The organism is Curtobacterium sp. UNCCL20 (assembly GCF_900101675.1).
GTDB lineage: Bacteria > Actinomycetota > Actinomycetes > Actinomycetales > Microbacteriaceae > Curtobacterium.
On sequence record NZ_FNKG01000003.1, the window covers coordinates 1 to 57,671 of the forward strand.

The 57,671-nt window shown below is 72.0% G+C and carries 50 protein-coding genes, 3 tRNA genes and 1 rRNA gene (1 of these 54 running past the window's edge); 41 read left to right on the forward strand and 13 right to left on the reverse strand.

Features of this window, described 5'->3' with window-relative positions; translation table 11 throughout:
- Nucleotides 1-50: 50 nt before the first annotated feature.
- The 10 genes from rrf to BLT36_RS13245 all read left to right on the forward strand — a co-directional run bounded on the left by rrf (nt 51) and on the right by BLT36_RS13245 (nt 15,364).
- Nucleotides 51-167: ribosomal RNA gene (rrf, locus tag BLT36_RS13200) — 5S ribosomal RNA — on the forward strand.
- A 79-nt stretch (nt 168-246) separates the two neighbouring features.
- Complete coding sequence (gltX, locus tag BLT36_RS13205) at nt 247-1,734, forward strand: glutamate--tRNA ligase (RefSeq protein ID WP_092095873.1); 1,488 nt, start codon at nt 247-249, stop codon at nt 1,732-1,734.
- A gap of 92 nt (nt 1,735-1,826) precedes the next feature.
- Complete coding sequence (locus tag BLT36_RS13210) at nt 1,827-2,753, forward strand: NAD(P)/FAD-dependent oxidoreductase (protein ID WP_092096484.1); 927 nt, start codon at nt 1,827-1,829, stop codon at nt 2,751-2,753.
- Nucleotides 2,754-2,797: 44 nt separating this feature from the next.
- Nucleotides 2,798-2,869, forward strand: a tRNA-Gln gene (locus tag BLT36_RS13215).
- Between the two features lie 342 nt (nt 2,870-3,211).
- On the forward strand, nt 3,212-6,055 hold the full coding sequence (locus BLT36_RS13220) for an alpha/beta fold hydrolase (protein ID WP_092095874.1): 2,844 nt from the start codon (nt 3,212-3,214) through the stop codon (nt 6,053-6,055).
- 350 nt (nt 6,056-6,405) lie between these two features.
- Nucleotides 6,406-7,371 (forward strand): glycosyltransferase family 2 protein, encoded by a 966-nt coding sequence (locus BLT36_RS13225; protein ID WP_254787636.1) that lies wholly within the window; start codon nt 6,406-6,408, stop codon nt 7,369-7,371.
- Entirely contained in the window at nt 7,368-8,330 is a 963-nt protein-coding gene (locus BLT36_RS13230) for a glycosyltransferase family 2 protein (protein WP_092095876.1), read from the forward strand. Before BLT36_RS13225 ends, BLT36_RS13230 begins: the two co-directional genes overlap by 4 nt.
- Nucleotides 8,327-11,965 (forward strand): glycosyltransferase, encoded by a 3,639-nt coding sequence (locus BLT36_RS13235; protein ID WP_092095878.1) that lies wholly within the window; start codon nt 8,327-8,329, stop codon nt 11,963-11,965. The genes BLT36_RS13230 and BLT36_RS13235 overlap by 4 nt, the downstream gene beginning before the upstream one ends.
- A gap of 37 nt (nt 11,966-12,002) precedes the next feature.
- Nucleotides 12,003-14,393, forward strand: a complete 2,391-nt coding sequence (locus BLT36_RS13240; protein WP_175529642.1) for a DUF7402 domain-containing protein — start codon at nt 12,003-12,005, stop codon at nt 14,391-14,393.
- The gene (locus BLT36_RS13245) at nt 14,378-15,364 is read left to right on the forward strand and encodes a glycoside hydrolase family 16 protein (RefSeq protein ID WP_092095882.1); all 987 of its coding nucleotides are present in this window, start codon (nt 14,378-14,380) and stop codon (nt 15,362-15,364) included. Before BLT36_RS13240 ends, BLT36_RS13245 begins: the two co-directional genes overlap by 16 nt.
- A gap of 36 nt (nt 15,365-15,400) precedes the next feature.
- Here the strand turns inward: BLT36_RS13245 and BLT36_RS13250 are convergent, their stop codons facing one another.
- From BLT36_RS13250 to BLT36_RS18785, 4 genes are all read right to left on the reverse strand, one after another.
- Nucleotides 15,401-16,612, reverse strand: coding sequence for a glycosyltransferase family 4 protein (locus BLT36_RS13250; protein ID WP_139166469.1), 1,212 nt, complete (start codon nt 16,610-16,612; stop codon nt 15,401-15,403).
- Nucleotides 16,609-18,210: a lipopolysaccharide biosynthesis protein gene (locus BLT36_RS13255; RefSeq protein WP_092095886.1), complete on the reverse strand. Its 1,602-nt coding sequence runs from the start codon at nt 18,208-18,210 to the stop codon at nt 16,609-16,611. The genes BLT36_RS13250 and BLT36_RS13255 overlap by 4 nt, the downstream gene beginning before the upstream one ends.
- The gene (locus BLT36_RS13260; protein ID WP_092095888.1) at nt 18,207-19,169 is read right to left on the reverse strand and encodes a beta-1,6-N-acetylglucosaminyltransferase; all 963 of its coding nucleotides are present in this window, start codon (nt 19,167-19,169) and stop codon (nt 18,207-18,209) included. The genes BLT36_RS13255 and BLT36_RS13260 overlap by 4 nt, the downstream gene beginning before the upstream one ends.
- Nucleotides 19,170-19,295: 126 nt before the next feature.
- Complete coding sequence (locus BLT36_RS18785) at nt 19,296-19,469, reverse strand: hypothetical protein (protein WP_175529643.1); 174 nt, start codon at nt 19,467-19,469, stop codon at nt 19,296-19,298.
- Nucleotides 19,470-19,626: 157 nt separating this feature from the next.
- Here BLT36_RS18785 and BLT36_RS13265 point away from each other — a divergent pair, with 157 nt between their 5' ends.
- A complete protein-coding gene (locus BLT36_RS13265; RefSeq protein ID WP_217638313.1) occupies nt 19,627-20,943 on the forward strand; it encodes a glycosyltransferase family 2 protein in 1,317 nt (438 codons plus the stop codon).
- Nucleotides 20,944-21,433: 490 nt separating this feature from the next.
- Here BLT36_RS13265 and BLT36_RS13270 read toward each other — a convergent pair whose 3' ends face one another.
- Nucleotides 21,434-22,762, reverse strand: a complete 1,329-nt coding sequence (locus BLT36_RS13270; protein ID WP_175529644.1) for a glycosyltransferase — start codon at nt 22,760-22,762, stop codon at nt 21,434-21,436.
- 281 nt (nt 22,763-23,043) lie between these two features.
- On the opposite strand from BLT36_RS13270, the gene BLT36_RS13275 reads away from it, so the two are divergent.
- From BLT36_RS13275 to BLT36_RS13300, 6 genes are all read left to right on the forward strand, one after another.
- The gene (locus tag BLT36_RS13275; protein WP_092095891.1) at nt 23,044-24,330 is read left to right on the forward strand and encodes an ABC transporter substrate-binding protein; all 1,287 of its coding nucleotides are present in this window, start codon (nt 23,044-23,046) and stop codon (nt 24,328-24,330) included.
- A 220-nt stretch (nt 24,331-24,550) separates the two neighbouring features.
- On the forward strand, nt 24,551-25,528 hold the full coding sequence (locus tag BLT36_RS13280) for a carbohydrate ABC transporter permease (RefSeq protein ID WP_092095892.1): 978 nt from the start codon (nt 24,551-24,553) through the stop codon (nt 25,526-25,528).
- A 50-nt stretch (nt 25,529-25,578) separates the two neighbouring features.
- Nucleotides 25,579-26,436: a carbohydrate ABC transporter permease gene (locus BLT36_RS13285; protein WP_175529678.1), complete on the forward strand. Its 858-nt coding sequence runs from the start codon at nt 25,579-25,581 to the stop codon at nt 26,434-26,436.
- A gap of 5 nt (nt 26,437-26,441) precedes the next feature.
- On the forward strand, nt 26,442-26,954 hold the full coding sequence (locus BLT36_RS13290; protein ID WP_092095896.1) for a hypothetical protein: 513 nt from the start codon (nt 26,442-26,444) through the stop codon (nt 26,952-26,954).
- Nucleotides 26,955-26,974: 20 nt separating this feature from the next.
- Nucleotides 26,975-28,060, forward strand: coding sequence for a LacI family DNA-binding transcriptional regulator (locus BLT36_RS13295; RefSeq protein WP_092095898.1), 1,086 nt, complete (start codon nt 26,975-26,977; stop codon nt 28,058-28,060).
- 251 nt (nt 28,061-28,311) lie between these two features.
- On the forward strand, nt 28,312-28,959 hold the full coding sequence (locus BLT36_RS13300; protein WP_092095900.1) for an MBL fold metallo-hydrolase: 648 nt from the start codon (nt 28,312-28,314) through the stop codon (nt 28,957-28,959).
- Between the two features lie 24 nt (nt 28,960-28,983).
- Here the strand turns inward: BLT36_RS13300 and BLT36_RS13305 are convergent, their stop codons facing one another.
- Entirely contained in the window at nt 28,984-29,823 is an 840-nt protein-coding gene (locus BLT36_RS13305) for a DUF72 domain-containing protein (protein WP_092095902.1), read from the reverse strand.
- A 103-nt stretch (nt 29,824-29,926) separates the two neighbouring features.
- Here BLT36_RS13305 and BLT36_RS13310 point away from each other — a divergent pair.
- Both BLT36_RS13310 and BLT36_RS13315 read left to right on the forward strand, forming a co-directional pair.
- Nucleotides 29,927-30,002: transfer RNA gene (locus BLT36_RS13310), tRNA-Glu, on the forward strand.
- 72 nt (nt 30,003-30,074) lie between these two features.
- Nucleotides 30,075-30,147: transfer RNA gene (locus tag BLT36_RS13315), tRNA-Glu, on the forward strand.
- Between the two features lie 86 nt (nt 30,148-30,233).
- On the opposite strand, the gene BLT36_RS13320 is transcribed toward BLT36_RS13315, so the two are convergent.
- The gene (locus BLT36_RS13320) at nt 30,234-30,818 is read right to left on the reverse strand and encodes a TetR/AcrR family transcriptional regulator (protein ID WP_092095904.1); all 585 of its coding nucleotides are present in this window, start codon (nt 30,816-30,818) and stop codon (nt 30,234-30,236) included.
- 81 nt (nt 30,819-30,899) lie between these two features.
- Between BLT36_RS13320 and BLT36_RS13325 the strand changes: the two genes are divergently transcribed.
- The 6 genes from BLT36_RS13325 (at nt 30,900) to BLT36_RS13350 (ending at nt 34,318) form a co-directional block, all read left to right on the forward strand.
- Nucleotides 30,900-31,319 carry a nuclear transport factor 2 family protein gene (locus tag BLT36_RS13325; RefSeq protein WP_092095905.1) on the forward strand — a complete coding sequence of 140 codons (420 nt, stop codon included), beginning with the start codon at nt 30,900-30,902 and terminating at the stop codon, nt 31,317-31,319.
- Nucleotides 31,320-31,333: 14 nt separating this feature from the next.
- A complete protein-coding gene (locus BLT36_RS13330; protein WP_254787688.1) occupies nt 31,334-32,167 on the forward strand; it encodes an NAD-dependent epimerase/dehydratase family protein in 834 nt (277 codons plus the stop codon).
- 93 nt (nt 32,168-32,260) lie between these two features.
- Nucleotides 32,261-32,680: a RidA family protein gene (locus BLT36_RS13335; protein ID WP_092096487.1), complete on the forward strand. Its 420-nt coding sequence runs from the start codon at nt 32,261-32,263 to the stop codon at nt 32,678-32,680.
- Between the two features lie 122 nt (nt 32,681-32,802).
- A complete protein-coding gene (locus BLT36_RS13340) occupies nt 32,803-33,345 on the forward strand; it encodes a fluoride efflux transporter FluC (RefSeq protein ID WP_092095908.1) in 543 nt (180 codons plus the stop codon).
- Complete coding sequence (gene crcB, locus BLT36_RS13345; protein ID WP_092095910.1) at nt 33,342-33,716, forward strand: fluoride efflux transporter CrcB; 375 nt, start codon at nt 33,342-33,344, stop codon at nt 33,714-33,716. Before BLT36_RS13340 ends, crcB begins: the two co-directional genes overlap by 4 nt.
- Complete coding sequence (locus BLT36_RS13350) at nt 33,713-34,318, forward strand: histidine phosphatase family protein (RefSeq protein ID WP_092095912.1); 606 nt, start codon at nt 33,713-33,715, stop codon at nt 34,316-34,318. The genes crcB and BLT36_RS13350 overlap by 4 nt, the downstream gene beginning before the upstream one ends.
- A 9-nt stretch (nt 34,319-34,327) precedes the next feature.
- Here BLT36_RS13350 and BLT36_RS13355 read toward each other — a convergent pair whose 3' ends face one another.
- Nucleotides 34,328-35,395 (reverse strand): FUSC family protein, encoded by a 1,068-nt coding sequence (locus tag BLT36_RS13355; RefSeq protein ID WP_092095913.1) that lies wholly within the window; start codon nt 35,393-35,395, stop codon nt 34,328-34,330.
- A 214-nt stretch (nt 35,396-35,609) separates the two neighbouring features.
- Between BLT36_RS13355 and leuC the strand changes: the two genes are divergently transcribed.
- The 6 genes from leuC (at nt 35,610) to BLT36_RS13385 (ending at nt 42,164) form a co-directional block, all read left to right on the forward strand.
- A complete protein-coding gene (gene leuC / locus BLT36_RS13360; protein WP_254787638.1) occupies nt 35,610-37,151 on the forward strand; it encodes a 3-isopropylmalate dehydratase large subunit in 1,542 nt (513 codons plus the stop codon).
- A complete protein-coding gene (gene leuD, locus BLT36_RS13365) occupies nt 37,151-37,747 on the forward strand; it encodes a 3-isopropylmalate dehydratase small subunit (RefSeq protein WP_092095915.1) in 597 nt (198 codons plus the stop codon). The genes leuC and leuD overlap by 1 nt, the downstream gene beginning before the upstream one ends.
- On the forward strand, nt 37,747-39,114 hold the full coding sequence (gene murA, locus BLT36_RS13370; protein ID WP_092095917.1) for a UDP-N-acetylglucosamine 1-carboxyvinyltransferase: 1,368 nt from the start codon (nt 37,747-37,749) through the stop codon (nt 39,112-39,114). The genes leuD and murA overlap by 1 nt, the downstream gene beginning before the upstream one ends.
- Before the next feature lie 5 nt (nt 39,115-39,119).
- On the forward strand, nt 39,120-39,950 hold the full coding sequence (locus BLT36_RS13375) for a lysophospholipid acyltransferase family protein (RefSeq protein ID WP_092095918.1): 831 nt from the start codon (nt 39,120-39,122) through the stop codon (nt 39,948-39,950).
- 79 nt (nt 39,951-40,029) lie between these two features.
- A complete protein-coding gene (locus BLT36_RS13380) occupies nt 40,030-41,043 on the forward strand; it encodes an NAD(P)H-dependent glycerol-3-phosphate dehydrogenase (RefSeq protein WP_092096489.1) in 1,014 nt (337 codons plus the stop codon).
- A 38-nt stretch (nt 41,044-41,081) separates the two neighbouring features.
- A complete protein-coding gene (locus BLT36_RS13385) occupies nt 41,082-42,164 on the forward strand; it encodes a D-alanine--D-alanine ligase family protein (protein WP_092096490.1) in 1,083 nt (360 codons plus the stop codon).
- 87 nt (nt 42,165-42,251) lie between these two features.
- Here the strand turns inward: BLT36_RS13385 and BLT36_RS13390 are convergent, their stop codons facing one another.
- Nucleotides 42,252-42,752 (reverse strand): DUF3515 family protein, encoded by a 501-nt coding sequence (locus tag BLT36_RS13390; RefSeq protein ID WP_092095920.1) that lies wholly within the window; start codon nt 42,750-42,752, stop codon nt 42,252-42,254.
- 24 nt (nt 42,753-42,776) lie between these two features.
- Between BLT36_RS13390 and thiL the strand changes: the two genes are divergently transcribed.
- Nucleotides 42,777-43,814, forward strand: a complete 1,038-nt coding sequence (gene thiL / locus BLT36_RS13395; RefSeq protein WP_092095922.1) for a thiamine-phosphate kinase — start codon at nt 42,777-42,779, stop codon at nt 43,812-43,814.
- Nucleotides 43,815-44,036: 222 nt separating this feature from the next.
- On the opposite strand, the gene BLT36_RS13400 is transcribed toward thiL, so the two are convergent.
- Nucleotides 44,037-44,600 carry an RsmD family RNA methyltransferase gene (locus tag BLT36_RS13400; protein ID WP_092095924.1) on the reverse strand — a complete coding sequence of 188 codons (564 nt, stop codon included), beginning with the start codon at nt 44,598-44,600 and terminating at the stop codon, nt 44,037-44,039.
- A 129-nt stretch (nt 44,601-44,729) separates the two neighbouring features.
- Here BLT36_RS13400 and BLT36_RS13405 point away from each other — a divergent pair, with 129 nt between their 5' ends.
- The 7 genes from BLT36_RS13405 (at nt 44,730) to BLT36_RS13435 (ending at nt 53,970) form a co-directional block, all read left to right on the forward strand.
- Entirely contained in the window at nt 44,730-46,922 is a 2,193-nt protein-coding gene (locus BLT36_RS13405; protein ID WP_092096492.1) for an ATP-dependent DNA helicase RecG, read from the forward strand.
- Nucleotides 46,923-46,989: 67 nt separating this feature from the next.
- Nucleotides 46,990-47,484 (forward strand): pantetheine-phosphate adenylyltransferase, encoded by a 495-nt coding sequence (gene coaD / locus BLT36_RS13410; RefSeq protein ID WP_092095926.1) that lies wholly within the window; start codon nt 46,990-46,992, stop codon nt 47,482-47,484.
- A 64-nt stretch (nt 47,485-47,548) separates the two neighbouring features.
- Entirely contained in the window at nt 47,549-48,151 is a 603-nt protein-coding gene (locus BLT36_RS13415; protein ID WP_368086382.1) for a YceD family protein, read from the forward strand.
- Nucleotides 48,152-48,198: 47 nt separating this feature from the next.
- Nucleotides 48,199-48,402 (forward strand): 50S ribosomal protein L32, encoded by a 204-nt coding sequence (rpmF, locus tag BLT36_RS13420; RefSeq protein ID WP_022905230.1) that lies wholly within the window; start codon nt 48,199-48,201, stop codon nt 48,400-48,402.
- A gap of 13 nt (nt 48,403-48,415) precedes the next feature.
- Nucleotides 48,416-49,141 (forward strand): ribonuclease III, encoded by a 726-nt coding sequence (rnc, locus tag BLT36_RS13425; RefSeq protein ID WP_092095930.1) that lies wholly within the window; start codon nt 48,416-48,418, stop codon nt 49,139-49,141.
- Between the two features lie 4 nt (nt 49,142-49,145).
- Nucleotides 49,146-50,117, forward strand: a complete 972-nt coding sequence (mutM, locus tag BLT36_RS13430) for a bifunctional DNA-formamidopyrimidine glycosylase/DNA-(apurinic or apyrimidinic site) lyase (protein WP_092095932.1) — start codon at nt 49,146-49,148, stop codon at nt 50,115-50,117.
- A 64-nt stretch (nt 50,118-50,181) separates the two neighbouring features.
- Nucleotides 50,182-53,970: a chromosome segregation SMC family protein gene (locus BLT36_RS13435; RefSeq protein ID WP_092095934.1), complete on the forward strand. Its 3,789-nt coding sequence runs from the start codon at nt 50,182-50,184 to the stop codon at nt 53,968-53,970.
- A 112-nt stretch (nt 53,971-54,082) separates the two neighbouring features.
- Here BLT36_RS13435 and BLT36_RS13440 read toward each other — a convergent pair whose 3' ends face one another.
- Nucleotides 54,083-55,108, reverse strand: coding sequence for a TerC family protein (locus BLT36_RS13440; protein ID WP_092095936.1), 1,026 nt, complete (start codon nt 55,106-55,108; stop codon nt 54,083-54,085).
- Between the two features lie 217 nt (nt 55,109-55,325).
- On the opposite strand from BLT36_RS13440, the gene ftsY reads away from it, so the two are divergent.
- Together ftsY and BLT36_RS18420 are read left to right on the forward strand one after the other, a co-directional pair.
- Complete coding sequence (gene ftsY / locus BLT36_RS13445) at nt 55,326-56,195, forward strand: signal recognition particle-docking protein FtsY (protein WP_092095938.1); 870 nt, start codon at nt 55,326-55,328, stop codon at nt 56,193-56,195.
- A gap of 121 nt (nt 56,196-56,316) precedes the next feature.
- Nucleotides 56,317-56,475, forward strand: coding sequence for a DUF4175 domain-containing protein (locus BLT36_RS18420; RefSeq protein ID WP_137767577.1), 159 nt, complete (start codon nt 56,317-56,319; stop codon nt 56,473-56,475).
- A 110-nt stretch (nt 56,476-56,585) separates the two neighbouring features.
- Here the strand turns inward: BLT36_RS18420 and lipA are convergent, their stop codons facing one another.
- Nucleotides 56,586-57,569 carry a lipoyl synthase gene (lipA, locus tag BLT36_RS13450; protein ID WP_092095940.1) on the reverse strand — a complete coding sequence of 328 codons (984 nt, stop codon included), beginning with the start codon at nt 57,567-57,569 and terminating at the stop codon, nt 56,586-56,588.
- On the reverse strand, nt 57,566-57,671 hold the end of the coding sequence (gene lipB / locus BLT36_RS13455) for a lipoyl(octanoyl) transferase LipB (RefSeq protein ID WP_092095941.1). 683 nt of this gene lie beyond the right edge of the window; only the last 106 of its 789 coding nucleotides appear in the window; its start codon lies off the right edge, out of view; the stop codon is at nt 57,566-57,568. Before lipB ends, lipA begins: the two co-directional genes overlap by 4 nt.

Sequence of the window (57,671 nt, forward strand, 5' to 3'; positions counted from 1 at the left end):
GTGGGGAGCCGGGACAGCTTTCCTGGTTCATCGGATCAGGTCGAAGGTGTTCCGGTGGTCATAGCGAGAGGGAAACGCCCGGTCACATTCCGAACCCGGAAGCTAAGCCTCTCAGCGCCGATGGTACTGCAAGGGGGACCTTGTGGGAGAGTAGGACGCCGCCGGACTCAACGTTGCAACACCAGGGAACCCCTGACCATCCGTGGTCAGGGGTTTTCTGCGTTCACCCGGTAGGATCGAGGCGTCATGACTGCGCCATTCACCACTGCCTCCGGCTCCGATGTCCGTGTCCGTTTCTGCCCCAGTCCGACGGGCACGCCGCACGTCGGACTCATCCGCACCGCCCTGTTCAACTGGGCGTACGCGCGGCACACCGGCGGCAAGCTCGTCTTCCGCATCGAGGACACCGACGCCGCTCGTGACAGCGAGGAGTCGTACCAGCAGATCCTCGAGGCACTGCGGTGGCTCAAGCTCGACTGGGACGAGGGCGTCGAGGCCGGGGGACCGCACGGCCCGTACCGGCAGTCGGAGCGCACGGACATCTACCAGGACGTCATCGCGAAGCTCAAGGCCTCCGGGCACATCTACGAATCGTTCGTCACCCCCGAGGAGATGGAGGCGCGCAACACCGCCGCCGGTCGCGATCCGAAGCAGGGGTACGACAACCACGAGCGTGACCTGACCGAGGACGAGCGGCAGGCCTTCCGCGACCAGGGGCGCGAGCCGGCTCTGCGCCTCCGGGTGCCCGACCGCGACCTGAGCTTCGACGACCTCGTGCGCGGGGAGATCACCTTCAAGCAGGGCACCTTCCCGGACTTCGTGGTGGTCCGCCCCAACGGCAAGCCGCTGTACACGTTCACGAACCCGGTCGACGACGCCCTCATGCAGGTGACGCACGTCCTCCGCGGCGAGGATTTGCTGTCGTCCACACCGCGGCAGATCGCCCTCTACGAGGCGCTCTACGAGGTCGGCATCGCAGAGTTCATCCCGGTGTTCGGTCATCTGCCGTACGTGATGGGGGAGGGCAACAAGAAGCTCTCGAAGCGCGACCCCGAGTCGAACCTGTTCCACCACCGTGCCGCCGGCATGATCCCGGAGGGGCTCGTCAACTACCTGGCCCTGCTCGGCTGGTCGATCGGCGCCGACCGCGACGTGTTCTCGATCGATGAGATGGTCGGCGCGTTCGAGGTCTCGGACGTCAACCCGAACCCCGCCCGGTTCGACCACAAGAAGGCCGAGGCGATCAACGGGGACCACATCCGTCTGCTCGACGCCGAGGACTTCCGCGGCCGGCTCGTGCCGTACCTGTCCGAGTTCCTGTCCGACCCGGCGACCCCGGAGCAGCTCGACGTGCTGACCCGGGCTGCGCCGCTCGTGCAGGAGCGCATGCAGCTCCTCGGCGAGGCTCCCGGCATGCTCGGCTTCCTGTTCACGGCCGACGACGACCTCGTGGTCGAGGACGACGCCCTCGCGACGCTCAAGGCCGATGCCGGCGACGTGCTCCGTGCCGGCACCGCGGCGCTCGAGCCGCTCGACACCTGGACGACCGAGGCGATCGAGGGTGCGCTGCGTGCGGCGCTCATCGACGGGCTCGGCCTCAAGCCGCGTCTGGCCTTCGGTCCGCTCCGCGTGGCCGTGTCCGGTCGCCGGGTGAGCCCGCCGCTGTTCGAGTCGATGGAGATCCTCGGGAAGGACTCCACCCTCGCGCGGCTCCGTCGGCTCGCCGACCGCTGACGGACCCCACCGTGGACGCCACACCCCTACCCACCCCACACACCCCTCCCGCTCCCGCCGCCGAGCAGGTCTCCGGCCACGGTACGGGACCGCTGACGGTCGACGTGGTCGTCATCGGCGCGGGTCCGGCCGGGCTGAGCGCCGCGCTCAACCTCGTCCGGGCGAAGCGCACGGTGCTGCTCGTGGACGCGAACCGACCCCGGAACGCCGCGACCCTGCGCTCGCACGGGTTCCTGACCCGCGACGGCATCTCGCCGCTCGAACTCCGGAAGCTCGGACGCGACGAGGTCGAGGGGTACGACGAGGCGACGGTCGTGCAGGCCGTCGTCGACCGGGTGGCGCCGGACGGGGACCGCTGGAGCGTGCACGCAGCGTGGCGGGGGACCGAGGTCGAGGCCTCCGCCCGTGCGGTCGTCGTCGCCACCGGACTGCGCGAGGAGTTCCCGGCGCTGCCGATGCTCCGCGCCTTCTACGGCACGTCGGTGCACAGCTGCGTGGAGTGCGACGCGTACGACAAGGCGGGGGAGCCGCTGGCGTTCATCTGCGAGACGGACGACGTGGTCGACCGCGCGCTGCTCATCGCCTCGTGGACGGACGACCTCGTGGTGTACACGAACGACTCCGGCGTGCTCGACGACGCGGGGCGTGCGCGCCTGGCGTCGGCGGGTGTCCGCGTCGACGAACGGGCCGTGGCGGACCTCGAGGGGGACCGCTCCGGCATGACCGGCGTCCGCCTGGCCGACGGCCACGTGGAGCCCCGGACGGGCGGGTTCGTCCGTCCCCGCTGGCACGCGGACCTCGACTGGCTCCACGTCGAACCGGCGCGCGACGCCGAGGGCCTCGTCGAGGTCGACCGGTGTGGACGGACCTCCGTCCCGGGTGTCTACGCCGTGGGGGACGTGACGCCTCCCGGACCCGAGCAGCTCATCGTGGCCGCGGGGCACGGCGCCGTGACGGCCGCGGCGGTGCACCGGGACCTCGTGGGTGGTCTCACAGACCTCCGGGATGCTGTACAGTAGTTGATCGTGCCCCGGGCAACCGGGACCGAAGGCCTCCGGGCCTTTGGGGTATGGTGTAATTGGCAACACAGCGGTTTCTGGTACCGTCGTTCTTGGTTCGAGTCCAGGTACCCCAGCACTCGAGAAACAGCCCCCGGGATCTCCCGGGGGCTGTTCCCGTTTCCGGCACTCCGGCGAGATCGACACGCCCGGCGGCGCACGGAGTCGATTCGTTGCTCGCCCCCAGCCGATCCCGAGGTTGCGGGGAACCGCACGATGCCGGAGCCGCTCCGGACGCTCTGGGCGCAACCGTGCCGAGCAGCCGGACGCGCACGGCGGACGCGGCCCGCGCCTCCAGGCCCTTGCGGTTCTCCGCACCCCGGGCGACCACCCTCGCCGACCGGCCCCGTGCCGATCTACCGTCGGGGCACCGTCGCAGCTCTGCGGCGGCCCACTGACGAGCACTCGGGGGGTCTTCCGTGACCGCTGCAGAACCGCTGACCACGATCCACCGCTGGCCCCACGACGCTGCCGTGGCCGCCGCCGACGACCATTCCGTCCTGGACCGCTGGGACCGCGTCGTCGCCGCGCACGCCGACGAACCCGCGCTCGCTGGCGACGGCCGTTCGATGACCTTCGCCGAGGCGGACCGGCTCTCGCGGGGACTCGCCGAGGTCCTCGTCGAGGAACTCCTGCCGGACGACCGGAGCGGGGCCGGCGTCGGGACGGTGCCCGGGGGCGCCTCGAAGCCGATCGGGATCATGGCCGGGCAGACCACCGAAGCGGTCGTCGGGATCCTCGCCCTCGTCCGTGCCGGGCGCACCCTCGTCGTGCTCGACGACCACCTGCCGCCGGCCCGACTCGGGCACGTCGTGCAGCTCGCGGGTGTCGACGAGGTCATCGCTGACGCCGACCGCACCGCCGGTGCCGAGGCCGTCCTGGCGGAGACCGGGGGTCGGGTCCACGACCTGGCGGCGCTGCTCGAGCGTGCCGAGCGGACCGCCACCGGGGCCGGCGCAGCGACGACCGCCGGCGCCGCGACGACCGCGGGCAGCGCGACGACCGCGGGCGCAGCGACGACCCCGGGCGCAGCGACGACCGCGGGCAACGCGACGACCGGCGCCGCGCGGCGACCCGGCGACGGCGACCCGCTCGTGATCGTGTTCACCTCGGGGTCGACGGGCCTGCCGAAGGGCGTCGTGATGACCCACCGGCAGCAGCTCGAGAACACCGAGCAGGACGCCGTCGCGATCGGGCTCGCGCCGGGGGACCGGCTCGGCCTCGCGGTGCCGCTGTCCTTCGCCGCCGGGTTCCTGTTCACCTTCAGCGCGCTGCTGAACGGCGCGGTCATCGTCCTCACCGAGCCGCGTGAGCTCGGGGTCGACCGGCTCGTCCGCCGGCTCCACGACGAGGGCGTCACGTCGCTCGTCTGCACCCCGCACCTGCTCCGCTCGATCGTGGACGCGCAGGACGCCCCGGAGAAGGCGGCCGCGCGGGCGACCGGCACCCGGGTCCTCGGCGACCTCCGGTTCCTGATGACCGTCGGCGAGCCGGTCACCGGCACCGACGTCATCGCCGCGCGACCGCACCTCGGCACAGCGACGACGATCTGGAACGGTTTCGGCGCGAGCGAGATGGGCTGCGTCGCGTACGCGTCGGTCACACCCGCCGACCCGGTCCCCACCGGCGTCGTGCCGGCCGGCTGGCCGCTGCACCACAAGTCGGTCCGGGTCATCCGCGAGGACGGCTCCCCGGCTGCACCGGGGGAGACCGGCGAACTCGTCGTGGTGTCACGCGGGCTCACCGCCGGCTACTGGGGCGCCCCGGACAAGACCGCCGAGCACATGATCCCCTCGGACGACCCGGACGCGGTCCCCGCCTGGCGGCAGGGCGACCTGGCCCGGTTCGAGCCGGACGGCACGCTCGTCCTGCTCGGCCGATCCGACGACGCCGTGAAGGTCCGCGGGTACCTGGTGGAACCGAGCGAGGTCGAGGCGGCGCTCCGTGCGCTGCCCGAGGTCCACGACGCCGTCGTCACCGCGCTCGTCGCCCCGCCCGCCGTCACCCGCCTCGTCGCGTACGTCGTCGGTCGCCCCGGTCGCCGCACCCCGGCGCCCGCAGCCATCCGCCGCGCGCTGCGCGTCACGCTGCCGGAGTACATGGTGCCGGCGTCGATCGTGCCGATGGCCCAGCTGCCGCGGAACGAACGCGGCAAGGTGGCGCGTGCCGAGCTGCCCGGCGCCCCGAGCGTCGAGGCGGAGATGACCGAGGGCGAGTACGACCAGTGGGAGCTCGTCGTCGGGCAGATCTGGGCCGAGGTCCTCGGGCTGCGGGGTGTTCACCTCGACGAGGACTTCTCGGCCCTCGGCGGTGACTCGCTGACCGCGGAGGAGATGCTCGCGATCGTGCACCAGCGCCTCGGCGTCGACCTGCGCGGCTCCGACGTCCTCGAGCACCCGACCCTCCGCGCGTTCGCCCGGCGGGTCCGCTCCGGCACGAGCGCCCTGCCGAGCCACCCGGACGTCGTGAAGGTCTCCGAGGCCCGCGAGTCCGGCAACGCACCGGTGTTCTGCTTCGCGGGAGCCGGTGCCCTCGCACTGACCTTCCTGCCGCTGTCCCGCTACCTGCCGGACCGCGACGTGTACGCCTTCCAGCAGCACGCCCTCGAACACCGCGGGCTGCCGGACTGGTCGGTCGAGCGCATCGCCCGCCGCTACCTGGCACTCATGCGCATCGTGCAGCCCCGTGGCCCCTACGTGCTCGTCGGGCACTCCCTCGGCGGGCTCGTCGCCCTCGAGGTCGCCCGGCTCCTCACCGAGAGCGGCGAGCAGGTCGAGCACGTCGCCCTGCTCGACACCTACCTGCCGCGCACGAAGTCGGAGCAGGCGCGCCTGCACTTCGGCCGGATGGCGCCGAAGGAGTCGGCCAACCCGACCGTGCGCGCCGTCCGGAAGAGCGTCGACCGGCTGGCGCGTCGCGTGATGCCGGCGGGCGTGCCCTACGGGCAGCAGGCCGCGAAGCGGTTCCGTGCGTACACGGTCGGCGTGCTGCGGTACAGCGGGCAGAAGGGCTTCGACGCCTTCTTCGACCAGGCCGAGATCATGACGCGGCGGCACGACCCGACGCCGTTCGCCGGCTCGTCGACGTACGTCGTCGCGGACGGGAACCCGGACGCCGAGGGCTGGTCGGCGTACCTCCGCGGGGACAACCGCACCATCCGGATCGCTGCGGAGCACACGTCGCTCCTCCGCGAGCCGCACGTCGCGCAGCTCGCAGCGGAGCTGCGCGCCGCCCTCGCCCCGGAGGCCGCCCCCACCGAGTGAGACGGGGGTCCGACCGGACCGGACGACGGCCTGGAGGCGCGGTGCCAGCCGGCACCGCGCCTCCAGGCCGTCGTCGCGTGCGTCCTCGGGCCGCACCCGCTGCACCGTTGCGGGTTTCCGTATCCACGCCCGGGGGTCCGCAAGGGACCGCACACCGCATTGACCCCCACCCCGCCCCCAGCGAGGGTTGGTCCGCGGGGAGAGACGTACCCACTCGACCCGCACCCGGTGGCGTCGTACCCGCGCCCCGCCGGCACCCGTGACCGGCGTACCCCGTCGCCACGGTCCGCACCGGGGTTCTGCCGGACCTCCGAGCGACCCGAACGCACCCTGAACCCGACAGGAGCACCATGTCCGTCACCACCGTCCGACCGAGGGACCCGAGGGTCTCCGTCGTCATCCCGGCCCGCAACGAGGCCCGGAACCTGGAGATCATCCTCCCGAAGCTGCCGCCCGTGTACGAGGTCATCCTCGTGGACGGCCACTCCGTCGACGACACCGTGGCCACGGCCCAGCGGCTCCTCCCCGACATCCGCGTCGTGCACCAGACCCGGAAGGGCAAGGGCAACGCGCTCGCCTGCGGCTTCGAGGCCGTCACCGGCGACGTCGTCGTCATGTTCGACGCGGACTGCTCCGCCGACCCGGACGAGATCCCGCGCTTCGTGCAGGCGCTCGTCGACGGCGCCGACGTCGCGAAGGGCACCCGCTACGCCCACGGCGGCGGGAGCGACGACATCACGATCCTCCGCAACCTCGGCAACCGCGGCCTGAACGTGCTCTGCAACGTCATCCTCGGCACCCGGTACAGCGACCTCTGCTACGGCTACAACGCCTTCTGGGCGGACGTCCTGCCGAAGATCGGGCTGCTCTCCTCGACGCTGCCCCGTCCGGCCGACGGCTCGATGCTGTGGGGCGACGGGTTCGAGATCGAGACCGTGCTCACCTGCCGTTGGTCGGCGGCCGAGCTCGCCATCGAGGAGGTCCCGAGCCACGAGAAGCTCCGCGTGCACGGCCAGAGCAACCTCAACGCCGTCACCGACGGGATCCGGGTGCTGAAGTCGATCATGCACGAGCGTCGTCGTGCCGCACAGGGCCGTGCTCGTGCGCGCGTCGCCACGATGTCCGGCGGGGGGACCGCGCTGTCCGGCGGGGTCGCCGCCGCACCGATCGCCGGGTCCCCGGTGTCGCCGGTGACGGGTTCGCCGGTGACGGGTTCGCACGTGTCCGGTGGACCGGTGGCCGCGTCGACGCCCGTGGCCGCGTCGTCGCCCGTTGCCGCGTCGACGGTGCCCGCGCTCGAGGGGGACGCCGCGTGACGAGTGTCGCCGTCGTGATCTGCGCGTACACGCAGCAGCGATGGGGTGACCTGCAGGACAGCGTCGAGTCCGCCAAACGCCAGCCGGAGGCCCCGGAGGTGGTCGTGGTCATCGACCACGAGCCCGAGCTCTTCGCCCGTGCCGCCGCCCGCTGGCCGGAACTGCGCGTCGTCGAGAACAGCGAGGACCGCGGCCTGTCCGGAGCGCGGAACACCGGGGTCGCCCTGACCGAGGCCGACGTCGTCGCGTTCCTCGACGACGACGCCACCGCGGACGAGGACTGGCTCGGCCACATGCTCACCGCGCTCGAGGACCCCGACGTCATGGGCGTCGGAGGCCGAGCCACGCCGTCGTGGCCGGACGCCACCGGAGCGGGTCCGTACACGGACGAGCTGCTCTGGATCGTCGGCTGCAGCTACCGCGGCCTGCCCGAGACCGCGGGCGACGTCCGCAACGTCATCGGGTCGAGCATGGCGTTCCGGCGCGAGGCCATCCTGCTCGCCGGTGGGTTCCGCTCCGGGATCGGCCGGGTCGGCAACCAGCCGCTCGGCTGCGAGGAGACCGAGATGTGCATCCGGATCGCCCAGGCGCGTCCGGGCGCGCGGATCCGGCACGAACCCCGCTCGAACGTCTCGCACCGGGTCTCCCCGGACCGCGTGACCATGCGGTACCTCCGTCGCCGCAGCTACTACGAGGGCATCTCGAAGGCCGTGCTGAGCCGGCGCGTCGGCACCGGCGACTCGCTCTCGAGCGAACAGACCTACCTGACGAAGGTGCTGCCCGGCGCCCTGGTGCGCGAGCTCCGTGCGGTCGGGCGTGGCGGCGGGAAGCACGCCGTCGCGATCGTCGTGTCCGTGGTGTCGACGATCACCGGCTACGCGGTGGGACGCCTGCTCGGCAGCGTCGTCGTCACCGCCCCGGCGGACCGCGTCGCACGTCGTCCGGTGGTGACACCGTGACCCGCGCGACCCTGGCGATGGTCGTCTCGCCGATCGTCACCGGCCCCCTCGCCCCGACGTGGGACGGGGCCCTGTGGGTCGGCGAGATCGACCGCGCCGACGTGCACGCGTCCAGCCACCGCGAGGTCATCGCACTCGCGGGCGCCGAGGGGTACCGGCGGGCCCGGCTGCTGGTCCGCGACCACGGCGAGCCGCTCGGGTTCGTCGAGGCGGAGATCACCGACCGGCGCCGCATCGGTCCGACGATCGACGTCCGCACCCTCCAGCGAGCGATCCGGCCGATGCCGGCACCCGAGCGACGGCCGGCAGCAGGTCAGGACCTGCCGTCCGTCACCGTGGTGCTCTGCACCGACGGCGCTGCGGGGGAGACGATGCGCTCGGTGCTCGCGAACGGGCACCCGTCGTTCGACGTCATCGTGGTGTCGCGCGCGGCCGACGAGGCCGTCCCGACCACCGTGCTGATCGGCGGTCGCGCGGTCACGACGATCGCGGCTCCCGCCGGCGGTCTGGCCGCAGCGCGGAACGCGGGACTCCTCGCCGCGACCGGGGACGTCGTCGCGTTCGTCGACGAGGGCGCCGTGGTGGACGCCGGCTGGCTCGAGGCGCTCGCGTCCGCGTTCGTCGCCGACCGCGACGTCGCGTGCGTCACCGGCCTGGTGCCGACCGCCGAGCTGCGCACCCCCGCGCAGCGCTGGCGCGACGACCGCACCGTCACCGCTCGGACCGTCCGTCGTCGCGTGCACCGCCTCGCCGACGACGAGTCGGAGTACGACGGATCAGCCCGTCACCCCTTCGCCGCCGCCGAGTACGGCAGCGGCGCCAACCTCGCCGTGCACCGGGCCACCGCGCTCGGGATCGGCGGCTTCGACACCGCGTTCGGACGCGGCACCCGGGTCGGCGGTGGCGACGACCTCGACCTCTTCACACGACTGCTCGTCGCCGGATCCGCGATCGCCGTCGAACCCGCCGCGATCGCGTGGCAGCGGACCCCGGACGACGTCGCGTCGCTCCGGGCCGCCGCCGCCGCACACGGCCACGGACTCGGAGCCTGGATGACCAAGAACGCCCTCGACCGCGACACGCTCGCCGCCACGGTCGACGCCCTCCCCGATGCCGCCAGTGCGTTCGCACGGCTCGGCCTCGAGCAGGGTGACCCCGCCGCCGACATCGACCGGGACGGCACGGACCACGCAGCGTCGGAACGCACCGCCTCGGGTGAACTCGGTCCGTCGGCGTCCGAGGGGACCGACGCCGTGTCGACGGAGTTCGCCGTCACCGCCCACCGTCTGCGCGGGGTCGAGCGCCGCTCGGTCCTGACCGCACCCGCCCTGGCGCTCCGGGAGCGCCTCGGCGGCGCCGGCACGATCGACCGGACCGAACGCGGACGTCACGAGCTCCAGCGCGGCCTCGACACCGCCGGACCGACCCGCTCGAGCACGCCGGGCGCGATGGGTCCGGTCGCACGCCTCGTCGCCGCCGGGCTGCCCGTGGCGACGCTCGTCGTCGCGGCGCTCGGCGTCGCCCTCGGGCTGCCGGTGCTCCGGGCGAGCGCGATCGGCGTGTTCCTCTTCGCCCTCCTCGGCGTCGCACCGCTGCTGCTCGTCCGCCCGATGCCGCTCGCCCGGTTCGCGGTCCTCGCGGTCACCGGCTCGCTGGTCGGCACCATCGCCATCGGGTACACGATGGCCACGTTCCACATCTGGGCGCCGACGGTGCCGTTCGTCGCGGTCGTCGTGCTCACCGCCGCCGCCGTGACGGTCACCGTGCCCCGCGACCTCGCCGAGCTGCGCCGCGTCCGGCTGGTGCGCCCCGCCGTGGCATGGCGCTGGGACACCACCGCCACGGTGACCGCGATGTCGATCGGCGGGCTCCTCGTCGTCGTCGGCGCCGCCCTCACCCACATCGGCGACCCGGTCCCCGCGGGGCTCTTCGGCTCGCTCGGCCCCGGCCTCGTCATCGGCCTCGCCGTGGTCGTCACGGCAGCCGTCGTCGCGCTGGTCCGCGGTCGCGGGCTCGCCGTCCCCGTGGTCGTGCTCGGCGGCGTGATCCAGCTGGCGCAGGCCATCACGTACGGCGTCCCGACCGTGATGGCGGCGGCGCGGCACATCGGCGTCCTGGAGTACATCCGCACCTACGGCGGCACCAACCCCGCCGCGGACATCTTCCAGACCTGGTCGGGCTTGTTCGCCGGCGGAGCCTGGGTCGCCGACGTCGGCGGGATCGCGAACGCGATGCTCATCGCCGCGTGGGTGCCCGTGCTGCTCGCGTTCTCCACCACGATCGCCGTGGGCGTGCTCGCGGCCCACTGGCTGCCGGGCGACCGTCGGCCGTGGATCGCGGCGTTCCTCACCGCGATGACCGCCTCGCTCAACACGACGTACTTCTCGCCGCAGTCGACGGGGATCCTGCTGTCCATCGCGATCCTCGTGCTCGCGACCGGGCAGCTGCGGACGACCGGCGCGCTGCCGGGGCTCGGGTCGGCGTCGGCGTCGGCGTCGGCGTCGGCGTCGGGTTCGGCGTCGCCGACGCCCAAGCCGCGCGCCCGTCGCGTCGGTCTCTCGCGGCTCGTCGCGATCGCCGGCATCAGCATCGTGCTCGCCGTGACGCACCAGATCTCGCCCTACCTCACGGTCGCCGCGCTGACGGTGCTCGTCGTCTTCAAGCTCACCCGGCCGTGGTGGCTGCCCGCCGTGGTCCTCGTGCCCGCCGTGGTGTTCGCCGTGATGAACGGCAGCGTCCTCGACCGGTTCCTGTCGCTCGCCGCGGTCGGACGGGTGCTCGACAACGTGCAGCCGCCGTCGCACGACATGACGGTCCTGCCGAAGCCGCTCGTCACCGGGCTCGCGTTCGACGTGCCGGCGGCCGCGCTCGTCCTGGTCGGACTCGTCGCGCTCCTGACCGTGCTGCTCCGCCGCGACCGGGTGCACTGGGCGCTCCTCGTCGCGGCCGGCAGTCCGGTCTCGCTGCTCGTCGCCACGAACTACGGCCAGGAGGGCATCTTCCGCGTCGTCCTGTTCGCCACCCCGTGGCTCGCCGTCCTCGCCGCGGCGCTGCCGATGCCGACCGGCCGTCTCGCCTGGGCGGGCTCCGTCGTCCGCACCGTGATGCGTCCCACGGCCGTCCGCTTCGCCGTCGCCGGGCTGGCGATCACCGCGTTCGTCGCGATCGGGGCGTTCGGGCAGACCGCGCTGGACTGGAACCGCGTGATGACCAGGAGCCAGTCCGAGGCGACGCAGCTGTACGACCGCACCGCGCCGAAGGGGTCGATCATGCTCCTCACCGGTTCCGCCAACGCCGTGCCGAGCAACACCGGCGCGCGCTACTTCGACGTCTCGTACCTGACCCGCGAAGCCCTCGGCCCCTACCCCGACCCCACCGGCGGCTACGACGCCGAGACCGACGTCTCCGACATGACGCGCGGGCTGGTCGAGAACTGGTCCGCCACGAAGTACTACGCGCTCGTCGCCGAGCCGTTCGGCGCCTACGACGCCCGCTACGGGTACCAGAGCGATGCCGACTACCAGCAGCTCGCGACCGCGATGGCGTCGTCGCCGTACTGGAAGCGGATCTGGTCCTCGGGCACCACGGCGATGTACGAGCTCACCCCGGAAGGACTCCGTCATGCGACCACATGACCCCAGTCGGCCACGGCGGACACGGCGCACGATCGCCGTGTCCGCCGCGGCCGTGTTCGCGACCATCGCGGCGGTCCTCGTCGGACCGAACCTCGTCGTGTCGGCTGCACAGGCCGCCACGACGGCGGACTGCAGCGCCGGGCGGGTGCTCAACGTCGTCGCGCACCCCGACGACGACCTGCTCTTCCAGGGGACCGCGCTCCGGAAGGACATCGACGCGGGACGCTGTGTGCGCTCCGTGGTCCTCACCGCCGGGGACGCCGGGTACGACCCCTCGTACTGGCAGAGCCGGCAGACCGGGCTGCAGGCCGCCTACGCGAAGATCGCGGGCGTCGCATCGACGTGGACGACGAGTTCGCTCGTCATCGCGGGACACACCCTGCACGCCACCACCCTGACCACCGACCCCAAGGTGAGCATGGTGTTCCTCGAGCTGCCGGACGGCAACGTCGAGGGCAACGGCTTCTGGGCCGACGGCTACCAGAGCCTCCAGCGGCTCTACACCGGTGACACCAGCACGATCAGCACGGTCTCCGGCGCGTACCACAGCGAGACGTACACGCTGGCTCAGCTCACGGCCACCCTGCTCGGCATCGTGCGGGACTACGCCCCGACCGACATCCACACGCTCGACTACGGCGGCTCCTACGGCGACGGCGACCACAGCGACCACCACACCGTCGCGTACCTGACGAACGAGGTGCAGACGCAGTACAGCGGCAGCCACTCCTTCGCCGGGTACATGGGGTACCCGATCGCGGATCGGCCGTCGAACCTGACCGCCGCCCAGACGAGCGCGAAGGCCGACGCGTTCTACACGTACGCGGCCCAGGACCCCCTGACCTGTGCCTCGGCCGACGCGTGCGCGAGCCGCCCGGAGTCGTCGTGGCTCAGCCGGCAGTACACCGTCGGGTCGACGGTACCGACCCAGCCGACCGACCCGAACCGGGTCGACGTGACGGGCGGCGCGACGGTGACCGCCAGCGCCGAGAACCCGGCCGACGGCCAGACCGCGCAGAAGGCCGTCGACGGGGTCGTCAGCGGCTACCCGGACGCACCGACCGCCGAGTGGGTGGCACCGTCCGGTCGTGCCGGCACCTGGATCCAGCTGAACTGGTCCGGTGGGACCACGCTCTCCGAGATCGACCTGGCAGACCGGCCGAACGCCGCGGACCAGGTCACCGGCGGGACGCTCACCTTCTCCGACGGCTCGAGCGTCGCGGTGCCGTCGCTGCCGAACGGCGGCGCACTGCAGCCCGTCACGTTCAGCGCCCGCCAGGCCACCTGGGTCCGGTTCACGGTGACGTCGGTGAGCGGGTCGACCGAGAACACCGGGCTCGCCGAGATCCGCACCTTCGGGCCGGCCGGCACCACACCGCCGACGACGACACCGCCGACGACGACCCGCACCGACGTGACGAGCGGCGCCGCGGTGTCGGCGAGCGCGGAGAACGCGGCCGACGGGCAGACGGCGGTGAAGGCCGTCGACGGTGTCGTCAGCGGCTACCCGGCCAACCCGAGCGCCGAGTGGGTCGCACCCGGCGGGCGGTCGGGGACGTGGATCCAGCTGACCTGGCCCTCGTCGACGACGCTGACCGAGATCGACCTGGCGGACCGGCCCAACACCACCGACCAGGTCACGGGCGGGAAGCTGACGTTCTCGGACGGTTCGAGCGTGACGGTGCCGTCGCTGGCGAACACCGGGACGCTGCAGGCCGTGACGTTCAGCTCGCGGAAGGTCACCTGGGCCCGGTTCACCGTGACGTCGGTGAGCAGTGGGACGCAGAACGCCGGGCTCGCCGAGATCCGGGCGTTCGGGACGGCCGGCAGCACGACGCCGACGCCGACGCCGACGCCGACGCCGACTCCGACGCCGACTCCGACGCCGACGCCGACGCCGACTCCGACGCCGACGCCCACGCCGACGCCGACGCCGACGCCGACGCCGACGCCGACTCCGACCCCGACCCCGACGCCCACGCCGACCCCGACGCCCACGCCCACGCTGTCCGACGTCACCGCGGCCGCGAAGGCGACCGCGAGCAATGACAACCCGGCGGACGGCCAGACCGTCGCGAAGGCGGTCGACGGCGTGGTCTCCGGCTACCCGGCGAACCCGTCCGCCGAGTGGGTCGCACCGGCGGGCCGGACCGGCGTGTGGATCCAGCTCGACTGGACGAGTGCGGTGGCCCTCCAGCGGATCGTCCTGTACGACCGACCGAACAGCGCCGACCAGATCACGGGCGGCACGCTGACGTTCTCGGACGGCACGAAGGTGACCGTCGGATCGCTCCCGAACGACGGGACCGCGAAGACGATCGACTTCACCGCGCGGAAGGTCACGTGGGTCCGCTTCACCACGACCACCGTCTCGAAGACCACGGTGAACGCCGGCCTCTCGGAGGTGCGCGCGTGGACGACGAGCTGAGCCCGTCCCTCTCGGGCGACGCCGCTTCGGCACACGGAGCGGCCCCGGCGCACGGCGCCGGGGTCGCCCGGCACGGCGGACCCGTCCGACGTGCCGGCCGTCGCATCGCGCTCGCTGCGGGCGCCCTGGTGATCGCCGCGGGTGCGGTCGCGGCCACGAACGCCGTCCCACCGCCGGACGCCGTCGACCCGAGCGGTGTGACCATGCCGACGAGCGACGGCGGCGGGTGGGAGCGCGCCTTCTCGGAGGACTTCGCCGAGAGCACCCCGACGGGGCAGTTCGAGTCGCAGTACGCCGACCGGTTCTCCGTCTACCACGGCTTCGCCGACACCGCGGGGACGGGCAGGTACCAGGCCTCGACCCTCACGGCGCACGACGGTGTCCTCGACATGCGGCTCCGGACCACGGAGGACGGCACGCCGCTCGCCGGTGGCGTGGTGCCGCTCGTCGACGGGCAGTGGGGCGGGCAGACCGCCGGCCGCTACAGCATCCGGATGAAGAGCGACGAGGTCGACGGGTACGGGGTCGCGGTGCTGCTCTGGAGTGACGAGAACGTCTGGGCGGACGGCGAGGTCGACTTCCCGGAGGGCGCGCTCGGCGCCCCCGCGTTCCTCAACGTCCACTGCCTGCAGGACCCGGCGGAGAAGTGCGTGCAGCACGAGACCGACGCGTCGCTCGCGGACTGGCACACCTACACGATCGAGTGGACGCCGGTCCGGATGTCGTTCCTCGTCGACGGGAAGGTGATCGGCACGACCACCGAGAGCATCCCCGTCTCGCGCATGCACCTCGTCGTGCAGGCCGGGTCGAACGACGGCCGGCCGCCGCGGGACGCCGACGGGTCGCTGCTCATCGACTGGATGACCATCGACGTGCCGGCCGACGGCGCTGAGCCCCCGGCGACCCTGCCGTCCGACGGTGCCACGGCGCCCGCGGAGGGCACCTGGACACCGGACAGCCCGGGGAACTGAGCGGGGAGCGGAGCCGACATAGGGAGCGCGCGCCGGTCAGCGGCGCGCGTGCTCCTCGAGCGCCCGCAGGAGGGCGTCGACGTGCGGTGCCCGTCCGTACCGTTCCTGCACCCAGGTGCGCCCGCGAGCGCCGAGGGAGGGGTCGAGCACGGCTTCCTCGAGCGTGTCGAGCACCTTCTCGGCCAGCGCGTCGGTGTCCTCCGGGTCGACGGTGAAGCGGGTCCACTCGTCGGCGAGGATCTCGCCGGTGCCGCCGGACGCCGCAGCGACCACGGCGCGGCCGGCCGACATCGCCTCGACCACGACACGACCGAAGCCCTCCGGCTCGATCGACGGCGCCACCACCAGGTCGGCGGCGTGCAACAGGGGGACGACGTCGTCCCGCTCGGGAGCGACGAGGACGGACCCCTCGGGGAGCGCGGCGATCGCGCGCTGCACGGCGTCAGCCTCGTCCGGGTAGAGCGCACCGGCGAGCACGAGGAGCGGCGCCCGTCGCGGGGAACCGGCCACCGGGGGAACGGTGTGGGGGAGGCGGGCGTCGGCCGTCGCGAGGACGCGACCCCATGCCTCCAGGAGTGCGAGGACCCCCTTCGACCGCGAGAGGCGGCCGTAGTAGAGGACCGTCGGAGTGGCGTCGTCGATGCCGAGCGCGACCCGCGCCTCGTGGACCGTCGCCGGCGTCGCCGGCGGGAACGCGTCGGTGTCGACGCCGTTGGGGACGACGGTGATGCGGTCGGTGGGTGCGCCGGCGTCCGCCCAGGCCGCGGCCATCGCGTGCGACACGGCGAAGAACTGCGTCCGACCGCCGGCGATCGGGCCGAGACGGGCGTAGTTCGGGGCGTGGTGGAGGTGCACCGCCAGGGGGACGCCGGACACCATCGAGACGACGCGGCCGAACGGCAGGTACTCGGGACGGTTCAGCCAGAGCACGTCGAGGTGGGAGCGACGGAGCCGGAGCCCTTCGCGGGCGAAGCGCCAGGCGTCGCGGAGGGCGGTGCGGAGCCCGAAGCGGTAGTCCGCCATCGGCACCAGCGGGACGCCCATCTCCTCGAACGGCTCGTGGCCCTCACCCGCGCGCGGCACGCCCGCCTCGCGGTACCAGACCTCCACGTCGTGGCCGGCGGCGACGAGCTCGCGGGTGTCCTCGAGGACGCAGCGCTCGAGTCCGCCGGTGATCGCGAGGCCCGCGGTCATCACCCCGACGCGGAGTGGCCGCGTGCGGTCGGACGGACGACCTCTCCTGGTCACGACGACCCTCCCCGTGCGGCTCGCAGGCGGCGGAGGAACCACGGCATGCACGCGAGGACCCCCGCGACCCGGAACCAGTTCCACAGGGTGTCCTGCGGCACGAACAACGACGCGCCGGCGACGACCAGCGCGGCGGCCACCGGCAGGATGATGCGGAGGCCCGGCCCACGCCACTCCCGACGGTCGGACAGCGCGAACAGCTGCATGGCGGCCAGTACGACGTAAGCGACGACCGTGGAGACCGCCGCACCCGCGATGCCGAGGACCGGCACGAGCAGCAGGTTCGCCCCGATGTTGACCGCACCCGCGATCGCGGCGATCACACCGACCGCGACCCCACGTCGTTTGATCAGGAGCAGTCGGCCGGTCGCACCGCTCGCCACCACCGGGAAGGCGGTGACCGCGACGATGAACACCACGACGGTGAGCTCGTGCACGCGGTACGACGCCGGGGCGAGGATCGGCAGTGCGACCGGGGACACCAGCGTCACGGCGAGGAGGACCGGACCGAGCATCCGGTACAACTCGTTGCGCGAGTGCATCGCCAGCTCGCGGCGGGCGACGGCGTCCCGGAGCGCAGCGAAGTGCGGCGCCCACGCCTGGTTCGTGAAGCTCAGGAGCAGGATGACCGCGGAACCGACGACGTAGGCGATCTGGTAGCGCGCGACCTCCTCCGGGCCGAGGAGGCGCTGCACGACGACGCGGTCACCGGCGTTGAGCACGAAGTAGGACAGGTTCCCGAGGGCGATCGGGATGCCGAGCTTGAACGCCCGGGCCGTGGTGGCACCGTCGAACAGACCGGCGAGGCGCGGGCGGGTGGCGGCGATCCCGATGACCATCGCCACGCCCTGCGCGACCACGCCGCCCCAGGCGTACGTGGTGGCGTCGGCGTGCACCAGCGTCAGCAGCCCGAGACCGATGATCGAGCCGCCGATCGAGGACAGCAGGCTCGTCACCGCGAAGACCTTGATTCGGTCCTGGGCGACGAGGAGTGCGAGGGAGATCTGCACGATCGCCGCCGGGCCGGTCCAGAGCACCGCGACGAGGAGGAGCGGGTGCTCGCCGACGAAGCCGGCGGCGTCGCCCCAGACCGGGATCGTGGTGAGCGCGATGACGGTGATGATGCTCGCCGTGATCATCCCGACGGCGAGCAGCCCGCGGGCTCGGGTGTCGTTGCCGTCCTCCGCACGCTGCAGGACCGAGGCCTGGTCGATGCCGGCCACCGCCAGGACCACGAGCGCCTGGTACAGCGCGATGGCCGAGGCGAGGACACCGAACTCCGCCGGGGGCATGAGGTGCGCGAGGACGGGGGAGATGAGCGACGAGACGACGAGCTGCATCGACCAGACGACGACGTACAGCAGACCACGGCCGAACAGGACCGAGGCGCCCTTGCGGACGGCGACGCTGCCGGTGTCCAGGGACTCGGGGACGGGGGCGGCGGACGGGTCGATGCCGACCTCGAGCGCGTCGGCGGCGGCGAACGTCGGGTCGGCTGCACCGAACGCGGGGTCGGCGGCGGTGAACGTCCGGTCGGCGGCGAGCGCGTCGGCCTCCCGGGCGGCGCGGGCCTCGCGCCGGGTCTGCGGGACGGTCACGGTGCGACCACCCCCGGAGCGCCGGACGCGACGCCGGACGGCGACACGCCGAGCCGAGCCGAGCCGGACGGCGCCACGCCCTCCCGCAGGCCGAACGCGGCGTCGACCACGTCGAGCAGGTCCGAGCTCCGGTCCGTCGAGAACTTCCGCGCGAACACGTGCGGCACGTCCACGTCCGGCATGGTGCGGCGTTCGAGGAGTGCTCCGGCGTCCGCGGTGGTCAGCCACGGCGGGCTCTTCCGGGCGGTGCCGTCCCACCCGATCCACCACAGCCCGTGCGGCACGTGCTCGTCCGCGAAGCCCGGGGCCAGTGCGGGCGTGCTCAGCACGGACGGCACGAAGGTCTCGTCCGCCACCCAGGTGCGGCGCCAGAACCGGACGAGGTCGGGACGCTCGTCGACGGTGGCGACGACGGCCGCCGCGTGCCGCCGCGCGAGGACCTTGAGCTGCGAACCGCCCGCGAACACGACGTCGCGCGGCACCCGTCGGGGGACCGGCAGGCGCAGCATCTGCTTCCGCCACGCCCAGTGCCGGTACCTGATCCGTGCGACACCGCCGTCCCGGCCCCAGTCGCTGTACGGGAGCGGGTTCGCAGCGATGAACGACTCCTCGGGGTGCGCGGCGAGGAGCGCCCGGATCTCGTCCGGGTGGGCGAGGGGGTAGTCGCTGCCGGTGAGGACGGCGACGTGCGAGACGTCCGTCGTCGCGAGGGCGGTCCGGTACCCCTCGACCTCGGCGGCGACGTTCTCCCACTTCGCCCAGCCGGTCCGGATCCGGGGGAGCAGGCGGACGCGGTCGGGCAGGTCTGCGGTCATCGCCAGGAACACGGACTCCGGCGTGCGCGCGTCGCAGTGCAGGAACACCGGGAACGGGTCGAGCGCCTCGACGAGTCGGCGCACGTGCTGCGGGTCCTCGTGGGCGAGGACGATGCACGCGAGCGGCGCGGGGGAGATGGCCATGGACGCGACGCTAACCGCGCCGTTCCGGGGCGGACAAGGCGGTCACGGGGCCTCTGCGGGGAAGCGGCGGTTTCCCGCACCGAGGGTGTTCCGCGGGCCGTCGTCCGCGCGCTCAGGCCCCGCTGATCAGCGTTTCTTCCGGAACTTCGGGCAGTCGCAGAGTGCGCAGTCGGAACCCGGCCGGTAGTGCTCGTGCGTTTCTCGCACGTGGCCGCAGACGCACGTCACCGTGTCGACCACGAGGACGGTCCGTTCCGAGGGGAGGACGTCGCCGAGCTCGGTCGTGGGGCCCAGCGGCATTCGTCCTCCTCGTGCCCGGCGTGCTGCCGCCGGTTCGTCCCCCGATCCTACGGGGCGACGGGGGTGCGGTGGCGGCAAACCGCAAGAGGGACGACCGTCGCCGCAACCCCGGAGGGCCACCGTTGACCGGTCCGGAACGCCACCGGAGCATCGGAACATGACCGACTACCAGGCCACCACCGCCCGCGTGCTCATGCTCGCACCCGCGATGCCGTCGCCCGACGCCCCCACCTGGGCCGGCGCGGCCTGGGTCGGCGCCGTCGACCGGCAGGAGGCGCTCGCCGCCTCCGCCGTCGAGCTCGCCGGTGCACAGGGGTTCCGCCGGGCACGCCTCCTCGTCCGCGACGGACGTGAGGTCGCGGGCTTCGTCGACGTCGCCGTCGACGCGGGTGGGGACGTGGACCCGGCCGAGCTGGGACGGGCGCTCCGCGAACTGCGCACCACGCGCCTCCCGGCCGCACCCACCGGCGCGCCCGTCGGACTGGTGTCCGTCGTCATCGGCACCCGCGACCGCCCCGAGGACCTGCGCCGCTGCGTCCGCTCCGTGCTGGCGTCCGCCTACGACGACTTCGAGGTCTTCGTCGTCGACAACGCGCCCACCACCTCCGCGACACGCGACGTGGTCGCCGCGATCGGCGACCCGCGTGTGCACTACGTCCTGGAGGCCCGACCCGGCGTCTCACGGGCACGGAACGCCGGTCTCGCCCTCGCGTCAGGAGCCGTGGTCGCCTTCGTCGACGACGACGTGGTCGTCGACCGGCACTGGCTCGCGGCGCTCGCCGACGCGTACGCCCGCGACGCGGACGTCGTCTGCGTGACCGGACTCGTGCCGAGCGGGGAGCTCCGGACCCCCACGCAGCGGTACTTCGACGAGCGTGTGACCTGGGCGCGGAACCTGGAGCGCCGGGTGTTCCGCACCGCGGCGCCCCCGGCGGACCTGCCGCTCTTCCCGTTCTCCGTCGGCGCGTTCGGCACCGGCGCGAACATGTCCCTCCGCCGTTCCGCAGCGATCGAGCTCGGCGGCTTCGACGTCGCCCTCGGCCCGGGCACCCCCGCACGCGCCGGCGAGGACCCGGATCTCTTCACCCGCGTGCTGTTCTCCGGCGGGGCACTCGCCGTGGAACCGTCCGCCGTCGTGTGGCACAAGCACCGCCCCGACCGGGCCGCACTCCGGTCGCAGGCCCTCGGGTACGGGACCGGGCTCGGGGCGTGGGTTGCGAAGCTGATGCTGCAGCCGCGGACCGCGCTCGCCGTGCTGCGGCGGGCGGTCGGTGCGCTGCGGCAGCTCGGTGCGCTCGGGCAGGGCTCTGGCGGGGCCGGTGCGGATCAGGTGTCCGCCGCGGTGGACGTCGTGGGCGGGTGGCCCGTCGACGAGGCGTTCCTCGAGGCGACGGCCGGACTCAAGCGGGTCGAGCTCGTCGCGGCGCTCGGCGGGCCGTGGCGGTACCTGCGGGGGCGGCGCGCGGCGCGGTAGGGCGCCCGCCTTCGGCGCTCGTCGTCGGCGCCGTCGGCGGCGCGCGCGTTCCGTGCGTCGTGTCGGTTGCATGCGTGTGCAAGTGGCGACAAAGCGGCTGTCGTTCGACGCGTGCCGTGTCGCTCGTTGCGCACGCAACTGTTGCGTGTGCAAGTGGCGACAAAGCGGCTGTCGTTCGACGCGTGCGGTGTCGCTCGTTGCGCACGCAACGACCGGACTGGAGGCGCGAGGCGGGCTGGCACCGTGCCTCCAGGCCGTCGGCGCGCGCGTTCCGTGCGTCGTGTCGGTTCCATGCGTGTGCAAGAGGCGACAAAGCGGCTGTCGTTCGACGCGTGCGGTGTCGCTCGTTGCGCACGCAACTGTTGCGGGTGCGCGGAAACGACATCACCGCAGTCGTACGACTGCGGTGATGTCGCAAGCGCCCACAGAAGGCGCCCACGGCAGGCGCCCACGGCCGGCGCCCGCGGCGGCGGCCGCGCGGCGCCGCGCCTCAGGGACGGAAGCGCCCCTCCTCGACGTCGCGCCAGAAGCGGCGGCTCTTGAAGTAGGCGGCGGGACCGGCGGGGAAGCCCCGGAACTCGTGGTACGCCAGGGAGCGGGGGATGCGCGTGGTCGAGGCCTCGGTCATCGTCTCCGGCGCGGCGTCGCGGCGGCCGGCCAGACGGGTGACGAGCTGCTTCGTCTTGATCTTCGCGGCGACGGGCATCAGCCGGGTGAGCGCAGCGAGGTGCCGGCGGTCCTTGAGGATGAGCGCGCACATCAGCGCCGTGAAGCCGACGCCGTTCGAGTGCAGCTGGTGGTGCAGCCCCTCGAGGTCCCGGCGGTGACGGTGGTGCACGACGGCGCGGGGCTCGAAGCCGATGCGCCCGCCACCCCAGAGGATGCCGATGAAGATGTCGAGGTCCTCGCCGCCACGTGCGGGGACGCCGGCACCGAGGGTGTTGTCGAACCCGCCGGCCGCGTCGAACGAGGAGCGGCGGACGGCCCAGTTCGCACCGGCACCGTAGCCGCCGATGCCGTACACGGCGAAGTGCTTCCGGACGGTGCCGTCGGCAGCCACGGCGGAGACTCGGGCGTGCCGCATCGCTCCGGGGACCTCGTCCGGGATGATCGTGACCGGTTCGAACTGGCGCTCGCCGCTGAAGCCGCCGTAGTAGGCCTCGTACCAGATCTGCGCCGGGGTCTCGAGCTCGACGGGCAGGATCATGCCGGTGACCGCGTCGAGGTCGGGCTCGCGGACGAAGCGCGTGCCGATCATCCGGAGCCACTGCGGGTCCACGCGGACGTCGTCGTCGGTGAAGGCGATGACCTCGCCGAGGGCAGCGGCGACGCCGGAGTTCCGGCCGACGGAGCAACCCGGACGGCGTTCGGTGACCAGGCGGACCGAGCGGCCCTCCAGCAGGCCGGGCAGCTCGTCGACCTCGGGCAGCTTCACCCGGTTGTCGACGAGGACGACCTCGTGGCGGGGGTAGTCCAGGTGCTCGAGGACGTCGAGCAGCTTGCCGAGGTCCTCCACCCGGGCGACGATCGTGGACACGACGATCGAGATCATCGGCAGCTGGTCGTCGGGGACCGGTGTCTCCTCGTCGCCCGAGGCCAGTCGTGCGTCGTGCGCGAGCGGTGCGATGGCCCGCTCGGCGTCGGCCGGGTCCTCGGTCAGCAGCACGTCGAGGGTCGTGACCGGGTGCCCGTCGCGGTACCCGACGACGAGCGCGGACGAACCGGTCTCGTCGGCGACGAGCCGCGGCAGCGGAGCGTCCAGGTCGACGCTGACGACCCGGCGCGGGCCGGGCACGGTGACGGAGGGGGTCTGGGTCATGTCCCGGACGCTACGGGGGTGGATCGCGCCGGACAACGGCGTGAGGACGCGGTGGCGGGGTTCGTGCGGGGTTCCGCACGCGCACGACCGAGGGTGAGCGCTCACCCAGCAAGTCAGGGGAACTCCCGAGGTCACACTCAGGTCACGGACTTGATGCAACCGGTTGCAAAAGTCCATCGGCGGGCGTACGTTCCTCCACCAGCAGGCAGCGTCGCCTGCTCCAGGCAGCGAGGTCGTACCCGATCGACGCCTCCTGGTGATCTCGATGAGGAGACAACGCTGTGAAGACAACTCGCGCCAGGGTGCGCTTCGCCTCGGTCGCCGGGGTCGCCGTCATCGGCCTCGTGCTCACCGGCTGCTCGAGCGGCGGGTCCGCGAAGTCGGGCGACGCCCAGAACGGGCAGGACAGCCGCGGCCCGATCACGTACGTGCAGGGCAAGGACAACTCGAACGTCGTCCGACCGCTCATCGCCAAGTGGAACAAGGCCCACTCCGACGAGAAGGTCACCTTCAAGGAACAGTCCGACCAGGCCGACCAGCAGCACGACGACCTCGTGCAGCACTTCCAGGCGAAGGACGAGAACTACGACGTGGTCGACGTCGACGTCGTGTGGACCGCCGAGTTCGCCGCCAAGGGCTGGCTGACGCCGCTCACCGGCAAGATGAAGCTCGACACGTCGAAGCTCCTGCCGGCCACGGTGAAGACGGCGACCTACAACAACACGCTCTACGCCGCACCGCAGACCTCCGACGGCGCGCTGCTCTACTACCGCAAGGACCTCGTCAAGACGCCCCCGACCACGTGGGCCGACATGATGAAGGACTGCGACATCGCGAAGCAGGCCGGCATCGGCTGCTACGCCGGACAGTTCGCGAAGTACGAGGGCCTGACGGTGAACGCCTCCGAGGCGATCAACGGCTCCGGCGGTTCGGTCCTCAGCAAGAGCGGGACCCCGGACGTCGACACCAGCGACGCGAAGGCCGGGCTCGAGAACCTGGTCGCCGCGTTCAAGGACGGGAACATCCCGGCCGAGGCGATCACGTACCAGGAGGAGCAGGGCCGCACGGCGTTCGAGAGCGGCAAGCTGCTGTTCCTCCGCAACTGGCCGTACGTCTACAACCTCGCGAAGACGGACGGTTCCAGCAAGGTGAAGGACACCTTCGGCATCGCCCCCATCCCGGGTGCGGACGGCACCGGTGCCTCGACGCTCGGCGGCCACAACGCCGCGATCAGCGTGTACTCGAAGCACAAGGCGACGGCGCACGACTTCCTGGAGTTCCTCGAGTCGAACGAGACGCAGAAGTTCTTCGCGACGCAGGGCTCGCTGGCCCCGGTCGTCGGTGACCTCTACACCGACTCCGAGCTCACGGCCAAGCTGCCGTACCTGCCGACGCTGCTCGAGTCGATCAAGTCGGCCGAGCCCCGTCCGGTCACGCCGTTCTACCCGGCCGTGACCAAGGCCATCCAGGACAACACGTACGCCGCTCTGAAGGGATCGAAGAGCGTCGACGAAGCCCTGAAGGACATGCAGGCGGCTCTCAAGACGGCCACCAGCAGCGGGAGCTAGCGACCGCGAGCACGCGGCGTTCGCCGCATCGGACTGGAGGCGCGGGTCGACACCGCCCCGCGCCTCTCCCCACCGGCACGGCCTGGCCGCCGCTTCGCGGCGGCCAGGAACCGGCGGTGGGGCCCCGTCCTCCCCATCCTGCGTTCCGACACCCCGGCAAGGAGGCCGTCACGTGTCAGCAGCAACCGAGATCCCCGCCGCCATCCCGAATCCCCAGGGGATGGAACCCAAGCGCCAGCGGCGCAAGGGCGGACTCAACGCCGAGCACGGCCGGTGGGCCGTGTACCTCATCGGCCCGACGATCGTGCTCCTCGCCATCGTCATCGGCTATCCGGTGGTCAGCGCGATCATCCAGTCGTTCCAGCTCGACTCCGGCCTCGACAAGGCCACCGGCCTGTTCGTCCAGGGCGGCTTCGCGGGTGTCACGAACTACGTGCACTGGCTCGCCCAGCAGTGCGGCAACACCACCTGCCCGCCCGGCAGCATCGGCTCGCAGTTCTGGGTGTCGATGGGCAACACGTTCTTCTTCACCGTCGTGACGGTGCTCGCCGAGACGCTCATCGGCGTCTGGATGGCGATCATCATGAACCGCAACTTCAAGGGCCGCGCGCTCGTCCGTGCCGCGATCCTCGTGCCGTGGGCCATCCCGACCGCCGTCACCGCGAAGCTCTGGTACTTCATCTTCGACGCCAACGGCGTGCTCAACCACGTGCTCGGCCAGCAGATCCTCTGGACGAGCGGGGAGTGGTCGTCCCGGTGGGCGATCATCATCGCCGACACCTGGAAGACGACGCCCTTCATGGCGCTGCTCATCCTGGCGGGCCTGCAGCTCATCCCCGAAGAGGTGTACGAGGCCGGGAAGATGGACGGCGCGTCCACACTCCAGCGTTTCTGGCTCATCACGCTGCCGCTCCTCAAGCCGGCGCTCATGGTCGCGGTCCTGTTCCGCGTGCTCGACGCGCTTCGCATGTACGACCTGCCGGCGATCCTCACCGGCGGTGGCGGAGGTTCCGGCAACGCCACGACCACGCTGTCGATCCTGGTGGTCGACCAGATCCGGCAGGGGTTCAACTCCGCGTCGGCCCTCTCCACCATCACGTTCCTCGTGATCTTCATCGTCGCGTTCGTCTTCGTCCGGTTCCTCGGGGCCAACGTCGTGCAGACGCAGGCAGCCCAGCAGAAGGGTGAACTCAAGTGACCCTCGCAGCCGACCGCCCACGGTCCTCCGCCCGCTCGCGCGACGTCGCGGTGGATCGCTCTGCAGTGCGGATCCAGCGCCACACCGGCTCCCGTTTCCGGACCGGCATCCAGGCCGTGATCATCACCGTGTGGTGCCTGCTGCCGTTCTACTGGATGGTGGTGACGAGCTTCCGCGACGTCGGGTACACCTTCGACGCCACCCCGTGGCCCACGCACGTGACGCTCGACAACTACGCGACGGCGTTCTCGACGTCGCTCGGCAACCACCTCGGCCGTGCCCTGGCGAACAGCGTCTTCATCGGCGGCGTGGTGACGATCATCGCGCTGCTCGTCGGGACGAGCGCCGCGTACGCCCTGGCCCGCCTGGAGTTCAAGGGCAAGTCCCTCATCGCCGGCGCCATCCTGGCCGCGTCGATGTTCCCGGGCGTCGCGCTCATCTCCCCGCTGTTCCAGCTGTTCACGGACATCGGGTGGATGGGGTCGTACCAGGCACTGATCCTGCCGAGCATCTCGTTCGTGCTGCCGCTGACGGTCTACACGCTGGCGTCGTTCTTCCGCGAGATGCCGTGGGACCTCGAGGAGGCGGCCCGCATCGACGGGTGCACCCGGGTCCAGGCATTCCGGCGGATCATCCTGCCGCTCGCCGCACCGGCCGTGTTCACCACCGCGATCCTGGCGTTCATCTCGTCCTGGAACGAGTACCTCATCTCCTCCCAGCTCTCGAGTGACGCCACCCAGCCGGTCACCGTCGCCATCGCGTCGTTCGCCGGGTCCCAGCCCCACCAGGAGCCCTACACGGCGGTGATGGCGGCGGGCACCATCGTCACCATCCCGCTCGTGATCCTCGTGCTCCTCTTCCAGCGGCGCATCGTGGCGGGCCTCACCGCCGGCGGCGTGAAGGGCTGATCGTCATGGCACAGCGCGGACCCGCACGACCCACCGCCCGCATCGAGGAGGCGATCGGCTTCGTCGGGATGTTCGGGATCCTGTTCCTCGGCGTCACCGTGTTCTGCGAGGTCACCGGGCGACCGGCGCTCGGCTGGGCGCTCACCCTGCTGGTGTGCGTCGCCGGCGTCGTGCTCCTCGACCGCTGGCGGGTGTCGGTGCTCCGGCGCACGGCACCCGCCGACGGCATCGGCGGATCGCCCGCGGCCTCGGCCCCGGTGCGTCCGGGTCGGACCGCCGGGCGCCCGGCTGCGTCCGTCCGTGCCGCGGCCACACCGTCCGTGACGGCGCCGTCCGCGGACGGCCGCGTGCACCGCCACGTCGGGTGGGACGAGCTCGCGCCCGCCGGACGTCGGCAGACCCACGCGGCGCGACGCACGCCGGTGACCCTGCCCGCACCGACGTCCGCGACCGCAACCGCCCCGGCGCCAGCCCGGACCGGCCCCGTCACCGACGTGACGCGCCCGTCGGACGGCTGACGGGCCTCCAGGTCGTGGCCATGGGCATCCAGGAGATCGCGACCGTCACGGGCCTGTCGAAGTCCACGGTGTCCCGCGCGCTGCGGGGGATGTCGACCGTCGCGGACACCACGATCGACCAGGTGCGGCGGGTCGCCGACGAACTCGGGTACGTCCCGAGCTCGGCGGCGGCCGGCCTCGCCACCGGGCGACAGCGTGCCGTCGGGGTCGTCGTCCCGGTGATCGACCGCTGGTTCTACGTCAAGGCCCTCGGCGGCGTCGACGCCGAACTGCGGCGAGCCGGGTACGACCTCGTGCTGTACAACCTCGGCGGGCCCGGGGGCGACCGCGACCGGGCGTTCCGACGCTCGATGCTCCGGCACCGGGTCGACGCGCTCGTGCTGCTGTCACTCGTGCTCGACGAGACCGAACGGGCCGAGCTCGAACTCGCACGGCACCCGATGATCGTCATCGGCGGGCCGGCTGCGGGCCTCCGGAACGTCGGCGTGGACGACGTCGTGGTCGCCGGGATCGCGGTCGACCACCTCTGCTCGCTCGGGCACCGGGACGTCGCGTACGTCGGCGGGCAGGACGAGGCCGGGATGAACGTCGCCGTGCCCTGGCTCCGACGGGACGGGTTCGCCGACGCCATGGCCGCGCACGGGCTCGCCGTCCGGGAGGACTGGGTCCTCGACGGCCGTTTCTCGTTCGCGGGCGGGGTCGATGCTGGGCGGGTCTTGTTCGGAGACGACGGCGCGCGCGGCGGCATCCGCAGGGCCGGTGCGCGCGGCGGCAGCCGCAGTGCCGGCGCGCGCGCCAGCGCCAGCACCCGGGACCGGCCCACGGCGGTCTTCTGCGCCTCGGACGAGATGGCGCTCGGGGTGGTGCTCGCCGCGCAGCGGGCCGGGCTCGACGTCCCCGGCGACGTGTCGGTGATGGGCATCGACGGACACGAGTACGGCGAGGTCGTCGGGCTCACCACCGTCGCCCAGGACCCGGTGGCGCAGGGACGGACGGCGGCGCGGGCGGTCCTCGCCGAGGTGGACGGGGGAGTGCCGGAGCCGTTGGCACCGGCGCCCGCGCACCTCGTGGTGCGGGCGACGACGGGGGTGCCGCGGGGGCGGTGAGGGTGCGGCGGCCGCGGGTTGCGCTGGCGGACGTGGCGTGGCGGGTTGGCGGGGTGTGGCGTGGCGTGGTGTTGCGTTGGCGTGGTTCGGCATTGCTTCGCACAACCGAAGGAGGCAGGAACCGCGGCGAATCGCGGTTCGGACCTCCTTCGGTTGTGCGAGTGGTCCGCCGCCGCGCCGCCGCCGCGCCGCCGCCGCGCCGGCCCCCGCGCCGCCGCCCGGCACGCGCGCCGCCGCGTACCCTCGCCGCCATGGAGGTCACCAAGCTCGAACACGCCTGCCAGATCGTCACCGAGGGCACCGCCCGCCTCGTCATCGACCCAGGGAACTTCACCCGCCCGGTCGACACCACGGGTGTCGTCGCCGTCGTCGTCACGCACGAGCACCCCGACCACGTGACGAGGGAGCAGCTCGAGCGCATCCTCGCCGCGAACCCCGGAGCGGTCGTGATCAGCCCGGCCGGGGTCGCCCGGGCGCTCGAGGCGGACGGGGACGCCGACGGCATCGTGGTCGACGTCGTCACCGACGGTGACCACCGCACGGTCGGCCCGTTCGACCTCGCCTTCCACGGCACGCGCCACAACCTCATCCACCAGAGCGTCCCGATCGTCGACAACACCGGTGTGCTCGTGAACGGCCGACTGTTCTTCCCGGGCGATTCGTACACGGTCCCCGGCGTCCCCGTCGAGGTCCTCGCCGCACCCGTCGGAGCCCCGTGGCTGAAGGTCTCCGAGATGATGGACTACGTCGCCGCCATCGCCCCCGCCCGCGCGTACCCGGTGCACGAGGCCACCCTCTCCGAGATCGGGTACGGCATGCACACGGGTCGCCTCCGCGAGGCGGTCGAGCCGGCCGGTTCGCTGGTGGTCCTCGCGCCCGGTGAGTCGCTCACGATCTGAGACGGGTCTGCCTGGAGGCGCGGATCATCCCCGCCCGTCGACCCGCCTCCGCAGGCGGCTGGTCACGATGCGGTCGAGCGTGAGGGCGTCCCAGGGCGCGTGGCGCTCGGCGTCGTTGTCGAAGAAGACGTACGTGTCCCGCCCGGCCCGCTCGTGCTCGAGCACGGTCGTCGCCCACCGGCCGAGGGCCTGCGCCGAGTACCCGTCGTGGTAGGTCCGCGGTGCCCCGTGCAGCCGGAGGTACGCGATCGGCGCGCCGGTGTCGACCCGGAGTCGCGGGAAGTCGCCCGCGTGCGAGTCCACGAGCGCCACAGCGTGCTGGCGGAGCACCGCGACGTGCTCCTCGGTGAGGCCTGCCGACCGCACCTCGAGCGCGTGGTGGATCACCGAGGTGGGGTCCTCTGCCTGGACCGACGGGTCCTGCACCTTGTCGTCGTGCTGCTCCGCGAGGGTCGCCGCGGCGCCGTGGGTGCGGGGGAGCAGCGTGAGGAACGCGTCGAGCACCTCGGGCGTCGGCAGCAGGGCCTCGGGCAGTTGCCAGAGCACCGGGCCCATCGTGGAACCGAGTTCGAGCGGTCCGGACGCGAAGAAGTTCGCCAGCGCGGTCTCGACGTTCCGGAGCCGGAGCATGTGGGTGACGTACCGGCCGCCCTTGAGCGCGAAGCGGAAGTCGGCGGGGGCCGATGCGCGCCAGGCCCGGTACCGCTCCGGCCGCTGCAGCGAGTAGAACGAGCCGTTGACCTCGACCGTCGGGAACCGCTCCGCGACGTACTCCAGCCACCGGCGCTTCGGCACCCCGGCGGGGTAGAAGTCACCACGCCACGAGTCGTACTGCCACCCCCACAGGCCGATCCGCACCACCATCGATCCACCGTATTCCCGACACGGCATGGCGGCACACCCGGGCGACACACCCCGTTTTGGCAGGCCGCGGTGGCTTGTGCAATACTTGTCGAGTTGTCGGAACGGCCCCATCGTACAGCGGCCTAGTACGTCGCCCTCTCACGGCGGTAACGCGGGTTCGAATCCCGCTGGGGTCACCACAGGTGGCTTGCCACCGATTCCGACAACGAGCATGAGCCCCCGCTTCCGGGCGGGGGATTGCCATGTGTGACGGCCCCATCGTATAGCGGCCTAGTACGCTGCCCTCTCACGGCGGTAACGCGGGTTCGAATCCCGCTGGGGTCACACCGCAGCAGAAGCCCTCCGGTTCGCCGGAGGGCTTTTGTCGTTCTCGCCGCGTCCTTCGTGCGAGCGGGAGACGTCTCCGGTGTTCAGCGCCCGGACGGCGACAGCCCGGCCACGGATGCTGCGTTCTGGACGACGGCGGCGACGACCTCGCCCCGCGTGCGGTGCTCGGTGCGCACGAGCAGCGCGATGAGGTCGGCGCGCGTGGCCGCGAGGATCAGGTGTGCCGCGAGCTCCGGGTCGCCGTCGAACTCGAGCTGTCGCAGGGTCGACGCGATGACGACGTGTGTCGCGCTGTACCCGGCGGCCGCGTAGGGGCTGGTGGTCCCGTTCTCGTGCGCGAGGCTCAGCGCGACGGTGTCGATCTTGGCGTCGACGATCGCCTCGACGACCGCGAGCAGTCGTCGCTCCGGTGGGGTGTCGGGTCCGAGCGGTGGCGGCCCGGTCTCGATCGCCTGCAGGATCGGCGCCGTCCGCGCGGCGACGAGTGCGCGGATCAGCCCGTCGCGGTCGCCGAACCGGCGGAACAGGGTCCCCTTCCCGACGCCGGCGGCCGTCGCGATCCGGTCCATGGACACCTGTGACGGCGACTCGGCTGTTTCGAAGAGTGTGCGGGCTGCTTCGAGGACGGCGGTGTGGTTGCGTCGAGCGTCCGAGCGCATCGCTGACATCGTGAACTCCTTGCGGAAACGGACCGTCGGTCCGTATCCTGAAACGGACCAGTGGTCCGATTCTAGGAGGTTCCCGTGCCGATGGACACCGATGTGGACGAAGCAGTGCGCGGCGCACTGTCCGCCTTCGCAGCGGGGGACCCGCAGCCGTGGCTGGAGCTCCTCGCCGACGACGTCGAGTTCACGTTCCCGTTCGCTCCCGACCCTCGACCGCGGATGCTCCGAGGCAGGGACGAGGTCGGTGCGTACCTCCGGGGTGTCGCAGCCGCGGCGACGGACCGCACGATCCGCAGCCTGGCGATCCACCGGACCGCCGACCGCGACGTCCTCGTGGTGGAGCTGACGGTGCGTGGCACGCACACCGACGACGTGGGTGGCCGGACCACCAGGGACACGTCGTCCATCGCCGTCGTCACCACGCGGCGCGGACGGGTGACCGGCTTCCGCGACTACTGGAACCCCCAGGGCGGCCGTCTGGTCTCGGCAGGACCCGAGCTGTGAACCGGCCCGTGCGGGTGCTCGTCACGGGCGGGACCGGGAAGACGGGGTCAGCCGTCGCGCGACTGCTCGCAGAGCGAGGTGACGCGGAACCGGTGATCGCGAGCCGCAGTGGCGGGCGAGCCGGCGGTGCGCCGAGCGGGGTCCGGTTCGACTGGAACGACGAGGCGTCGACGATCCAGGCTCTGGAGGCGACTCGACCGGACGCCCTCTACCTCATCGCACCGCCGCGTGATCCTGACCCGTTGTCCGCCATGGGACCGTTCATCGCGGCAGCACGGGAACGCGGGGTCCGCCGAGCCGTGCTCCTCGGCGCGAAGCCGGTGGCGTCGGGTGACGCCGGGCTCGGCGAGGTCTACCCCGCGGTCGCGGACGCCTTCGAGGAGTGGGCGGTGCTGCGACCGAGCTGGTTCATGCAGGACTTCGTCACCGATCACCACCTCGCGGCGATGGTGCGCGCGGGCGTGCTCCAGACCGCGTCGACGGACGGTCGTGTCACCTACATCGACGCGGAGGACATCGCCGCCGTCGCAGCCGTCGCACTCACGTCATCCACCCTCGACAACGGCGAACTCGTCCTCACCGGCCCCGAGGCGCTCACCCCGGAGGCGGTGGCGACGACGATCGGCGGTGTCCTGGGACGGACGATCCGTGTCGACCACGTCACTGAATCCGCCCTCGCCGAGGAGCTCGCCGAGCGGCTGCCCGCCGGGCTCGCCGCGGCACTGGCCCACGCCGATGCCACCTCCTCGGGCGACCGCACGACGGACACGGTGGAACGCGTCACCGGTCGGCCTCCCCGGACCCTGGCCCGGTTCGTGCGCGACGAACGGGCCGCCTTCGATCGCTGAGCCGGACACCGACGATGCCGGGTGCGTCCGCGGGACGGACGGACGGACGGACGGTCGGTCGAACAGACGGACGGACCGTGCCAGGGTGGTCGTGTGACCAGCGCCGTCCGACTCATCCGATCCGACGCCCTCAGCGACGCCGCCGAGTACGCGTACGCCGCCACTGCTCCCGCCGGTGCACGGCTGGTGTTCCTCGCCGGTGCGTGCCCGCTCGACCAGGACGGTGCCACGGTCGCGGTCGGCGACGTCCGGGGCCAGGCGGCGCAGTGTGTCGAGAACCTCCGGACGGCCCTCGCGGCCGCGGGTGCCGGCATCGACGACCTCGTGCAGACCCGCGTGCTCGTCGCCTCCTCGCAGCAGGCCGACCTCGTCGCCGCGTGGGAGGTCGTCCGCGCGGCGATGGGCGACCACGACGTCCCGAGCACCCTCCTCGGCGTGACCGTCCTCGGTTACGACGACCAGCTGGTCGAGGTCGAGGCGATCGCCGCCGTCGTGGACGACCCGCTAAGCTGACCCCGTCGTCAGACCCGGCAGTGGGGCCTGCCGGACCCAACCGCGGTGAGCCGCCAACGGTCCCTATCCCGAGAACACCGCACGCGCGGAGACGATCTGGCGTGCTCGGCGATAGGAGCACCGTGCGCGACGATCCCCGACGACACCTCACCGACTCCGGCAGCATCCCCATCGACCCGGACGTCGAGGTCGACGAGACCGACACCCGTCCGGCACGGCCGCCGCACCTGCGTTGGGCGTTCCTCGGCGTGGTGGCGCTCGGCGGAGCGATCGGCACGGCGATCCGGGCGGTCATCGCCGAGGTGTTCCCGGCGCACGGCGGCATCAGCTGGACGATCCTCACGATCAACGTCGTCGGTGCCCTCGTCCTCGGGTTCCTGCTCGAGGCGCTCGCCCACCGTGGGCCCGACGTCGGCCGCCGGCGTGCCCTGCGTTTGTTCGTCGGCACGGGCGTGCTCGGCGGGTTCACGACGTACAGCACACTCGCCGACGACACCGCGCAACTGCTCACCGCTGGACGCTGGGGTGCCGGCAGCGGGTACGCGCTGCTGACCGTGGTGCTCGGCCTCGGTGCGGTCGTCGCCGGGCTCTGGCTCGCCGCGCTGCTCCGACCACGCCCCGGCGGCGACCACGGCGGCAGCGGTCGCACCGGAGGGGCCCGGTGAGCCCCCTCGAGCTGCTCCTCGTCGCGATCGGCGGCGGGGTCGGTGCCGCGCTGCGGTTCCTGCTCGACGGGCTCGTGAAGGCGCGGGTCAGCGGCTTCCCGCTCGGCACGCTCGTCATCAACGTCTCCGGATCGCTCGTCCTCGGGCTGCTCACGGGGCTCGGGCAGGCGGGCACGATCCCCGTCTCGGCGGTCGCGGTGCTCGGAACGGGCATGATGGGTGGGTACACGACGTTCTCGACGGCGAGCGTCGAGACCGTACAGCTCCTCCGATCCGGCAAGCCCCGGCTCGCCGTCCTGAACGGCCTCGGGATGCTCGTCGTCTCGGTCGGCGCAGCCGCGCTCGGCCTCTGGCTCGGAAGGAACTCATGACCTCGGAACGCCCCGGCGAACTCGTCCTCGTCCGTCACGGAGAGACGGAGTGGTCGAAGAGCGGGCAGCACACCGGCCGCACCGACATCCCCCTCACGGAGAACGGCATCGAGCAGGCGAAGCGTGCCGGACGGTACCTGGCGGACCGCAGCTTCGCGCTGGCACTGTCCAGCCCGCTCCAGCGTGCCCGGGACACCGCCCACCTCGTCGGCGTCGACCCCGAGCTCGACGAGGACCTCTACGAGTGGGACTACGGCGCCTACGAGGGCCTCACCACGCCGCAGATCAAGGTGCTCCGGCACGGTCCGTGGGACCTCTGGACCGACGGGGTCCCCGCCGGTGACACGCCCGGCGAGAACGCGGCCGAGGTCCGCGTCCGCGTCGAGCGCATCCTGAACCGCGCCCGCCCGGTGCTCGCCGAGGGGGACGACGCGATCGTCGTCGCGCACGGGCACGTCCTCCGCGCGCTCGGCGCCGCGTGGATCCGGCTCGCGCCGCAGGACGGTGCCGTGCTGAAGCTCGGCACGGCCACGGTCAGCACGCTCGGGTACGAGCACGGCCGCCCGGTGATCGACTCCTGGAACATCCAGCCGCCGGCCTGACGCCGGACGTCAGACCGTGCGGATGCCCGTGGTCGCGCCGAGTGCGCGGCCACGGCGCCGCTCGATCCCACGACCGACGACGAGCAGGGCGACGCTGACCACGGCGCCCAGGGTGGTCTGCGCGATGCGGTCGAGCGCGAGGAGCTCCGGTGCCTCGGGGAGGCTCAGCCACGAGACGGCGAGGGCGAGCGGCGTGAGGAACAGCAGCGTCACGGCGTAGTTCCGCGCGACGAAGATCTCGGCGAAGAACTGCCCGACCACGGCGATGAGGACGATCCACCACGCGGACGGCTCGAGCAGCAGGATCCCGACCGCGATGACGGTGCCGCCGATCGTGCCGAGGACACGGTGGAACGCCCGGACGACGGTGTGCCGCTGCCGGAGCGCGGGGAGCGTCGACACCACCGCGATGACGGCCCAGTACGGGTGTCCGAGCCCCGGGATCGTCTCGGCCACCGCGCCGGCGACGAGCGCCCCGACGACGTTGAGCCCGACGGTCTCCCACAGCGCGGGCGTCCGGAGCACCGCGAGGGACCGGTGCTTCCGGGGCGAGAGCGGGCGGAACCGGTGCGGTGCCCGCGGGTGGAACACCCGGCGGAGGACCGACCCGGACATCGCGACGAGCCACGCCCAGGCCACTGAGCACCCGATGATCGTCGCGACGAGCGGGACGTCGGCGGGCTTGACCGGGACGAGCGCGGACACGACGAACGCGAACACCGGGAAGATCGGCTGTGCGGGGATCGTCCGGAGCGCACTGAGGGTGCAGACGGCGACGACGAGCACGACGACGAGCCCCACGGCCTGCAGCCAGAGCGGCGACCCGAGGAGCGCGACCCCGATGCCGGCGAACATGCACACGGCCTGCAGGACGCCCGCGACCCCGGTGGTCACCGCGCGCTGCCGGTAGGGCTCTGTCGCCCCGAAGATCGCGGTGAACCCGGCGAACATGGCGAAGGCGGCGTAGCCCGGCATCCCGAGCGCGATGAGCAGGGCGAGCGGAGCGCCCCCGGCGATCGCGGCGCGTGCTGCGCCCTCGAGGTTGGTGGTCCGGGTCGAGTGCGCAGGTGTCGTCATGTCCCGACCATCTTCCCACCGCGACGGTCGTCGCCGGGCCGCGCCGTGCCTCCAGGCCGTCACGGGCACCGGCCGGCGGGCCGCGACACGCGTTGGTATACCAACCTGGTAGAGTCGGCGGACACGCCGCAGCAGCGGCGTCCGCAACGTCGCACGAGCGGCGTCCGCAACGCCGCACCAGTGGCGAACGACGAGAACGAGGGAGGCCGGGCCGATGGGAAAGACGCTCGCCGAGAAGGTGTGGGACGACCACGTCGTGGTCAAGGGTGAAGACGGCAATCCGGACCTCCTCTACATCGACCTCCACCTCGTGCACGAGGTCACCAGCCCGCAGGCGTTCGACGGTCTGCGCCAAGCCGGCCGTCCCGTTCGCCGCCTCGACCTGACGATCGCGACCGAGGACCACAACACCCCGACGCTCGCGATCGACCGCCCCATCGCGGACCCGACCAGCCGCATCCAGATCGAGACCCTGCGCCGCAACTGCGAGGAGTTCGGCGTCCGCCTGCACTCGCTCGGTGACAAGGAGCAGGGCATCGTGCACGTGGTCGGCCCGCAGCTCGGACTGACCATGCCGGGCATCACGGTCGTCTGCGGCGACTCGCACACCAGTACCCACGGCGCGTTCGGCGCGATGGCGTTCGGCATCGGCACCTCCGAGGTCGAGCACGTCCTGGCCACGCAGACGCTGCCGCTGAAGCCGTTCAAGACGATGGCGATCACGGTCGAGGGCAGCCTGCGCCCGGGCGTCACGGCGAAGGACATCATCCTCGCCGTGATCGCGAAGATCGGCACCGGCGGCGGACAGGGCTACGTGCTCGAGTACCGCGGCTCGGCGATCCGCGCGCTCTCGATGGAGGGCCGCATGACGATCTGCAACATGTCGATCGAGGCCGGTGCCCGCGCCGGCATGGTCGCCCCCGACCAGACCACGTACGACTACGTGCAGGGCCGCGACCACGCGCCCACCGGTCAGGACTGGGACGACGCCGTCGCGTACTGGGACACCCTGGCGACCGACGACGACGCGGTGTTCGACGCCGAGGTGTTCATCGACGCCGACGAGCTCGAGCCGTTCGTCACCTGGGGCACGAACCCCGGGCAGGGCGTGTCGCTGTCCGAGAGCGTCCCGGACCCCGAGAGCTACGACGACCCGAACGACCAGGCCGCCGCCCGCCGTGCACTCGAGTACATGGACATCGCGGCCGGCACCCCGATGAAGGACATCGCCGTCGACGCGGTGTTCATGGGGTCCTGCACGAACTCGCGCATCGAGGACCTGCGTGCCTTCGCCTCGGTCATCGCGGGCCGGCAGAAGGCGCCGGGCGTGCGGGTGATGGTCGTGCCGGGGTCCGCCCGGGTGCGGCTCGAGGCCGAGGCCGAGGGACTCGACAAGGTGTTCACCGACTTCGGCGCGGAGTGGCGGTTCGCCGGGTGCTCGATGTGCCTCGGCATGAACCCCGACCAGCTCGCACCGGGGGAGCGCTGCGCCTCCACCTCGAACCGCAACTTCGAGGGACGCCAGGGCAAGGGTGGGCGGACGCACCTCGTGTCGCCCCTCGTCGCCGCCGCGACCGCGGTGCGCGGGACGCTGTCGAGCCCGTGGGACCTGGCGACCGACGACGAGATCGCCGCCGCGACCGCTGCCGCGGCGACGCCGGCGAACGCGACCACCAACGCGAGCGCGCCGGCGAACGCGACCACCAACGCGAGCGCGACGGCCACCGCGACCACCACCACCGAGGGGACCTTCTGATGGACAAGATCACCACCGTCACCGGCATCGCCGCCCCGCTCAAGCGGTCGAACGTCGACACCGACCAGATCATCCCCGCGGTCTACCTCAAGCGCGTCACGAAGACCGGCTTCGAGGACGCCCTGTTCTCCGGCTGGCGGCAGGACCCCGCGTTCGTCCTGAACCAGCCCGAGTACCAGGGCGCCGCCGTGCTGGTCGCGGGCCCCGACTTCGGCACCGGTTCGTCCCGTGAGCACGCCGTCTGGGCGCTCCGTGACTTCGGCTTCTCGGTCGTCATCTCGCCCCGCTTCGCGGACATCTTCAAGGGCAACGCGGGCAAGCAGGGACTGGTCACCGCGATCGTGACCGAATCGGAAGTCGAGCGACTCTGGGCCGAGATCGAGCGGAACCCGGGTGTGTCGGCGACCGTCGACCTGGTGGCGCAGCGCGTGTCGCTCGGGGATGTGGACGTCCCCTTCGAGATCGACGCTTACACTCGTTGGCGGTTGATGGAAGGGCTCGACGACATCGGGCTCACCCTCCGTGACGAGACCTCGATCACGGAGTTCGAATCCCGCCGCTCCAGATGGCGGCCGAAGACATTGCCGGTGAAGTAGTGAACTCTCTCGTACAGGACGCAGCGGCCGCAGGGGCGCGCGTGGGCCTCAAGTCGGACGAGATCGTCATCCGCGGGGGCAAGCCCCTCGTGGGGCGCATCGAGGTCCGTGGGGCGAAGAACCTCGCGACCAAGGCCATGGTGGCGTCGCTGCTCGGTGACACCCCGTCGATCCTCAAGGACGTCCCGGACATCTCGGACGTCAAGGTGGTCCGCGGGCTGCTCGAGGTGCACGGCGTGCGCATCACCGATCCTGCACGAGGCGAGCTCATCCTCGACCCGTCGAACGTCGAGTCGGCGCACTTCGCCGAGATCGACGCCCACGCCGGGTCGAGCCGCATCCCGATCCTGTTCTGCGGTCCGCTGCTGCACAAGCTCGGCGAGGCGTTCATCCCCGACCTCGGCGGCTGCCGGATCGGCGACCGTCCGATCGACTTCCACCTCGACGCCCTCCGTGCGATGGGCGCGGTCGTCGACAAGCAGGTCAGCGGCATCCACCTGACCGCCCCGAACGGGCTGAAGGGCGCCTCGATCGAGCTGCCCTACCCGAGCGTCGGTGCGACCGAGCAGGTCCTGCTCTCGGCGACCCTCGCCGAGGGCGTCACCGAGCTCCGGAACGCCGCGATCGAGCCCGAGATCATGGACCTCATCGCGATCCTGCAGAAGATGGGTGCGATCGTCTCGGTCGAGCCGAACCGCGTCATCTTCATCGAGGGCGTGCAGTCCCTCCGCGGGTACACGCACCGCGCGATCAACGACCGGAACGAGGCCGCCAGCTGGGCCTCCGCCGCGCTCGCGACGAACGGCGACATCTTCGTCGAGGGCGCGAAGCAGCAGGAGCTCATGACGTTCCTCAACGTCTTCCGCAAGGTCGGCGGCGGGTTCGACATCCAGGAGGACGGCATCCGGTTCTACCGCGAGCTGGAGACCCTCAAGCCCGTCGTCATCGAGACCGACGTGCACCCCGGCTTCATGACGGACTGGCAGCAGCCGCTCGTCGTCGCCCTGACCCAGGCCGAGGGCCAGAGCATCGTGCACGAGACCGTGTACGAGAACCGCTTCGGCTTCACCGACGCCCTCAACGAGATGGGTGCCGACATCGTCGTGCACAAGGAGGGGCTGCCCGGTCACGACCGCCGCGTCGCCCGCCGCCCGTTCGAGCAGGCCGCGGTCGTCACCGGCCCGACGAAGCTGCACGCGGCGAACGTCCGCGTCCCCGACCTCCGCGGTGGCTTCAGCCACCTCATCGCGGCGCTGACCGCCGACGGCGAGTCGCACATCACCAACGTCGGCATCATCAGCCGCGGCTACGAGCACTTCATCCCGAAGCTGCGGAAGCTCGGGGCCGACTTCGACTTCGCGGGCTGAGCGCGGTGTCGTCTGCTCCGTCGTCTCCCGGTGACGGCCTGGAGGCGCGTGGCGGCTCCGGCGCGCAGGTCTCGACCGGCATCCCGGTGCGTGGGCGCCGGTGGCGACCCGGTGAGCTGAACACCGCGTTCCGCATCGTCGCGTCCGTCGTCATCCCGACGTTCCGCTTCTCGGCGCGCTACCACTGGCACGGGCCGAACCGCCTGCCGGCGGACGGCGCGTTCGTCCTGGCGCCGAACCACTTCACCAACATCGACCCGCTCGTGGTGGGTACCGCGGTGTACCTCAGCAAGCGCGCCCCGCGGTTCCTCGCGAAGGCGTCCTTGTTCAAGGTGCCCGTGTTCGGCAAGCTGATGTCCGGGATGGGGCAGATCCCGGTCGAGCGCTCCGGCCGCACGCGGTTGAGCGACCCGCTCGGCGGCGGCCGGTCCCTCGTCGAGCAGGGCGGTGCGATCATCGTCTACCCCGAGGGCACGCTGACCCGTGACCCCGACCTGTGGCCGATGCGCGGCAAGACCGGCGCGGTCCGGATCGCCCTCGAGAACGACGTGCCGATCATCCCGATGGCCCACTGGGGCACGCAGAACATCATGGCGCGGTACGGCAAGAAGCTCCGGCTGATCCCGCCGTCCCGGGTCGACGTGATCGTCGGTGACCCCGTCGACCTGTCGGCCTACCGCGGCCGACCGATCGACCAGCAGATGCTCGTCGAGGCAACGGAGCTCGTCATGCGGCACATCACCGCGCTGCTCGAGGAACTCCGGGGCGAGAAGGCCCCCGCGACCCGCTGGGACCCGGCGGCGAACAACCAGAAGGAGACTGGCCGGTTTGAGTGACCTCCGACCCCACGACGACCGACCCGACCCCGCCGTCGCCGCTCCCGGAGCCGTCGACACCGCCGCCATCCGGGTGGTGATGCAGTCCACCGACAAGCCGCGCGTCGCCGTCATCGGTGCGGGCAGCTGGGGGACCACCTTCGCGAAGGTCCTCGCCGAGGGCGGTGCGACCACCGTCGTGTGGGCCCGTCGGCCCGAGATCGCCCGCGAGATCACCGAGACGAAGCGGAACTCGGAGTACCTGCCGGGGATCAACCTGCCCCGGACCCTGACCGCGTCGACCTCGCTCGAGCAGGTGCTGGACGGTGCTTCGCAGGTGTACGTGTCCGTGCCGTCGCAGACGCTGCGGTCGAACCTCGAGGCCGTCCGCGCGCTGCTCCCCGAAGACGTGCCCGTCGTGAGCCTCATGAAGGGCGTCGAGAAGGGCACCGGGCTCCGGATGAGCGAGGTCCTGCTCGAGGGGCTCGGCATCGACCAGGACCGCATCGCCGTCGCGAGCGGCCCGAACCTCGCGCTCGAGATCGCCCGTCGGCAGCCCACCGCCGCCGTCGTGTCGTCGTCGTCCGCCGACACCGCGAGCGCGGTCGCCGCGGTGGCCACGAACCCGTACTTCCGGTCGTTCATCAACACCGACGTCATCGGCACCGAGTTCGGCGGCGTGCTGAAGAACCTCATCGCCGTCGCGATCGGCATCGTGGACGGCGTCGGCTACGGCGAGAACACGAAGGCCTCGATCATCACCCGCGGGCTCGCCGAGATGACCGACTTCGCGGTGTCGCTCGGCGCCCAGCCCTCGACGCTGTCCGGGCTCGCCGGGCTCGGCGACCTCATCGCCACGTGCCAGTCACCCTTGTCGCGGAACAACACCGCCGGACGGCTGCTCGGGCAGGGGTACCGCTTCGACGAGGTCGTGCGGCAGATGAACCAGACCGCCGAGGGCCTGGCGTCCGTCGCTCCGATCCTCGCCCTCGCCGCGGCGAACGGCGTCGACATGCCCATCGTGGGCCAGGTCGCCGAGGTGCTCGCCGGTAGGCTCGATCCGCGCAACATCGCGCCGCACCTCACCGAGACCGACGAGCCCCAGGGCGAGTGACCGGTCCGGCCGTGCCCACGATCACCGAGGGGACACCCATGTCAACGACCACCGTCGCCGTGCTGTTCGGCGGGCGCTCCAGCGAGCACGAGATCAGCTGCGTCACCGCCGGCGGCATCATGGACGTCGTCGACCGCTCGGTGTACGAACTCGTCCCGATCGGGATCACGAAGGACGGCGCCTTCACGCTGCAGTCCGACGACCCGGCGCAGTGGGCGCTCCGTGACGGTGCCCTCCCGGCCGTCCCGGACAACGGCACGCGCGTCGCCTTCCCGACCTCGCCGGCGACGAACGAACTCGTCGTCTCACACCCGGACGGCACGGTCACGACCATCGCCGTCGACGTGGTCTTCCCGATCCTGCACGGCCCCTTCGGCGAGGACGGCACCGTCCAGGGGCTCCTCGAGATCGCCGGCCTGCCGTACGTCGGCGACGGCGTCCTCGCGAGCGCTCTCGCGATGGACAAGCACGTCGCCAAGGCCGTGCTCGAGCACGCCGGACTCCGTGTCGCGCCGTGGACGACCGTGCTCCGCCGCGAGTGGGCAGCCGACCCGGTGAACGTCGCCGAGACGATCGCCGCGCACGAGTGGCCCCTGTTCGTGAAGCCCGCGCGCGCGGGGTCCAGCATGGGCGTCTCCCGCGTCGACGAGCCGTCGCAGCTCGGCGCCGCGATGGACCTGGCGTTCGAGCACGACTCGAAGGTCATCGTCGAGCCGCGCGTGGTCGGCCGCGAGGTCGAGGTCGCCGTGCTCGAGGGCCGTGACGGCGTCCCGCGCACCAGCCTGCCCGGCGAGATCGTCGTCGCCGAGGACGGTTTCTACGACTTCGCGTCGAAGTACCTCGGCGGCGACGAGTCGCTGCTGTGCCCCGCGCCCCTCACCGAGGACCAGACCGACGAGATCCGGTCGATCGGCGCCCGCGCGTTCGAGGCGATCGGCGGCGCCGGGCTCGCCCGCGTCGACTGCTTCCTCACCGACGACGGCTTCGTCGTGAACGAGGTCAACACGATGCCGGGCTTCACCCCGCTGTCGATGTACCCGCGCTGCTGGGCGGCATCGGGCGTCTCCTACGGCGAGCTCGTGACGGAGCTCATCGAGCTGGGGCGCGCGGCGGTCCGCTGACCGCACCACGGCCCGTGGCCGGTTCCGTACCGGCCTGGAGGCGCGGTGCCGGACCGACCCGTGCCTCCAGTCCGGTGCTGGGTCGCGTCAGCCCTGCACGTCGGACGGGTCGAGACACTTGTGCCCGTCCTTCGGCAGGGTCGCGACGGCGTCCGTGAGGTCCTGGACCACCTGGTTCGTGGTCTTCGTCGTGTCGATGACGACCTGCACCGCCGGCGAGCGGCCGAAGGTCGTGTAGACGACGCGGTCGCCGCGGTCGTCGCGGATCCAGTCCACGCCGCCCTGGTCGAAGCACGGCAGGTCCGAGACCGTCGGCACGGCGACGCCGCAGTGGTAGATCGCGACCTCGGGATCACCCCAGGCCGCCGTCGACTGGGCGTTCGTGTTGCGGAGGTCGAACTTCGTGTCCACCGCGGCCGGCAACCGGACCTGGGCGGTGGCGCACGCTGCGGCGTTCGCGGACGGGGCCGGGGACATCGCCACGGCGTTCGTGCAGCCGGTGAGGCCCGCGGCCAGGGCGACGGCGGCGGTGGCGATCGCGAGCGTGCGGCGCGAGGTCGTCCGGGAGGGGCTCGGCACGGTGTCCATCGGTGTCCAGGCTACCGTTCTCGTGTGGACGCGACGCACGACGCCTGGGCCGGACCGACCGTGGGGGACCTCGGTGAACTCGTCGTCCTCGACCGCATCGTGCGACGGCTCCCGGCGGGATCGCCACTGCTCGGACCCGGTGACGACTGCGCGGTCGTCGCCGCACCGGACGGCCGCTTCGTCGTGACGACGGACATGATGGTGCACGGTCCGGACTTCCGCTGGGCCTGGTCCTCGCCGGAGGACGTCGGGTGGAAGGCCGCCGCCACGAACCTGTCCGACGTCGCCGCGATGGGTGCCGTGCCGACCGGGCTCGTGATCGCCCTCGCCGCACCGCAGGACACCCCGGTCGCCGTCCTCGAGGCGTTCGCCGACGGCGTCCGCCTGGCCGTCGACGCCCTCGCGCCGGACTGCGGAGTCGTCGGGGGCGACCTGTCGACGTCGGCGACCTTCACCGTGTCCGTCACGGCGTTCGGCGACCTCGGCGGACGTGCGCCGGTCGTCCGGTCGGGAGCCCGCGCCGGGGACGTCCTGGCGGTGTCCGGCGAACTGGGAGCCGCCGCCCGCGGGCTGACGAGGCTCTTCCGCGACGGTGTGGACGAGCACGGGGAACCCTCGCGTGCGGCGACCGTGGCGAGCGGTGCCGACTCCGATCCCGACGTCGGGCGGCAGCGGCGGCCGGTGCCGCCGATCGCCGACGGTCCGCTCGCCGCCGCGGCCGGTGCCACGGCGATGCTCGACCTCTCCGACGGCCTAGCGATCGACGCCGGGCGGCTCGCGCGTGCGAGTCGGGTGACGCTGGAGCTCGACGGCGGGGCCCAGGGCGGTGTCGACGGCGGGGTCGGCGACGGTGTCGGCAGCGGGGTCGGCGACGTTGAACTCCACGGGGGTGAGGACCACGGGCTCCTCGCGACGTTCCCGCCGGGCGTCCCGCTGCCGGGAGGCTTCCGGCGCATCGGCGTCGTCCGCGACCGTGGTGACGCGGACCTCGTGCGGGAGGGTGCCGCCGTGCCGACAACGGGCTGGGACCCCTACGCCGACTGGGACGGCGCCGCGGGCTGACGGCGCCGCGGGGTGCGTGGCGCGGCGGTGTGCGCGGGGGTGCCGTGAGTGTGGGGTGCCGCGCGGATCGCGGTCGTGCGACACGGTCGACGTCGTACGACATCGGTGTTGTCGCAACCGCGCGGGCGCAACTGCCCGCGCGCGCAACGTGCGACACGGTCGACGTCGTACGACATCGGCCTTGTCGCAACCGCGCGGCCGCAACTGCCCGCGCGCGCAAGGTCAGGCCTCGGCGACCACGGCCTCCCACGCCACGGTCTCGCCGTAGCTCCGCTTGCTGAACGGCTCGAGCCCGGCCGGCCACGTGGGCTCCGGGGAGCGCTTGCTCCGCTCGATGACCACCACGGCGTCCGGAGTCAGCCGCGGCACGAGCGTCTCGAGCACCTCGGCGATCTCGTGCTCCGTCACGTCGTACGGCGGGTCGATGAACACGAGGTCGAACGTCCGCACGGTGCTCCGCAGGTACCCGAGCACCGGCTGCGGCTGCACGTCGATCCGCACGCCCGGCACCCGCCGCTGCACGGCCCGCGCGTTCGTCCGGCAGGCCTCGGCAGCGGCTGACGCCCGGTCCACGAGCACGACCTCGACCGCACCGCGCGATGCCGCCTCGAGCCCGAGGGCACCCGTCCCCGCGTACAGGTCCGCGACCGAGGTGTCGTCGACCAGCCCACGCGCCTCGAGCGACGAGAACAGCGCCTCGCGCACCCGGTCGCTCGTCGGTCGCGTGCCCGACTTCGGCACCCGGAGCGTCGTGGAACCGGCGGCGCCGGCGATGATTCGGGTCATGCAGCCACCGTAGCGGGCCGGAACGGCTGTCCGGAGTTGTCCACAGGGCGGCCTGGAGGCGCGGTGCGCGTCGGTCCCGCCGGGTACCGTTGTCGTGTGGTCACGACCGGAACGACGACCGAGCCGGCGGTGCCGGACCTCGGTCCTGCGCCGCTCGACGCGCGGCTGGCGAACGTCCTCGGCGGCCGGACGGCGAGCGCGATCGAGAAGGCGTTCGGGTACCGCACGGTCGGCGAGTTCCTCGAGCACGCACCTCGGCGCTACGCGGAGCGCGGCGCGTTGACGGCACTCGACTCGCTGGCGATCGGGGAGTCGGTCACGATCGTGGCCGAGGTCGTCGACGTCCGCGAACGGACGATGCGGGCACGGCGCGGGTCCATCCTCGAAGCCAAGATCGGTGACGGCAAGGGGCTCCTGACCCTGACGTTCTTCAACCAGGGCTGGCGCACGAAGGACCTCGTTCCCGGCGCCCGGGGCATCTTCGCCGGCAAGGTCAGCGACTACCGCGGCTCCCGGCAGCTGGCGCACCCCGACTACGAGCTGTTCGACCGCGACGACCCGCGGGCCACGGCCGACCCCGAGGACGAAGAGGCGATCCGGTGGTCGCGGCAGCCGATCCCGATCTACCCGGCGACCTCGACCCTCTCGTCGTGGCAGATCGCGAAGTCGATCGGCATCGTGCTCGACACCCTGCCCGACATCCCCGATCCGATCCCCGGCCGGGTCCGGACACGCCTCGACCTCGTGCCGTTCCGTCGCGCGCTGGAGCTCCTGCACCGCCCCGAGAAGGTGGCGGACTTCAAGCGTGCGCAGGACGCGCTCCGCTACCGCGAGGCGTTCGTGCTGCAGACCGCCCTGGTCCAGCGCCGGATCGCCGCACGTGCCACCGCCGCAACCCCGCGGTCCGCATCGCCCGGCGGCATCCTCGAGCGCTTCGACGCCACGCTCCCGTTCACCCTCACCGACGACCAGCAGTCGGTCGGTGCCGAGATCGCGCACGACCTGGCCGGCGAGTGGCCGATGCACCGCCTCGTGCAGGGCGAGGTCGGCTCCGGCAAGACCCTGGTGGCGATCCGGGCCATGCTCACCGTCGCCGAGTCGGGCGGTCAGTCGGCCCTCATCGCCCCGACCGAGGTCCTGGCGGCGCAGCACCTCCGGTCGATCGTGAAGTTCCTCGGCCCGGACCTCGCGGCAGAGCTGCGACCGGTCATCCTCACGGGGTCGCAGTCCACCGACGAACGGCGTCGCGCGCTGCTGGCCGCGGCGTCCGGCAGTTCCCGGCTCGTCGTCGGCACACACGCCCTGCTCGGCGACCGGGTGGACTTCGCGGAGCTCGGCCTGGTCGTCGTCGACGAGCAGCACCGGTTCGGGGTGGAGCAGCGCGAGGCGCTCCGCACGAAGGGCGCCACCCCGCCGCACGTGCTGGTCCTCACGGCCACGCCGATCCCGCGCACCGTCGCCATGACCGTCTTCGGCGACCTCGACGTCTCCACGATCACCGGGCTGCCCTCGGGTCGCGCGGGAGTCGAGACCTTCACGGTGGGACTCGCCGAGCACCCCGGTTGGGAGTCCCGCATCTGGACCCGCATGGCGGAAGAACTCGCGACGGGCCGACAGGCGTTCGTGGTGTGCCCGGCGATCGACGACGCACACGCCGAGGACGACGGTGAGCCGGCTCCCGAGTCCGACGACGACGCCCCGAAGCGTGCCCCGGCGACCGTGCTGGCGACGGCCGAACGGATGCGGGCGATGCCGGTGCTCGACGGTCGCCGGATCGAGGTCCTGCACGGCCGGATGAGCGCGGACGAGAAGGACCGCGTGATGACCTCCTTCGCCGCGGGCGCCATCGACGTCCTGGTCGCGACGACCGTCATCGAGGTCGGCGTGGACGTGCCGAACGCCTCGATGATGGCGGTGCTCGACGCGGACCGGTTCGGCGTCTCGCAGCTCCACCAGCTCCGCGGCCGCATCGGTCGTGGGCAGTGGGCGGGCGTCTGTCTCCTGGTGACGAGTGCTGAGCTCGAGACGACGTCGCGGGAGCGCGTGGATGCGGTCTCGGCGTCCGATGACGGTTTCGAACTCGCCCGGGTGGACCTCGAGCTCCGGCGCGAGGGCGACGTCCTCGGCGAGCGGCAGTCCGGCGGCCGCTCCTCGCTGAACCTGCTCCGCGTGGTGGAGCACGCCGACCTCATCGTCGATGCCCGCGAAGAGGCCGAGCGGGTGCTGGAGCCCGACCCGCAGCTCGAGGGACACCCGGCGCTGCGCGAGGCCCTGGCGCGCCGCCTCGACGAGTCCGACGCCGCGTTCCTCGGCAAGAACTGAGTGCTGCACTGCGCGCTGCCCCGGGCGCAACGGAGCCGGACCCCCGGCGACCGGTATCGTCGCTGCCATGGCGCAGATCGCGGTGGTCCCCGGTTCCTTCGATCCCGTGACGCTCGGTCACCTCGACGTGATCGGCCGAGCGGCGCAGCTGTTCGACGAGGTGCACGTGCTCGTCGTGCACAACCCGGACAAGAAGCCGGCGATGTTCGATGCCGTCGACCGCGTCCGGCTCATCGAGGAGTCCCTCGTCGAGGTCGGTGTGTCGGACAACGTCCGGGTGGGGGAGTGGACCTCCGGCCTCCTCGTCGACTACTGCCGACAGGTCGGGGCGAAAGTCCTGGTGAAGGGCGTCCGCTCCGGCGAGGACGTCGCCTACGAGACGCCGATGGCGATCATGAACCGCCACCTCGCCGACGTCGAGACGGTGTTCCTGCTGCCCGAGGCCGCGCGTGCACACGTGTCGAGCTCGCTCATCCGGCAGGTCGCCTCGCTGGGTGGCGACGTGGCCCCCTACGTGCCCGAGGTCGTCGCCGCAGCCTTGCACGCGCACACCGGGCGCTGACCGGTCCGGGACACGCCCCCTCCCACCTCGACTCGCGAGCCCGATCGCTGTAGGCTTGTCGATCGTGTCTTCCCACGTGAACAGCCCCTACGCCCTGCGCGTGCGCGACCTCGCGCACCGGCCGGGCGAGATGCGCGAGCACTCGCTCGACATCGAGGTGCCCGACGCGATGGGCGCCGGGGTCATCGCCGTCCGACAGGGCGCCGACATGCACATCGATCTCCGGCTCGAGGGCCTGCACGAGGGCGTCCTCGTCTCCGGGCACGCTTCGGCCGAGGCGGAGGGCGAGTGCTCGCGCTGCCTCATCGAGATCAGCGAGCCCGTCGAGGTCGATTTCGCCGAGCTCTTCGCGTATGATGCCTCGGAGGAATTCGACTTCTTCGTGCACGACGACTTCGTCGACACTGAAGAGGTCGTTCGAGACGCGGTGGTGCTGGCGCTGCCGTTCCAGCCGGTCTGCCGACCGGACTGCCCAGGCCTCGACCCGGTGACGGGCGAGCGACTGGCTGACATCGGCGAGCCGCGTGCTCACGAGGTCCTGGATCCCCGTTGGGCCGCGCTGAGCGGACTGACCGTCGCCGACGAGACCGACGCCGACGACACCAGCACGACCACGCCCCAGACCACCGAGGGTCAGGAGCGGTCCGAAGCCGACCAGGCCGACTGACCGCCGTCCCTCGCCACTGACCACCGACCAACCGAAAGAGAACCACCATGGCCGTTCCCAAGCGCAAGCAGTCCCGTGCCAACACGCACGCCCGTCGTTCGCAGTGGAAGGCCGCGCCGGTCCAGCTCGTGAAGACGATCGAGAACGGCAAGGTCACCTACAGCCTCCCGCACCGCGCGAAGGTCGTCGAGGACTCCGCCGGCACGCCCCTGTACATGGAGTACAAGGGCCGCAAGGTCGCCGACGTCTGATCGGACAGCACTCATGACAGCGACGTCCGGCGCCGCGGGGTCCCGCCCCGTGGGGTCGGACGTCGTTCGTCTGCAGGGCATCCTCGGGGCCGACATCGACCTCGAGCTGCTCCAGCTCGCCCTCACCCATCGTTCGTACGCGTACGAGCACGGTGGTATCGGGCACAACGAACGGCTCGAGTTCCTCGGGGACTCCATCCTCGGCCAGGCCGTGACCGTGAAGCTCTACCGGTCGTTCCCGGACCTCGACGAGGGTGACCTCGCCAAGCGGCGCGCCAGCCTCGTCTCGACGGTGGCCCTCGCCGAGATCGCTCGCATGATCGGGCTCGGCCAGTACATCCGGCTCGGCAAGGGCGAGGAGCAGACCGGGGGCCGCAACAAGTCCTCGATCCTGGCCGACACGGTCGAGGCCGTCATCGGTGCGACCTACCTCTCGGCCGGTCCGGACCCGGCGACCGCGCTGGTGCTCCGACTCGTCGAGCCGCTGCTGGTCGACCCGGACCGGTTCGGCGCCGCGATGGACCCGAAGACGAGCCTGCAGGAACTCGCGTCGAGCCTGTCGCTCGGCAACCCGTCGTACCGCGTGACCGAGACCGGTCCGGACCACGACAAGACCTTCCACGCGACGGTCGTCCTGCAGGGTGAGGACGTCTCGACGGGCAGCGGGTCGAGCAAGAAGACCGCCGAGATGGCCGCCGCGCTCGACGCGTGGACGCGGCTCTCCGGCCGGGCGGCCTGACCGCGTGCCCGAACTCCCCGAGGTCGAGGTCGTCCGCGCGGGCCTCGAACCCGCCGTCAGCGGTGCGCGTGTCCTGCACGTGGACGTCGTCGACGACCGTGCCCTCACCCGGCACGACGGTCCCGCCGAGGACTTCGCCGACCGCCTGACCGGCCGGACCATCGCCGCCGCGGTCCGTCGTGGCAAGTTCCTCTGGATGCCGCTCCGGCCCGAGCGCGACGGTGACCAGCCCGAGGCCCTCGTCGCCCACCTCGGCATGAGCGGTCAGATCCTGCTCGGTCGTGGTCGTGACGCCGCCAAGCACCGCCGCATCCTCATCGACGTCCAGCCCGCGGGCACGGACCGCGACGGCACGGCCGAACCGCCGGTCGAGCTCGAGTTCGTCGACCAGCGGACCTTCGGCTCGATGGCGATCGACCCGATGGTGCCGACGATCGACGGTGCTCCGGCCGGGTTCGGCGGTCAGGTCGACGACGCCGAGCCGGACGCCGCGTGGCGCCGGTCGATCCCCAAGCAGGTGTCACACATCGCCCGCGACCCGCTCGACCCGGCGTTCGACGACGCCCGCTTCGTCGCGATGGCCCGGAAACGTTCGAGCGGCATCAAGCGCGTCCTGCTCGACCAGGGTGTGGTCAGCGGCATCGGTAACATCTACGCCGACGAGTCCCTGTGGGCGGCGAAGCTCCACTACGACCGACCGGCGGAGCGCCTGACCCGCGCCGACCTCACCGGGCTCCTGCACGAGGTCCGCAGCGTCCTCCGTCGCGCGCTCGAGGACGGCGGGACGAGCTTCGACGCGCAGTACGTGAACGTGAACGGGCAGTCCGGGTACTTCTCGCAGCGGCTGAACGTCTACGGGCAGCAGGACGAGCCGTGCCCGCGCTGCGGTGCGACGATCGTCCGCGAGGCCTTCATGAACCGGTCGAGCCACCGTTGCCCCGTGTGCCAACCGCGTCCGCGGCTCCGCACGCGTTAGCCTGACGCCCAGCAGCACAGCAACGGCACAGCCGCCAGCACGCGAGCGAGCACCCGGAGACCGCATGTACTTGAAGAGCCTGACCATCAAGGGGTTCAAGTCCTTCGCGCAGCCGACGACGTTCGCGTTCGAGCCCGGCGTCACGTGCATCGTCGGCCCGAACGGTTCGGGCAAGTCGAACGTGGTCGACGCCCTGGCCTGGGTGATGGGGGAGCAGGGGGCGAAGACCCTCCGCGGCGGCAAGATGGAGGACGTCATCTTCGCCGGCACCTCGACCCGCGGGCCGCTCGGCCGGGCGCAGGTGCTCCTGACGATCGACAACTCCGACGGTCTGCTGCCGATCGAGTACTCCGAGGTGACGATCTCCCGCACGCTGTTCCGCAACGGCGGCAGCGAGTACGCCATCAACGGCGAGAACTGCCGCCTGCTCGACGTGCAGGAGCTCCTGAGCGACACCGGCCTCGGCCGCGAGATGCACGTCATCGTCGGGCAGGGCCAGCTCGACAAGGTCCTGCACGCCACCCCGGAGGACCGCCGTGGCTTCATCGAGGAAGCAGCCGGCATCCTGAAGCACCGCCGCCGCAAGGAGAAGACCCTCCGCAAGCTCGAGGCGATGCAGACGAACCTCACGCGGCTGTCCGACCTGGCGGGGGAGATCCGCCGCCAGTTGAAGCCGCTCGGGCGACAGGCCGAGGTCGCCCGGAAGGCCCAGTCGGTGGCGGCCGTCTTCCGTGACGCGAAGGCCCGGATCCTGGCGGACGACGTCGTCCGGCTGCGCCGTGAGCTCCACGAGCACCAGGAGGTCGAGGCGGGCCGGAAGTCCGAACGCATCGTCCTCCAGGAGCGCCTCGACCAGACCCGAGCCCGGCAGCAGCACGTCGAGCAGAGCATGGTGGGCGACGACGTCGACCGCGCGCGCACCGTCGTGCACCGGTTGGAGAGCGTGCAGGAGCGGCTCCGCGGACTGTCGAGCCTGGCGAACCAGCGGCTGATGTTCCTCGCGCAGCAGGCCGACGCCCCGCAGCAGGGTCCGACGATCACGCCGGAGCGCGTGCAGGGGGTCCGGAACGAAGCCGAACGGCTCGAGGCGCAGGCGACCGCGATGGCCGGCGGCATGGTCGCCGCCGCCGAGGCCGTACGGAACGCCCGAGCAGCGCTCGACGCCCTCGACGAGCAGATCGCGGCACAGGCCGCACTCGTGTCGCAGCACGACCTCGAGGCCCAGCGTCTGGCGTCCGCCGTCGACGTCGCACGGTCGAAGCGCGGCTCGGCGGTCGCCGACCGGGAGCGTCGTGAGCGCGCCCTGGCCGAGGCCGGGGAGCGCGCCGAAAGCGCCGCCGCCGCTCTCGCAGAACTCGGCACCGACCCGTCGGAGGGCGTCGACGAGGACGCGCTGACCAGCGCACTCGAGTCCGCTCGCGAACGACAAGAGGTGGCGCAGGCTGCCCGTGACGAGCACCGCGATCGGCTCCACGCCCTCGAGCGTGAACGCGACGCCCTGGACGCGCGCGTCGCCGCGCTCGGCATGTCAATCGACGTCCGTGACGGATCGCAGGCGCTCATCGACGCTGGTCGCGCCGGCATCGTCGGCCGCCTCGCCGACAGCCTCACCGTCGCGCCGGGCTTCGAGGGAGCGATCGCGACCGCTCTCGACGGGCTGGCCGACGCCGTCCTCGCCGACGACCGCGCGGTCGCGCTCGACGCCGTCGCGCACGCCCGCTCCGAGGACATCGGCCGCATCGACGTCGTCGTCGCCGACGCGGTCGGCGCCCCGACCGGCCTGCCCGAGCGCCTGCCGGCCGGCGTCCGTCGTGCGCTCGACCTGGTGCAGGGACCGCCCGCCCTCGCCGCGATCCTGCGCGACACGCTGGTCGCGGATACGGACGACGTCGACCTGGAGGCTGTGCTCACGTCCGCCCCGCGGGCCACCGTCGTGACGCGGTCCGGTGACCTCGTCCGTGCGGTGCGCGTGACCGGTGGCGGTGCGCGCGTGACCTCGCGCATCGAGCTGGTCGCGGAACGCGACGACGCCGTGACGCGACGGGCCGCCGTCGCGAGCGACGCCGAGGACGCGGCCACGGGCCTCCAGGCCGCACGCGCCGCCGTCGAGGACGCACGCCGCCAGGCGGACGAGGCCGACGCGGCGTCGCGCGCCCACGCCAAGGCGAAGGCGGAGTACGACCGGACGAGTGCGTCGACCCGGGCGAAGGCGGAGAACGCGGCCGCCGAGGTCGAGCGGTTGCGGTCGGCCCTCGCCGAGACGGACGGCGCGGCCGAAGCTGCCGAAGCAGCCCTCGCCGAGGCCGAGCGGGCGCACCACGAGTTCACCGAGCGTCCGCGTCCCGTGGTCGACGCGTCCGGGCGACCCGGGTTGCAGGACGCGCTCGAAGCCGCGCGCGCGGCCGAGATCGAGCAGCGGATCCAGGTCGAGACCGTGCGTGAGCGGGTCCGCTCCGAGCGCCGACGCGCCGATCAGCTGGAGCGGCAGCTCGAGGCCGAACGCGCCGCCGCCGAGGAGGCCGCTCGGCTCGCGGTCATCCGGCGCGGGCAGATCGCCGTCGCCGAGAGCGTCCTCGCGGACCTGCCGGGCCTCCTCGCCGCCGTCGACCGGTCCCTCGCCGAGGCCCGGGTGCAGCTCGCCACCGAAGAGGCCGAACGGTCGAAGCGGAACACCGAGCTGCAGACGATCCGGAACGAGGAGCGCGAGCTCAGGGAGCGGCTGCAGACCCTCACCGACGGCGTGCACTCGCTCGAGATGGAGATCTACGAGAAGAAGCTGCACGTGTCCGGGGTGCTCGACCGGGCGCAGAGCGAGCTCGGGCTCGTCGAGGCCGTCCTCGTCGCGGAGTACGGCCCGCACGTGCCGGTGCCGGTGGACGTCCTGGTCGACCCGCGGGTCCTCGCCCGGAAGCACCGCGAGGCGGAGCGCGCGGCGGCTGCCGCGTCCGCGGCGTCTGCCGCGTCCGCCGCGACCGCCGAGTCCTCCGAGGAAGCGGCCGACACCGAACTCGGTGACGACCGGGTCTCAGCGCGCGACGTCGACGTCGACGCCGACACCGAACTCCTCGACACCGAGTCCACGTTGCCCGGTGGCCCGGCGCTGCCCGAGTACGACAGCACCGACGAGATCGACCCCGCCGACGTCGAGACCGTGCCCTACGTCCGAGCCGAGCAGGAGCGTCGACTCAAGGCGGCGGAGCGCGACCTCGGCCAGCTCGGCAAGGTCAACCCGCTCGCGCTCGAGGAGTTCCAGGCGCTCGAGCAGCGGCACGCGTTCCTCGCCGAGCAGCTCGAGGACCTGCAGAAGACCCGCACCGACCTCCTGACGATCATCGAGGAGCTCGACACGAAGATGCAGACGATCTTCGAGTCCGCGTTCTCGGACACGAAGGACGCCTTCGACGTCATCTTCCCGATCCTGTTCCCCGGCGGCTCGGGGTCGCTCACCCTGACGAACCCCGACGACCTGCTGAACACGGGCCTCGAGGTGCAGGTGAAGCCCGCGGGCAAGAAGATCGACCGGTTGACCCTGCTGTCCGGTGGCGAGCGCTCCCTGGCGGCGGTGGCGCTGCTCGTGGCGATCTTCACCGCCCGACCGTCGCCGTTCTACATCATGGACGAGGTCGAGGCGGCGCTCGACGACGCCAACCTCGGACGCCTGCTCACCGTGTTCGAGCGGCTCCGGGCGTCGTCGCAGCTCATCGTCATCACGCACCAGAAGCGCACGATGGAGATCGCGGATGCGCTCTACGGGGTCTCGATGCGGCAGGACGGGGTGTCCGCCGTGGTGGGGCAGCGCGTCCAGCGTCGCGAGCAGGACGCCGAGCGCGAGCCGGCCGAGGCTGTGGCGTAGCCAGCACCGTCTGACCGAGACTCGGGCTGAGCGACACTCCTCGCGCTCCGGAGCGCGAGAGATGTCGCTCAGCCCGAGACTCGGGGCCGGGCCGGGCCGGCCGGGCGGCGGGCTACTTTGCGTCGGCCTCCACGGTGCGCTGCGACCCGGTCGGGGTCAGCCCACGCTCCTGGCGGCGCTTCGACACCACGAGCGACGCCACCGTGGCGACCGCGATCGTCAGCATGATGAAGCCGAGCGAGAACCAGATCGGGATCTCCGGGGCCCACTCGATGTGCTCACCGCCGTTGATGAACGGCAGCTCGTTGACGTGCATGGCGTGGAAGACGAGCTTCACGCCGATGAAGGCGAGGATGACGGCGAGGCCCTGCCCGAGGTAGATCAGGCGCTCGAGCAGCCCGGCGATGAGGAAGTACAGCTGCCGCAGACCGAGGAGCGAGAACGCGTTCGCGGTGAACACGATGAAGGCGTCCTGCGTCAGCCCGAAGATCGCGGGGATCGAGTCGAGCGCGAACAGCACGTCGGTGAGGCCGATGGCGACCATGACGAGCAGCATCGGTGTGAACAGGCGCTTGCCGTCGACACGGGTGGTCAGCTTGTCGCCGTCGTAGTGGTCCGAGGTCGGGATGACGCGCTTGAGGATCCGGATGAGGCGGGAGTCGCCCTCGTCGGCGCCGTGCTCGTTGCCGCTGCGGGCCTGCGACCAGGCGAGCCAGAAGAGCAGCGCGCCGAACAGGTAGAAGACCCACGAGAAGTTTTCGATGATCGTGACGCCGAGGGCGATGAAGATGCCGCGTGCGACGAGGGCGATGGCGACGCCGACCAGCAGGACCTTCTGCTGGAACTCCTTCGGCACCGCGAAGCTCGTCATGATGATGAGGAAGACGAACAGGTTGTCGACGGACAGCGCCTTCTCGGTCAGCCACCCGGCGAAGTACTCACCGCCCGCCTGTCCGCCGCCGAAGACGAGGATGCCGACACCGAACAGGATCGCGAGCCCGACGTAGAACGCCGACCAGAACGCGGATTCCTTGATGTGCGGGACGTGCGGGGTGCGCACGTGCGAGAAGAAGTCGAACACCAGCAGCGCGAGGATGCCGGCGATGGTGAGGAGCCAGACGAAGAGTGGGACGTCCACGGGTTTCCTTCAGGTCGGGGGCACACCCAGGTGGTGGGTACGCCGAGGCCTGAAGGTCTCTTCCGCCGTGGTCCACACGATGTGCTCGCCACGACCGGCGCCCCGGGGCCGGATCGTTCCGGCCCGTACTGACGGGGTCACCGAGGAGGAATACTCCCCTTCGTGTCCCCGAGCATACCGGGCACAGCCCACATGCGGTGCGCTCTAAGCTGGGAGCATGGCGAGTTCCTGGTCACTGTCCTCCCGGCTGCGCGGGCTGTTCCAGCGCAAGACGATCGACGAGACGACGTGGGACGACCTCGAGACGGCCCTCATCGGTGCGGACTTCGGTCCGGACATCTCCGAGGAGATCATCGAGGACCTGCACGCGCGCGTCGACCGGTACGCCACGACGGACCCCGCCGACCTCCAGCGCATGCTCCGCGAGGTGCTCGAGGAACGGCTGTCGAAGCTCGACACCACGCTGAAGCTCAGCAACCGGCCGGCCGTCGTGCTCGTCGTCGGGGTGAACGGCGTCGGCAAGACGACGACCATCGGCAAGTTCGCCAAGTTCCTGAAGACGTACGACCGCACCGTGCTCGTCGGTGCCGCGGACACGTTCCGCGCGGCCGCGGTCGAGCAAGTCGCCACGTGGGCCCAGCGTGCCGGCGTCGACGTCGTCCGGCCGTCACAGCCCGGTCAGGACCCCGCCTCGGTGGCGTACCAGACCGTCGAGAAGGCCATCCGCGAGGGCACCGAGATCGTCGTCATCGACACCGCCGGCCGGCTGCACACCAAGGCCGGCCTGATGGACGAGCTTTCGAAGATCAAGCGCGTCGTCGAGAAGCAGACCGAGATCGCCGAGGTCCTGCTCGTCCTCGACGCCACGACCGGTCAGAACGGGCTCGCGCAGGCGCAGGCGTTCATCGAGGGTGCGGGCGTCACCGGCCTCGTCATCACGAAGCTCGACGGCTCGGCGAAGGCCGGGTTCGTGCTCAGCGTGCAGGAGAAGACGGGCATCCCGATCAAGCTCATCGGCCAGGGCGAGGGCATCAACGACCTCACGGGCTTCACGCCGCACGTGTTCGTGCAGAACCTCGTCGGCTGAGCCGTCCGGCCGGAGCGTGAGCGGGAGTGGGAGCACGAGCGAACGCGAACGCCGCCGCGGGAGTAGCGTCCTTCTCGGTCCGGGCACCCGTCCGGTCTCGTTCCAGGGATAGGAGACCCTCATGCCCGCACTGCTGATCATCGCGATCATCGTCGGCCTCGTCCTGCTCTTCAGCGGCATCTTCGTCGGTGCGCTGAAGTTCCTGCTCTGGGTGGGCATCGTGCTCATCCTGCTGGCGGTCATCGGCTGGCTCCTCCGGAGCATCCGCGGTCGCGCGTAGCGACCGTCTGCCCTGAACCGGGGCTGGCAACGGACGGGAGGCGCGGTGCCAGCTGGCACCGCGCCTCCCGTCTGTCCGTTGCCCGTCTGCAGCCCGCCTGCCGGACCGCGTCAGACCGCCTGCCGGCCCGGTGCGGCGTCGAGCAGGTGCGACAGGTGCTCCGGGACGGTGCCACCGCGCGCCACCGTCGCCCGCGCCCACAGGCGACCGGCGCGGTAGGACGACCGGACGAGCGGCCCGGCCAGGACGCCGGCGAACCCCATCTGCTCGGCGACCTCGCGGAGCTCGACGAACTCCTCCGGCCGCACCCAGCGTGCGACGGGCAGGTGCCGCGGCGACGGGCGGAGGTACTGCGTCAGCGTGATGATGTCGGTGCCCGCATCGTGCAGGCGCTGCAGCGCGTCCTCGATCTCGATGCGCTCCTCGCCCATGCCGAGGATGAGGTTCGACTTCGTGACGAGGCCCGCGTCACGACCCTGCGTGATGACGTCGAGGGAGCGTTCGAACGTGAAGGCCGGACGGATCCGCTTGAAGATCCGGGGGACGGTCTCGACGTTGTGGGCGAACACCTCGGGGCGGGCGTCGAACACCCGGCCGAGCTGGTCCGGTCGCCCGTTGAAGTCCGGCACCAGGATCTCGACGCCGGTGCCGGGGGAGTGCTCGTGGATCGCGCGGATCGTCTCGGCGTAGAGCCAGGAGCCCCCGTCCTCGAGGTCGTCCCGAGCGACCCCCGTCACGGTCGCGTAGCGGAGTCCCATCTCGGCGACCGAGTCCGCGACCCGGCGCGGTTCGTCGCGGTCGAGCGGCTCGGGCTTGCCGGTGTCGATCTGGCAGAAGTCGCAGCGGCGCGTGCACTGGGAACCGCCGATGAGGAACGTGGCCTCGCGGTCTTCCCAGCACTCGAAGATGTTCGGGCAGCCCGCCTCCTGGCAGACGGTGTGCAGCTGCTTGTCCTTGACGAGGCCGGTGAGCGCGCGGAACTCCGGGCCCTGCGTGGCGCGGGTCTTGATCCACGCCGGCTTCGTCTCGATCGGGGTCTCGGCGTTGCGGGCCTCGACCCGGAGCATGCGGCGGCCTTCGGGGGCGAGGGTCATACGAGGGTCTCCTGTCGGGGGCTGTGCGTCGTGCTGATCCGGTCGCCGGTGTGCGTCGTGCTGATCCGGTCGCCGGTGTGCGTCGTGCTGATCCGGTCGCCG

Excerpts from the sequence above, each read along its gene's own strand:
- gltX (WP_092095873.1), top strand. The coding sequence starts at position 247 with ATGACTGCGCCATTCACCACTGCCTCCGGCTCCGATGTCCGTGTCCGT.
- BLT36_RS13225 (WP_254787636.1), top strand. The coding sequence starts at position 6,406 with ATGTCCGTCACCACCGTCCGACCGAGGGACCCGAGGGTCTCCGTCGTC.
- BLT36_RS13260 (WP_092095888.1), bottom strand. The coding sequence starts at position 19,169 with ATGGCCATCTCCCCCGCGCCGCTCGCGTGCATCGTCCTCGCCCACGAG.
- BLT36_RS18785 (WP_175529643.1), bottom strand. The coding sequence starts at position 19,469 with ATGCCGCTGGGCCCCACGACCGAGCTCGGCGACGTCCTCCCCTCGGAA.
- BLT36_RS13265 (WP_217638313.1), top strand. The coding sequence starts at position 19,627 with ATGACCGACTACCAGGCCACCACCGCCCGCGTGCTCATGCTCGCACCC.
- BLT36_RS13270 (WP_175529644.1), bottom strand. The coding sequence starts at position 22,762 with ATGACCCAGACCCCCTCCGTCACCGTGCCCGGCCCGCGCCGGGTCGTC.
- BLT36_RS13280 (WP_092095892.1), top strand. The coding sequence starts at position 24,551 with ATGGAACCCAAGCGCCAGCGGCGCAAGGGCGGACTCAACGCCGAGCAC.
- BLT36_RS13290 (WP_092095896.1), top strand. The coding sequence starts at position 26,442 with ATGGCACAGCGCGGACCCGCACGACCCACCGCCCGCATCGAGGAGGCG.
- BLT36_RS13295 (WP_092095898.1), top strand. The coding sequence starts at position 26,975 with ATGGGCATCCAGGAGATCGCGACCGTCACGGGCCTGTCGAAGTCCACG.
- BLT36_RS13300 (WP_092095900.1), top strand. The coding sequence starts at position 28,312 with ATGGAGGTCACCAAGCTCGAACACGCCTGCCAGATCGTCACCGAGGGC.
- BLT36_RS13305 (WP_092095902.1), bottom strand. The coding sequence starts at position 29,823 with ATGGTGGTGCGGATCGGCCTGTGGGGGTGGCAGTACGACTCGTGGCGT.
- BLT36_RS13320 (WP_092095904.1), bottom strand. The coding sequence starts at position 30,818 with ATGTCAGCGATGCGCTCGGACGCTCGACGCAACCACACCGCCGTCCTC.
- BLT36_RS13325 (WP_092095905.1), top strand. The coding sequence starts at position 30,900 with ATGGACACCGATGTGGACGAAGCAGTGCGCGGCGCACTGTCCGCCTTC.
- BLT36_RS13350 (WP_092095912.1), top strand. The coding sequence starts at position 33,713 with ATGACCTCGGAACGCCCCGGCGAACTCGTCCTCGTCCGTCACGGAGAG.
- BLT36_RS13355 (WP_092095913.1), bottom strand. The coding sequence starts at position 35,395 with ATGACGACACCTGCGCACTCGACCCGGACCACCAACCTCGAGGGCGCA.
- leuC (WP_254787638.1), top strand. The coding sequence starts at position 35,610 with ATGGGAAAGACGCTCGCCGAGAAGGTGTGGGACGACCACGTCGTGGTC.
- leuD (WP_092095915.1), top strand. The coding sequence starts at position 37,151 with ATGGACAAGATCACCACCGTCACCGGCATCGCCGCCCCGCTCAAGCGG.
- BLT36_RS13380 (WP_092096489.1), top strand. The coding sequence starts at position 40,030 with ATGCAGTCCACCGACAAGCCGCGCGTCGCCGTCATCGGTGCGGGCAGC.
- BLT36_RS13385 (WP_092096490.1), top strand. The coding sequence starts at position 41,082 with ATGTCAACGACCACCGTCGCCGTGCTGTTCGGCGGGCGCTCCAGCGAG.
- BLT36_RS13390 (WP_092095920.1), bottom strand. The coding sequence starts at position 42,752 with ATGGACACCGTGCCGAGCCCCTCCCGGACGACCTCGCGCCGCACGCTC.
- BLT36_RS13400 (WP_092095924.1), bottom strand. The coding sequence starts at position 44,600 with ATGACCCGAATCATCGCCGGCGCCGCCGGTTCCACGACGCTCCGGGTG.
- coaD (WP_092095926.1), top strand. The coding sequence starts at position 46,990 with ATGGCGCAGATCGCGGTGGTCCCCGGTTCCTTCGATCCCGTGACGCTC.
- rpmF (WP_022905230.1), top strand. The coding sequence starts at position 48,199 with ATGGCCGTTCCCAAGCGCAAGCAGTCCCGTGCCAACACGCACGCCCGT.
- rnc (WP_092095930.1), top strand. The coding sequence starts at position 48,416 with ATGACAGCGACGTCCGGCGCCGCGGGGTCCCGCCCCGTGGGGTCGGAC.
- BLT36_RS13435 (WP_092095934.1), top strand. The coding sequence starts at position 50,182 with ATGTACTTGAAGAGCCTGACCATCAAGGGGTTCAAGTCCTTCGCGCAG.
- ftsY (WP_092095938.1), top strand. The coding sequence starts at position 55,326 with ATGGCGAGTTCCTGGTCACTGTCCTCCCGGCTGCGCGGGCTGTTCCAG.
- BLT36_RS18420 (WP_137767577.1), top strand. The coding sequence starts at position 56,317 with ATGCCCGCACTGCTGATCATCGCGATCATCGTCGGCCTCGTCCTGCTC.
- lipA (WP_092095940.1), bottom strand. The coding sequence starts at position 57,569 with ATGACCCTCGCCCCCGAAGGCCGCCGCATGCTCCGGGTCGAGGCCCGC.